This is a genomic window from Ensifer sp. LC11, assembly GCF_001695835.1.
In the GTDB taxonomy this organism is placed as follows: domain Bacteria; phylum Pseudomonadota; class Alphaproteobacteria; order Rhizobiales; family Rhizobiaceae; genus Ensifer.
Genome location: NZ_MBSO01000032.1, coordinates 1 through 55,040, shown reverse-complemented (window position 1 = coordinate 55,040; position 55,040 = coordinate 1). Strand labels below are relative to the sequence as shown.

Here is a 55,040-nt window from a genome sequence, read left to right as displayed (position 1 = left end):
ATCTCGGTCGACGAACTCGAAGGCACGAGCACTCGCGACAACGGCGTTGGCGTTTCCGGTATCGTTTCGGCTTCGCTCGGCGGCGTTTCCTTCGACCTGCTCGGCGGCTACGACTCTGAATTCGAAGAAGGCGCGATCCGCGCTCTGCTCTCTGCAGACCTCGGCCCGGGCGTCTTCCAGCTCGCTGGCGTCTGGGCTTCCAACCCGAACGCTTACTGGAAGGCTTCGGAATGGACCGTTGCGGCTTCGTATCGCTACAACGCCACCGACAAGCTCGCCATCACCCCCGGCGTTCAGTACTGGGATAGCCTGCGCACCGGCAACGACTTCAACAACGATCTCGACAAGTGGCGCGCTGGCGTTACGCTCGACTACAAGATCACCGAAGGTCTCGCGACCCGCGTTTCGGTTCAGTACAACCAGGAAGACCTGACGGCTACGACCGACCGCGACTACGTTTCGGGCTTCGTCCGCCTTCAGCGTAACTTCTAATCCGACTAAACCCGGATGCAAGAAGCCCGCACTTCGACAGAAGTTGCGGGCTTTTCCTTGTCTAGGCAAAGTAGAATGCGTTGTCGTTGCTGGCGTCAGCGATCAAGAAGCCGGCGTTGGCTCGCCCAGAGACAGCATCAACCGGTTCGCCCAGTTGAAGAATGCGGCACCATGGATCACGTCGGCGATCTCCAACTCGTCCAGGCCGGCCGCCGCGAGCTTGGCGATGTGGTCCTCGCCGAAGGCCGGTGGTGTTGCGGTCAGGGCAACAGATGCGGCAACGATCGCATTCCACCGTTCGCCGAGATCGGCCTCGACGCCATCGTCGAGCAACGTCTGCACGTCCTTGCCGCGCTTCGAGTGATGCGATGCGAAGCGCGAATGAACAGAGGCGCAGAAGATGCAGCCGTTATAACGTGACGCTGCTGTTGCTGCCAACTCGCGTTCCGCGCGCGGCAAGCCTGAGCGGGTGTTGTAGAAGATGTCCTTGTCGGTCTTGGTGCGCGCTTCCAGCACCTCAGGATCGCGCACGAGCAGGCGGAAGTAGGGTGATTTTGCACGCGCAGCTTCGACGAGGCCCTTGAGATGGCGCTCGGTCAGATCGTCTTCGGCCAGAGGCTGCAGCCAAGGTGTCCAGCCGATTTCATCCTGGGTGAAGACGACGGGTGGGTTGGCGACCTCGGGGATAATGGCATGTTCGGTCATTCACGGGTCCTCTCGATTTTTAGGCGGCGGCGCGCTTCGATGCGGTAGACAGGAGAGAAAGACCCGCGATCACACGGATCTGAAACGCGACGAAGGAAACCAGCTGCGACAGGGTGACGATACCATTCGTGGTCCAGCCTGCGTCCAGCAAGGCTTGAAGTGCCTGCGGATTGGCGTCACGGAGATGAAAGACGAGCAGATGGGCGTGTTCGAGCGCGGCCGACAGCTTGCGGCCGATCGCCTGGCGGCTCGCCTCAGAGACCCGATAAGTCGGACCGGGCGCGTTCTCCGCGTTCAAGGGCCCGATCGGATAGTTGCCATAGGGACCCGTTGCCCGCCCTGCCCCGATCTCCGCCTTGAGCACTTCGATCAGCCAGCGGTTCGCGCCGCCTTCTTCAATCGGATTGGTGTAGAATTCATAGATGTCCGCCTGGCGATGGAGGCCCGCGACGAAACTCGCGATTGCGTGCCGCTCCACCTCGGACACGTCGCCGAAGTCTTCCGGTTGAAAGAGCGAGAGATAGCTCTTCTGGGCTTGTTCGCGGGTCTCCGGCCGTTGCGCACGGATGCGGTCGAGTGCCGATCCGGCAGTAATGCCGGCAAGCAGGTCGATGATATCGGGTGACGTGAGGGTCATGGCTTCGTCTCCTTGGCGATTATGGACTACAGGTGCTCGGCTCCGGTTCAACCAACGGCGCCGAAACGGCGTGCATGGAACTTTTCCTGCGGCGACCAGCCGAGCGCCGGCGCAACCTTGGTCGCAATGAGCTCGATCGAGCGCAGGATCAGGGGGTGTGGCGGATCGACCGAATGGACCTGGAAAACGAGATCGGTGACACGCTCCAGCGTCCCGTCGGCGCCAAGGCTTTCGATGACGTCGTCAACCGTGCCGACATGCACATCGAAAGCGGCAATCAGATCGGCGAGAGAGTTGCCGGCAACCTTGTGACCAGCGGCGATCAAGCGCTCAGCGCCCCGCCTCAGCCCAACGTCCGCGAGCCGCAGCGCTTCGGCGCGACTATCGGCGACAAACAGGCTTCGGGAGCCAAGAATGCGCGGAGCGCGGCCCGATGGAAGCGCGTGCAGGTAGGCATCGATGATCGGGTTCTGAAGGCCCGCCAAGGAGGCGTTGGGGTTGTCGTTTTGGCGCGGCTGCGTGCGCGACAGCATCAGCCCGTCGCCCGCGCGGCCGGCGCGCTCGCCGCCGGCGACCGAGAACGTCGCCTGCCAGATACGGTCGAGCAATTGGGGCGCTGCCGGATAGAGGCGATCGCCGCCGGCAAGCGCGCGCCCGGCCCAGGCGTCCAGTACGGTTTGCAGGTGGCGGCCGAAGATTGTACCCCGCTCGGCGCTTTCCAGGCCAAAGGCCGTGAAGGAGGACGGCGTTCCGCCGGTACCGAAGCCAACCTCCAGTCGCCCGCCGGAAAGCAGATCGAAGACGGCAGCGTCTTCCGCCACCCGGATCGGGTTTTCGAGAGGCAGGGTAATGACGCCGGTACCGAGGCGAATGCGTGTGGTCTCAGCCGCAACATGGGCAAGGAAAACCAGGGGAGCCGGGAGGCCGCCTTCGTCTGCATGGAAATGGTGCTGCGCGACCCAAGCCGTGTCGAAGCCGAAGCGCTCAGCCGTCACGATCTGCTCCTTGGCATAGTAATAACGCGTGCCGGCCGGCACGTCGTCGAGCAGGCGTGTGAAGAAGCCAAGGCGTTTGCGTGGGATCGTCTCTGTCATGGTCATTCCTGTCTATAGTGCCGGTACGTCAGGCAGCCGCCCGGCGTGTGCGTCCGGGGATGGCGTTGATGAGTTCGCAGGTGTATTCGCTGCTCGGCGCCTCGAAGATCTCGGAAACCACTCCGCCCTCGACAAGCCGCCCGTCCTTCAGCACCGAGACGGTGTCTGAGATCTGCCGTACGACGGCGAGATCGTGGGATACGAAGAGGTAGGTGAGGCCAAGGTCGCTCTGGAGCTCGGCAAGCAGATCGAGGATGCGTGCCTGTACGCTGACATCAAGTGCGGAAACCGCTTCGTCCAGCACGACCACTTGCGGATCAAGAACCAGCGCCCGGGCAATAGCGACGCGCTGGCGCTGACCTCCGGAAAGCGCATGCGGCCGCCGCAACAGCGCGTCCTCAGGCAGGCCTACCCGGGAGAGGATCGTCCGCACCTTCTCTTCACGATCGGCGCGCGCAAGCCGTGAGAAATTCAAGAGTGGCTCGGTAACGATTTGCAAAACGCTCTGACGCGGATCGAGGGAGCCGTAGGGATTTTGGTAGACGAGTTGGATTTTGCGGCGGAACTGCCGAAGATCCTCCCCCTTCAGGCCGGAGACCTCGATACCGTCGATTTCGATGCGGCCTGCCGTCGGCTTGTCGAAGCCGACGATGTTGCGGATCGTTGTCGTCTTGCCGGAACCTGACTCGCCGACGATAGCGTGGGTCGTGCCACGACGGACACGAAAACTCAGATCGTTCACCGCGCACAGGCGACCGCGACCGTCGTCACGAGGGAATTCCCGAACAAGACCCTCAACGACAACGACATCATCCTGAACGCCTACTCCAGGCGATCGGATCGGGCGCTTGACTGGCGCCGTAAACGAAGGTGCATCCGCCAGCAGTTGCCGCGTGTAAGCGCTCCGCGGAGCAGCGAGAATGACGCCGGCGGCGTCCTGCTCCTGGATCCGGCCCTTTTGCAAAACGACGAGCCGATCTGCCCGATCGGCTGCAACACCAAGATCATGGGTCACCAGGAGCACGGAAGTGCCATACTCGGCCCGCAGCTCGTCGATGAGGTCGAGAATGCGCTTCTGCACGGTGACGTCGAGTGCACTCGTCGGCTCGTCGGCAATGATCAATTGCGGCTTCAGGGCGATAGCGATCGCGATCAGGACGCGCTGGCGCATACCGCCTGAGAGCTCGTGCGGATATTGTCGCGCACGCAATGCCGGTTCGCTCAGGCCGACACGGGCAAGAAGAGAGAGCACCCGACCCTCGATCTCCTCAGAGTGCAGTGCTCCGTGGATTCGGAAGATCTCGCCGATCTGCGAGCCGATCGTCTTGATCGGGTTGAGCGAACTGCCCGGATCCTGCGGCACCAGACTGATCTTGACGCCACGCACCGTGTCCAGCTGCCGGTCCGACCAGCGGGCGATATCGGTTCCGTTGAGCTTGATACTGCCACTTTCGACCCTGCCGTTGGCCGCCAGCAGGCCGATGATCGATTGCGCCGTCGTCGTCTTGCCGGAGCCGGATTCGCCAACAAGTGCCACGACTTCTCCGGGATTGATGCGAAACGAAACATCGTGAACGGCGCGCCGCTCGGCATGACCGTCGCGATAGGCAATGCACAGGCCCTCAACCTCGAGAACGGGAGGAAGCGGTTTCGCTACAACGGTCATGCTGAGGTCTTTCCGAAGGATTGGCTGATGCGATTGGCGGCGAGCACGACCAGCACGACCACGATGCCGGGAGCGGTTGTCAGCCACCAGGCGGTCGAGATGTAATTGCGACCCTCGGCGATCAGCAGCCCCCATTCGGGCGTCGGTGGCGGCGCGCCATAGCCGAGAAAGCCGAGTGTAGAGATCTGCAGTACGGCCGAGCCGAACTGCAGGGATGCGAAAGCGAGAACTGAGGTGAGCGCATTGGGCAGGACATGGCGCCACAGGACCGCTGCAAAGGTGCCGCCGCTTCCAAACGCGGCCTCGACGTAGTCGCTGCGGCGCACACGCACGACTTCGGCGCGCGCCAACCGGGCGAAGCCCGCAACCGACGTGACGCCGACCGCAATTGCCGCATTCACGGTGCCGAAACCGAGCAGGATGATGATGCTGAGCGACAAAAGCAGCGGCGGGATCGACAAGAGCACGTCGATGATGCGCATGATGACGTCGTCCAGACGGCGCCGGACCGAGCCGGCGACCACGCCAAGACCGGTACCGATCACAAGTCCCAGGCTGACGGCGACAAAGGCACCCGTCAGTGAATGAACGGCGCCGTAGACGATGCGCGCGTAGAGATCCCGACCGAGCGCGTCAGTGCCGAGCAGATGCTCGCCACCGGGCCGTCTTAATTGCTCGCCACCGACGCCTTCGAGCGGGTTGTAGCCGGTAAAGAGCGATGGCGCGACAGCCCAGAGGAACGCCGTGCCGAGGATAAGCCAGGACAAGACCAGCCCCGGAGATGTGCGGCGCAACTGCGATGCTGCGCCTGAACGCCATCCGCCTTGCCGCTTTGCTTCCGCGACGACGTCATTGTGAAGCGTATCGAAAGTCGTCATGCGGCGGCTCCAGCTTTTGTCCTGAGACGTGGATCAAGCACCGGATAAAGCAGGTCCACGGCGAGGTTGATGATCACGAAGCCTAGCGCCGAAAGCACGACGATGGCCTGGAGTACGGCCGCGTCCTGGCTACCGACCGCCCGTTCGGTGAGGCCGCCGATGCCGTTCAATCCGAAGACGGTTTCCGTTACGACGGCCCCGGCGATCAATTCGCCGAGAAGGACGCCGGCAATGGTCAGTGTCGGCAGAAGCGCATTCTTTGCCACGTGTCGCGAGAGGACCCAGAACCTGCTCGCCCCCTTGGCGCGTGCCACGGCGACGAAGGGGCGGGTCATCGCGTCATCGATGTTGCGCACGAGCACCTGGGCGAGCGGTGCTGAGATCGGCACGGCGAGCGTCAGGACGGGCAAGATCAGTTCCTGCCACGGGCCGGGATTGATGACCGGCACGAGCTTCAGCCGGAAGGAGAAAATCTGGATCAGCATGATCCCGAGCCAGAAGGTCGGGATCGAAATGAAGAGCGAGGGGATCGATTGCAGCGCGCCTCGCAGCCAGGCGAGTGGCGTAAGGCTGGAGAGAAAGGCGATGATGACCGCGAGGACCGAGGCGAGGAGAAAACCGAGCGTGGCGAGCATCAGCGTCGCTGGCAGATGTGCGGCGAGCAGGCTGCCAACCGGAACACCGGCCTGAACCGAATAGCCGAAGTTGCCGGTCAGGAAGTTACCGATCGTGCGCAGGTATTGCACGACGACAGGGCTGTCGACCGCATACGAGGATCGGATTTCGGCGACCTGCGCTGCGGTCAGGCCAAGGTCCGGATTCTGGAACTTAATGAGGACCGCATCGCCGGGCATGGCCTGCAGCAGCACGAAGGAGATCGTGAAGGCGGCCCACAGGACGAACAGGGCTTGTGCAGCACGATTGAGCAAGTAGGCGGACATGATCCGTTCCTTTGCATGCGGATTTCAAGGATGAGGGCGGCCAACGTGATCGCGTTGGCCGCGGGACCGATCAATGTTCGGCAAGCCAGGTGCTGTAGAAGCTCGGGCGTCCGACGGCCTCAAACGCGACACCTTGGACATAGGGCGCGCCGGCATAGGCCTGCGGCTCCTCAAAGATCGGGATCGCATAGGCCTGATCGACAACGTAGTCCTGGACCTCACCCGCGATCGCGAACCGCTTTTGCCGATCCGGCTCGGAGGCGAGCGCCTCGAGCAAGCCATTCAGCTTGTCGTCGACGAAGCTCTGGACCTTGTCGCTGAACCCGCCTTTTTGACGCAGGACATCGCGGTTCTTCGGATAATACTGGCTCTTGATCACATCCGGATCGGCGCGACCGACCATGGCCGGAGAAACCGGCGTCTTCAGCGGATCGAGATCGTCCACGGTCTTGCTGCCGCTGTCGCCGGCCAGCACGCTCAGCTTCACGCCGATCTTGCCCCATTGCTGGGCGACCAGCTGCAGCGTCTCTTTGTTCTGCGGTTGCGGCAGCGATTCATAGGCCGTCAGCACCAGCTCCTTGCCGTCCTTTTGACGAAGACCATTGGCGCCGACCGACCAACCGGCCTCATCAAGAAGGGCTTTGGCTTTCTCTGGATCGAAAGCAAGCTTGGCCGAGATGTCCTTGTAACCGAGGGCCGACGACGCGATGATCGACGTTGCCTGTGGGTAATTGGCCGAAAAGAGCGTCGTAACGATCTCCTTGGTGTCGGTCGCATGAAGCAGTGCCTGACGTACCTTGACGTCGGCCACCAGCGGGTTGTCCGGGCGGAAGACGACGCTGTTGTTCACGCCGCGCGTGGACGGTGCGTAGATCTGGTAGTCCTGTGCCTCGACTTGGCTCTCGTCATAGGCCTGGACCTGCCGGATGAAATCAGCCTGACCCGCAAGCAATGCGCCGATCCGCACGCTGTCTTCGCCGGTGATGATGTATTTGATGCCGTCGAGATAGGCGCGGCCCTGATGCTCAAGTTTGGCGGGGCCCCAGCTGTATTCCTCTCGCGCCGTGAGGTTCAGCTCCTTGCCGATCGTCTCGCTCTCGACCACGAACGGACCAGAGCCGATGATCTTCGTTGCGTCACCAAGTTCTTCGAAAGGCAATGCGAGCGTGCTCGCAGCGACAAGACCGGAGCCGATGACCGACGTGCCCTGCAAAAAGCCCGGCGACGGCTTCTTGAAGTAGAATTTAACGGTCAGCGGATCGATGACTTCGCTGCGTTCATAGTTGTTGATGACTTCGGAAACCGGCTGTTTCAGCGCCTCGTTGCCAAGACCGAAGACATCATAGTTTTTCGCGATCGCGGTGGCATCAAGTGGCGTGCCGTCGGAAAAGGTGACGCCTGGGCGGATCTTGAACGTGTACTCGGTCGCATCCGCATTGACGGTCCACGACTCGGCAATCCACGGCTCGATCTCGAGCGTCTTCGGGTTCTGATAGGTCAGCTTGTCAGTGATCTGGTTGAGGATGCCCCCGTTCGGATAAAAGCCCCCGGCCGGCGGATAGAGGTTGGTATGGGCCTGCTGCTCCAGATAGATCAGCGTGCCGCCCTTGACCGGTTCCGTTCCCTGCGCTTGGGCGCCTGACAGGATGAGGCCGGAAGTTGCAAGGGTCGCCAGGGTGAGCGCCAGCCGTTTCAGTTTCGTCGTCATGAGAGCCTTCCTTCAAAAATCCGAAGGCTATGGTACGACCGTGGGCGCCATTATCAATTAAATCTAGTAAATTAATATGCTATATGTTTTGGCCGAACGGAAAGAAGCATCTAGCGCCTCGCCACGACGGGGATAATTGTCCCTTCCTGTGTTTTTCCCACCGAATTCGAGGGGCTGTGGGTCATACCTGTGTGGAAAGAAACACACTGATAACCACCGCCACACACGCGACATGGACACATGCTTGATTGCGCGCGGCATTGACAACATTGTCATCATCCGTTGAAAAATCTCGGCAATTCCTTTGAACCTCCCAAGGATCGTAAGCATTATGGAAAGCAACAAAGTCCTCGTCGTCGGCGGTGCCGGCTATATCGGCTCGCACACCTGCCTCGAACTCGCCAACAAGGGGTTCGAGCCCGTTGTCTATGACAATCTGTCGAACGGCCACGAGGAATTCGTCAAATGGGGCGTGCTCGAAAAGGGCGATATCCGCGACCGCAAGCGGCTCGACGAGGTGCTTGCACGCCATAAACCCCGCGCCATTCTGCATTTTGCCGCGATGATCGAGGTCGGGGAATCGGTGAAGGATCCGGTTTCCTTCTACGACAACAACGTGATCGGCACACTGACCCTGCTGTCCGCCGCCCTGGCCGCTGGCGTCGAGGCGTTCGTCTTCTCGTCGACCTGCGCCACCTATGGTCTGCCGGAGAGCGTGCCGATCGATGAACAGCACCGCCAGGCGCCGATCAACCCTTACGGCCGGACGAAGTGGGTGTGCGAGCAGGCGCTGAAGGACTACGGACAATATAAGGGCCTCCGCTCCGTAATTCTCCGCTACTTCAACGCTGCGGGCGCCGATCCCGAGGGCCGCATCGGCGAATGGCATGAGCCCGAGACGCACGCGATCCCGCTGGCAATCGATGCTGCACTTGGCCGGCGCCAGAGCTTCAAGATCTTCGGCACGGACTATGACACGCGTGACGGCACCTGCGTGCGCGACTACATCCACGTGCTCGACCTTGCCGACGCACACGTTCGCGCGGTCGAGCATCTGCTTGCCGGCGGCGAGAGCGTCGAACTCAATCTCGGAACGGGCACCGGCACGACCGTCAAGGAACTGCTGACGGCGATTTCCGACGTTTCGGGGCGTGAGTTCCAGGTCGACCTCGTCGACCGACGCGAGGGCGACTCGACGACGCTGGTCGCCAACAACGACAAGGCGCGCGACATTCTCGGCTGGGTCCCGAAATACGATCTCACCGACATCACCCGCACGGCCTGGAACTGGCATTCCCGCCGCAATCAGGGCATCTGAGATCTGTATGGGCATCCGGTGCGGCAACCATCGCCGCACCGGGTCGTTTGCGGGCTGTCAGGCCGGGCGCTGCACCGGATTCGAAAAGAGCCCGGAACGCAGGCGCTGCGTCAGTGGCTTTTCTACAAGCCAATAGGCACAAACGCCCAGCGCTGTCCCCGACGCGGCGGCAAGGAGCGCGGACGGCAGCGGGCCCACACCGACCAGCGCACAGGCCTTGACTACGACTGAAATGGCGAAGGTGTGCCAGAGATAGATTGAATAGGACGCATCGCCGAGAAGCACCGCCAGTCCACGTGGACGAAACCAACCGCCTGGCTCGAGCGCCAGCGTGCCGATCATAAGCATTACGGCCAAGGGGCCGAGAACAAGTTCGTCGAAAGGCAGGCCAAGGACGGCCAGAGCGGTGAAACCTGTAACCGCCGCCGCGATCAGCACCAGGCCGAAACCTGTGCCCGGCACCCTCCCCCGGAGCCAAAGCTCGGCAACGATCATGCCCGCTACGAACTCAAGAAGGATCGGCCGGGTGTAGGTCTGGAAAAGCGCATTGTCGCTGCCGAACACCTGGCCAACCGTGACCAGCATCAGGAATCCCGTTGTCATCGCAAACAGTCGTCGCGACCGCGGCAGCAATAGCGTCATGGCGAAGACGGCGTAGAAGAACATTTCGTAGTTCAGAGTCCAGCCCTGCACCAGAACCGGCCAGATTTCACCGTTGCTCGGAGAGCGCATTGGAATGAACAGAAACGAACCGGATACGTGACCGATGCTCAAAATGAGATTGGGAAACAGGCCGGCAATGCCGCCAAGAACCATGACCGCCGTTGCGAGCCAATAGATCGGCGCGATCCGTTGGATACGATCGCGCAGAAAGGTGAGCGGTGACATCGGCCGTCGCGCGCTGATCACCCACATGATGAAGCCGCTGACCACGAAGAAGACATCGACCCCGGCCGAACCGATCGCGAAGTGAAACCCGGTCCGCTCCGCGGCGTGGAAGACGACGACGCCGAGGGCGGCAACCGCCCGCAAATACTGAATGCCGAAAATCGTCGTCATCCTACCTCCGCTCACCGGTTCATCGGTACTTCAGCAGCTGTGGGGCGTGTGAAATAAGCAGCTGAGGGCGGACCTCGGCGGGCCGCCGCCGGCTGTCTTGCGGCAGCGTCAACTTGCCCGCGGCAAAATAGAGCAAGAACGAACCGACGTGGTACGGATTGAGGATGTCGATCTCCACGAAGGAGCGTATCAACAACAGCACCGCGATACCGAAGAGCACCGAGGATTGCGTGTCATGGTCCGCCGTCAGTAGCCGCTTGGTGTGGCCAAGAACCGTTACCAGCAGGATGCCCGACAGGAGAACGAGCCCGATCGCGCCGGTCTCCACCATCGCCTCGATAAAGGTGTTGTGGAAATGAAAACCCGAGCGTGTCGCGATATAGAATTCTTCCCAAAGCCGCTCCGGCTCAGAAAACCCCTGGACCCAATAGGCTTGATAGCCAACGCCGACAACGGGTGAAGCCATGGCGGCTTCAACGCCCTGCTGCCACAGATAGGTTCGTCCGGTGAGTGTTGAATCCTTGCCGAAGAGGCCGAGAATGAAGTCGACGCCACCGCCATAGACAGCCGCGACCGCCACCATCACGCCACAGACGGCAGCGGCGAGAAAGAGGCCCTTACGATGGTTCGGCGACAACAGGCCGACGACACGCATGCAGAGCCATAGGCCGACGATCACGGCGGTGGTCAGCACCGATGTGGCGGATTGCGAAGCCAAAAGACAATAAGCTGAAAGCAGCCCGACCGTGCCTGACGCTGCCAGCCACAGACCCCGCTCGCCGAGCGCCACGGGTGCGACGAAGGCAAAGTAGATGCCGAGCGAGGCATAGAAGCCCAGTTGGTTTTTTGAGGCGAAGGCGCCGACGAAACTGTAGGTGCCGTCGAGTGGGTCCAGATGATAGACACCGAAGAGCAGCGAATAGGCGAGCACGACACCGGTCCCGACCACTGCGCCGCGTGCCAGCGTTTTGACATTGACAAGCCGCATGGCGATGAGCGCACAGACGACATGTGAGAGGTACTGGATACCGGCACGCGCTGTTATCGACGGTGCCGCCGACCAGAAAACCGACAGACAGGCGAAAACGGCAAAGCCGAGGATCCAGAGACGCCAGCCATAGTTGCCGAGCACGCGACGGTAGTCGACAAGCACCAATGGCAGCCACAGCGCATAGTAGAGCAGGATCGATGCCTGTCCGAAGCGCGAGGAATAGGCGAAGACGAAGAATGATAGCGCGATCGCAACGGTGCCATAGACACCATTGCGATCAGGGGAAATCAAGCTCGCCTTCGAAATTTTCACGACCAATCCTATTGCGTTGCCAGATTGGCTTCGGCCTTGATCACGTCGCCGGGCAGGACCGGCGTGTTCTCATCCGCCGCAACTTCGGTCGGCTTACCGTCGCGCTCGCGAATGATCGAATAGGTAATGGCGGCCTCTGCCGTGTTGTCTTTCATTTGCGCCGCTTCAGCCGATTGCAGCAACGCTTCGGCCATTAGGTCGCGGCTGGTACCGAGCTTGATGGATAGCGTATCGAGCTCGGCCTCGGTGTTTTGCAGATCCTGCGCCAGCTGAGCGTCCCAGTCGTTGCGCAGATTGGTGTCGTCCTGCGCCGCCTTGCTGACGTCCTGCTTGGCCTTGAGCGAGGCCGTGTCGATGTCGAGCACTGCCGCCTGCAGTTCAGCCACCCGCTGCTCCAGCTGCAGCTTGCGCTGGCTAAGCGCCAGCCCCTTCTCGGCCAGCCCCTCGATTTTTTCGCGATCTTCCATCACCAGTTCGAGCTGGCGGTTCTGGGTATCAGATTTTTTCGCCAGCGACTGGATCTCGCTCTCGAGCAACGACTTCAGATCGGCGAGCGATTTCAGTTGCAGTTTCTGCTTCCGGTCACGGGAGGCCATCAGAGCCGTCTCGTTCGCAAGAAGCTTGTCGATGCCGGAAACGCCCTGGAGGTCCTTTGGCAGTTCGATGCCCCCCTTGTCGGCGATCTCTGCCTGGAGCCGGGCGCGACGAATCAACAGCCTGTTGCGTTCCGCCGTCTGGACGCTCGATTCGCCATGGGCATTGATGTAATCGCGAGCAAAACGCTGGCCGCTTTCCGAGCGACGCAACCCGCCACCAAGGCTCACGGCCTTCAGTACCGTCAGGTTGGGGACGAAAGGATATTCGCCGGGCTTCTGGACCTCGCCTGCAAGATAGACCGGGCGATACTGCGCAAGTTCGACCGAGGCCGACGGACGGTCGCGCAGGCCGAACAGGGTTTGCATCTTTCCGCCGATCGCCTCTCCGACCTCAGTGGTCGTCTTGCCAGCTGCCGGCAGGTCGCCAATAAAGGGCAACGACAATGCTCCGGACGGGCCGACGGTATATTCGCCGCTGACAACCGACCAATCGCGCACGGCTCCCTCGGCCGTTTGCCATTCGGCGACGCGAATCTTAAGTTTGTCCATTGTGCCGAGTTGATACTCCTCGGCCCGAGCCTGAGCGGCGCCGAGCATGACTGCAACCAACAGAACAGCCTGGTGCAGGAAAGACGGCACCGTGCGGGAAATACGGGATCTCCCTATCAAATCGTGCTGTTTCATTTGGACTTTCCGAAATGAAGGCGCCGGCCCCGCGTCCCTATCGGGGCCGCGCGAGGTCAGGGGCGCTGTTTCCTCAGTAGCTGCCGCGCGAAAAGCAAACGGCGGGTATGGTTCTCACAACAATGGAGAAATCGGTCAGCAGCGACCAGTTCTGCACATAGTGCATGTCGAACGCGACGCGTGCCTGGTAGGAGACGTCGTTGCGTCCGCTGATCTGCCAAAGACCGGTGAGACCTGGGCGGGACTGCAGGTAGTAGACTGCAGCGCTGTCATAGAGTTCGAGTTCGTCTTCGACCACCGGCCGCGGGCCGACGATGCTCATCTCTCCGCGAATGATATTGATCAGCTGCGGTAGCTCATCAAGGCTCAGCTTGCGCAGGACGCTACCAACCACGGTCACGCGTGGGTCATTCTGTAGCTTGCGTGTCGCACGCCACTCTTCGTAGGCGGCCGGATTGCTTCTGAGATGCTTTTGCAGGACTCGATCGCCGTCGGCGCGCATCGTGCGAAACTTCAGGCAGCGGAACGACCTTCCATTGTGGCCGATCCGGCGGTGGGCATAGAAGACGCTGCCCCCATCGGAAAACTTGACGAGAGCCATCAGCATCAGAAAGAGCGGGCTCAGGAAAGCGAGCGCCAATGACGCTGCAAGAACATCGAAGCCACGCTTCGAAATTCCGCCCACGGGCGGAAAGACCGCAGTCTCTGCGGCGCTGAAAAACGGCGAACTGGCCGATCTGGTCGCAGACTTCATAGAGATGACTCCATTTACGTTGGCGATTGGTCGGTCTCCCCAGGGAGGGGCCCTTAGCCCACGGCGGGGCGCGCTCATTGCGAAGAATGAACGTCTCGTTAGGATTTGCTTTTTGAAGGCGAAATAATGGCGACCCCGCCTCGGAACGGCAGGCGACGTATATAATCGAATTCGAATATGTAATATTTCTTGGCGGAGATCCTCTATATTATTGAGAGCATAAGTCTCACACTGCACGCTCCGTTGTATTGTTTTCGCGTTTCGAAATTACATTGAGGGAAAAGTGGTGGGAGCTTCGCAGCTTAATGTTTTCTCTCAGCTTCCGGATGCTTGTCTGTGCCACAGGAATTTAGTCGACGCGAATTTTCGTCAAGCAATGCTGCAGTGCATCAAGTTTTCGCGACGCACACATCTCTCCTCTCGACCGGGCAAACTTGTAACAAAAGTTGATCACCGAGCCTTCACGCCGGCAACCGGCGAGCGGTCGCAAATGCTTCGCCCCTACACAAAGTGGAAGAGGCGGCATCCAAGGCCGCGGCCGGCGCGGGGACGAGACCCACGGTCAACTGATTTTGATTCGCGCGTACCTGTTCGAAACGCGACATAAAGATTTTGATGACGTAATGGGCAATCTGCTCGCCGGCCATTGTCGGTTGATGCCGACGACGGTCGCCAATATATTGAAACTCCGCGGAGGAAAGGCCCCAGTTCAGATGATGACTCCAGCGATAGCACCGAGTGCGAGTTGACACCATGTATGCACCACGCGTCTTCGTAAGCATGCTCGGCGCCCTGACGATATTTGCTGTTGTCACCTACGTCCTCAACGGCTCGCTGGTGCCCACTTTGATCCAGACCGCAATCTGTGCCGTCCTGATCCAACTTGGCTACTTCCTCGCCATTATCGTCCTTGTCTGGAAGAAAGCCCGCGAGAGCGAAAGGCAGGCCGCTGAAATGTCGCGATCGCCCGGCGAAGACACAGCGGGCGGCAAGACCGCTCCTCTGAACCGTCCGGGCCATCTTAACCGCTAGCCGTGACGGGCCGGCGGTCTTCACCGGTTCCCAAAAAATGCCCCTCCTTTGACGCGATCGCGACATGATCGCCCGGCATTGTGCGCCGCGCGGCGACGGAAACGCGCCGTGCCGGCCTCATAGCGTTCCTTTGATGGGAACATTGATAGGCTTGTGCGAAGTGAACTGAAGCGCCTCGCCCGAGGCGACTAGCGGTACCGCATCGTCCGCGAGACGCTAGGCCGGAGACCCTTATGACGACTGCCGCAAATATGACGCCTGCTGCAAAGCCAGAGGTCTGCGTTATCATCGCTGCCAAGGATGCCCAGGCAACCATTGCCCGCGCCATCGCATCAGCGCTCCGCGAGCCGGAAACCGCTGAAGTGATTGTCGTCGACGACGGCTCCGCGGACGAGACAGCAACCGCGGCACGGCACGCCGACGATCAATCGGGACGACTGACGGTCATACGCTTCGAGAGCAATCGTGGGCCAGCAGCTGCCCGCAACCATGCGATTTCGGTCAGTCGATCGCCGGTGCTGGCGGTGCTCGATGCGGACGACTTCTTCCTGCCGGGCCGTCTTGGCCGCCTGCTCTGCGAAAAAGACTGGGATTTCATCGCCGATAATATTGCGTTCATGGACGAGGCGGCGGCCAGCGCCGCGCCCGCGGTCATCGACCACTTCCCGCCCCAGCCGCGAAATCTCCATCTCATCGACTTTGTCGACGGCAATATATCGCGACGCAACGCGAGGCGTGGCGAGATTGGCTTCTTGAAGCCATTGGTTCGTCGCGACTTCCTGGAGGGGCACAGCATCCGTTATCGGGAAACACTTCGCCTTGGGGAAGACTACGATCTCTACCTGCGCGCGCTCGCGAAGGGCGCGCGCTACAAGATCATCCATAGCTGCGGCTATGCTGCGATCGTGCGCAGCAATTCCCTGAGCGGAAGCCATCGAACCGAGGATCTCAAACGGCTCTATGAAGCCGATCGCAACGTGCTGGCCGTAACCAGTCTCGACAGAGAAGCAACCGCTGCGATCCGTCGGCATGAGCGGCATGTGCGCGGCCGCTATCAGCACCGGCACTTTCTCGATCTGAAGAACCAGCAGGGCGCGAAGGCTGCGATCGGTTATCTGCTTCGGAAACCTGAGGCGATTGCAGCGGTTACCATGGGCATCCTAGCCGACAAGACCGAACGTTTCCGGCATTCACGCGAAGAACCGATCGGGCTCGGGGGATCAGGAGGGCTACGTTATCTGCTCTCCGATACCGTGAACCGGCCCTGACGGCCGCAGGCGCCGCAACGCTGCCATGGCCGCACGGCTGATCGGCGCTCTCAGAAATAGGCGCGCCGCACTGCCGCCAGCACGTCGTGAAAGCGCTCCTTCCGCTCCGCAAGGCGGGCATCGCTGCTCAATTGCGGCGTCGCCCGGCTCGCCTGCCAAAGTGCGAGCGTCGATGGCGCTGCAAGAAATTGCTTGGCGGCACTGCGTAAGAAAGTCTGCCGAGGCTCTCTTGTCGCTACGATCACGTCATCATCGACTGACCGCCGGTTCGGGTGTCCTGGCGATGTTTGCGCCTCAAAGCCCATGCCCCAGAAGCGCGTACCCTTGATGATGGCTTCGGTCCGGCTCGAGACCGGTACGTGGCGCGGTTGATAGGCAACGCCGACGGTTTTCGCCCAATCGTTCCATTTGAAACTGTTGATGCCGTCTGAGGTCGTCACCGCCACCCACGGCACGCGGAAAGCGTCCGCAAGGATCGCGCCGTGCATTGATTCCGCAACAATGAACTCGGATTGCGCGATCTCGCGGATCACGCTTTTTGCATCGCCGCGGGGGTCGATATAGTTGAGACCGACCGTGCCGCAGGTGACGGGCCACATGCCGGCGATCGCACTTTCCCAATGCGGAACGAAGCTGCGTTTATGGAGCTTCGGCAAGTTCTGGAACTCCGGCATGTCCGCGACCATGACGGCCGGATCAACGATGCCGCGTTCCGGCGGAAGCCCGACTTTTTCGGCCGTCAGCGGACCACGCACGCAGCGGAGGTCCCATTCCGCAGCGTTTCGCATATCCGGCAACGTGCCGTAACCGTAGCCGCTGCCGATCACGAGCTTTCGGATGCCGTCCGGCAACAGCGCCCGGTTGAGGACGGTGCCGACGCCGACCAGCAGGATGTCCTCATGAACATCACGGAAGCCCGGCAGCAGGAAATCCCATAGCCAGAGATTGAGGTCGTCGCCGAAATTGCCGTGCTGGGATTCCCAGTAATAGGGTTTCATAAGCGGTCCCTTCTTTCAGAATGCGAGATATCGGAAGCCGCGTCCGACGGCCTGTTGTTCCTCCACAAAGGAGTTTCTGTTCGGATCAGCGCGAACGGGATAATTTTCCAGCGGCAAGCGCCAGCGCGCTTCGCAACAGCTTCGGATCCCTGAGCACCCAGCGCGCTAGCAACTGAAACTGCGGCGGCTTGCGCCGCTTGAGCCGCCGCGCTTGGCTCCAGAGCGCCTGACGGCGCGCCGTATGCTGGTAAGAGCGGATAGAGGCGATCGCCGAAGGCTCGCGCGAAAAGCGGCGCTCAAGCGTTTCCAATGCAACGAAGGTGTTGAACTGCTGCTGTAGGAACTGCGGTGAATCGTTGTCGATCGAATGGAAGATGTTGATCCCCTCGCCGCGCTTAGCGCCAGGCGCATCGCACAGCACCACACGTTTGGCAGCCAGAATACAGTCGCAGAAGAACAGGACATCCTCCGCCGCCAGACGCAGTTCCGCGTCGAAACGGATCGTCTCGAATAGACTGCGACCAATCACCATCGACGAGAGATGCAGGAAGCTCCAATTCCGAAGCATCACGTTGGATAGGTCCGGGATCTCAACGACAAGCGGCCTCTCCTGCAACCGGACAACGGTATCGCTCGCCTCAAGGTCGGCAACACCGAAGTGGTAGTAGAACGCCTCGCTGCCGGTGATCGACGCCCAATAGCAGTCGGCACCAAAACCGTTCATGCTCTCGACGGCATTCTTGAGATGATCGTCGGTCCAGACATCGTCGGAATCGAGGAACGCTGCGAACTCGGCATCGAGCGGAACATGGTCGAGCCCGGTGTTGCGGGCGCCACCGGGGCCCTTGTTTGCCTGCCGGATCACCGTCACACGCGCGCGCTCGTCGTCGGCAAGCGGCTTCAACTCCTCATCGATCGAATAGGGAGATTGATCGTCTATCACCAGGACGTGGAAGTCCTGAAAGCTCTGGGCAAAGACCGACGCGAGCGCGCGTCGAAGAATACCAGGCTCCTTCTGATAGTAGGGAATAATAACAGTCAGCTTCGCCATCTTTTCGCCCCTGCGGTTTCTCTAAAAGAGTCTTGCTTGGTCCCTTCCCACCGCGGTTCGACCTCAAGTCTAGCGCTTGTCCTTTGTCGGAAATCCTTCAAAGGCATCACAGGATGCTCACAATGCCTTCAAACGTAAACGCCAAGTCTGTGACTCGGAATGTCGGCTGGAGCGTCCTTTCAAAGACAGGCACATTCGGGCTGAAATTTGTCACCGTGCCGATTCTGGCGCGTATCCTGACCCCGGAAGAGTTCGGAACCGTTGCGGTCGCGCTGACCGTCGTGCAGTTTTTGGCCATGATCGGCGGCGCTGGTCTTGCATCTGCGCTGATCATCCAGCGCAACGAGGATATGAGCCTCATACACTCCGCCTTCTGGGCCAATCTTGCTGTCTCGCTCCTGATGGCGCTCGGGCTTTTCGCCTTCGCCGATCCGCTCGCAAACCTGCTTGGCGCTCCGGAAGCGGGCTATCTGCTGCGGATCATGAGCCTTCTCATTCCGCTCCAGCTTGCGGGCGACGTCGCCTATTCGCTGCTGGCCCGGCGCATGAATTTTAGCAAGGACGCGATCTGGACCATGCTCTCGGAGATCCTGGGCGCGCTCGTCGCGGTCGGCGCGGCACTTCTGGGGTTCGGGGTCTGGTCGCTGCTGGCGCAGCTCTTCGTTTCCGCAGTCATTCGCCTCGCCGGGCTCTATGCCGTATCCGGCTATGTCCCCCGGCTCGTGTTTTCCCCGCGCCGCGTGCTTTCGCTCAGCCGGTTCAGTTTCGGCATGATGGGCGCCGAGATCGCCAATTTCATCACCTTCCAATCGCCGATGGTGGTCATCAGCCGCTATCTCGGGCTCTCGGATGCGGGCGCCTACTCGGCCGCAAACCGGTTTTCCAGCATCCCCAACCAGATCGTGCTCTCGGCGGTCATGGGCGTGCTCTTTCCTGCCTTCAGCCACATGGGCGAGGATCGCCAACGGCGTTCGCAGGCGCTGCTGCTCAGCACACAGGTCACGACGGTTCTTCTGGCGCCAATGATGTTTGGTCTTTGGGCGCTTGCGGAACCGGCGATGCTCGTGCTCTTCGGCCAGCAATGGGCCGCTGCCTGGCCGGTGCTGGGACTGCTTGCCTTGTCTAAGGGACTGCTGACGCCCTGCAGCACCTATATCCCCTATCTCAAAGGCATTGGCCAAGGCACGATCCTCTTCTGGTGGGCCTTGATCCGCGCCATTGCGACCACGGCCGCCGTAGCCTATGGCGCGATTGGCGGCTCGCTCGTTGAGGCAATGATTGCTCTCTGCCTCGTCAATCTCGTGACGCTTGTCGGCTATTCCTGGGTCGTCTTCCGCGCCGACCACCTGCCGTTCCTGCGTGGCTTCCTGGTTTCGGTCAGACCGCTGGCGTCCGCTTTCGCGATGGCCATCGCTGTCAGGCTGCTGCTGCAGTTCTATGGCTCATATCTTCCAAACCCGTTTCTCCAAGTCCTTGCTGGGACCGCGATCGGTTCGCTGATCTATCTCGCCCTGGTATTCCTGACGGAGCGGCCACTACTGGCAAAGCTTCGCGACATGGCGCGCAGCCGCGGCGCGCCATCCTCCGTGCGCGCCACAGCCGAGTAGTCGTCGTATGACACACGGGGAAACTGCCTCACCCTCGCCGCATTTCGGCACGGAAACTCGCGGACACCATCTCTCTGGCTGATTGAGAGAAAGAAAAAGCACACACGTTTTCAGTGCGAAACGGCCGCCGGCACAAGCACAGGCATCATAATTTCAGCTTCCGGTTATTTACCATAACCAACGGGGAAGACAGTCGTTTCCTGCCGCCCCGGCCCTCACCTAGGCCTATTTTCCTAGGCCGACCAGGGACAAGGATGTCGCAGCGCAGCAAACGGCGATCGATTCGTTTGCTGCGGCGCCATATTTTCATCCGCGCCCGGGCCTAGCCTACGGACTGCGGGCTCTGGTCTGCTCTGTTGAAACGGCCGCCTCAAAACGTGCTGCCAGATAGGGGTGACGGACATCGTGGATGTGAACGCGAACATCTCGTCGCGGATTAATCTAATGCGCATCGTACTGATCTCGGGCATCGTGTTCGTGCACGTTCCCTATGATCCGGCGACCAGTCCCTATGCCGGCAATTACGGCGGCTTCGATTGGCTACGCGTTTTCCTGGGCGACAGCCTCTTTCGTGTCGGTGTCCCGTGTCTCAGCGCCATCTCCGGATATCTTCTGTTTCGCCGTGGTCTCGACCGTTTCGACTATCGCAAAACGCTGAAAACCAAGGCGCGAACGGTTCTGTTGCCCTTCCTGCTCTGGAATGGAGCGTTTCTCGCGCTGGTATTCGTTGCTCAGGGCGAGGAGATCAGCTCGGGCTATCTGCCCGATGTCGCCGATGCGAACGCGCGCGAATGGTTGACCCTGGTCTTTGCGCTTGAAGGCATGCCGATCAATCTGCCGCTCTACTTCTTGCGCGATCTGCTGCTCTGCATCGTGCTTTCGCCGGCACTTGCGTGGTTGATCAAGCGCTATCCGGCGCAAACGCTTGCGGTGCTTTTGGTCTATGTCGTTTTGCCGTTTCCGAATGGGATTTTCCTGAAGAAATCGATCCTGCTCGGATTTAGCGCTGGCATTTACCTCAGCCTGCATGAGGTCGACATTCGCCGTTTCGACCGGTTCTCCTGGGCGATTGTCGTTGCGTTTATCGCCGCCGCGCTGCTGCTCTCTGCCCTGCTCTATCAATACGGTCCGGACTTTCCGATATGGCTCGATATGCTGCGCAGCCTGACAGCGCTCTTCGGCATCGCCGGCTCCTGGGCCGTTTCCGCGCTTCTTGTTCGAACGAGCATCGGGGCCTCCCTGGCCCGCGTCGGTGGGCTCAGCTTCTGGATCTTCTGCACGCACTTCCCGCTGCTGGTCCTTTTCTGGATGATCTGGAACCGGATGGATGTCGCGTATTATCCAACCTTCTACTGCACGGCTCCATTCGTCGCGATCGCGACGCTTGCCTGTGCCCACGCCCTCGCCCGGCGCTGGCTCCCAAACGTGACCGCTATTCTCACCGGCAGCCGGACCGGATCCACCCTCAAGGCAAGTGAGCGAGCACCGACCGTTCGCTCCGAGCCGTCACCTCAACAAAGGACCTGACCATGAGATCTCCAAGACCTCACCGCCTCGCCCTGCTCACCCTGTTCACAGTCGGCCTTTCCGGTTCGGCGCTCGCTGAAGGAACCGGTTCGGCCACGTCCTTCCTCGATAATTTCGACACGCTCGACACGTCCGTCTGGTACGTCTCGGACGGCTGGAACAATGGCGCACACCAAAACTGCACCTGGTCGAAGAACCAGGTGCGGGTCGAGAACGGTATTGCGGAACTGACTTTTCAGGAAGGAAAGCTCGGCGAGCGCAACTACACCTGCGGTGAAATCCAGACGCGCAAGCGCTTCGGCTATGGCACCTACGAGGCGCGCATCAAGACGGCCGACGGCTCAGGGCTGAATTCGGCGTTCTTCACCTATATCGGTCCGGCCGACAAGAAGCCGCATGACGAGATCGATTTCGAGGTCCTCGGCAAGAACACGGCAAAGGTTCAGATAAACCAATATGTCTCGGCCAAGGGCGGCAACGAGAAGCTTGCCGACGTGCCGGGCGGCGCCAATCAGGGCTTCAACGATTACGCCTTCGTCTGGGAGAAGGAGCGGATCCGCTACTACGTCAATGGCGAACTCGTGCACGAGGTCACCGATCCCGCGAAAATCCCGACCAATCCTCAGAAGATCTTCTTCAGCCTTTGGGGCACCGACACGCTGACGGATTGGATGGGCACCTTTGCCTACAAGGGGCCTGCAACCATGCAGATCGATCGCATCGCCTTCACCGCGCCGGGAGGGGATTGCCAGTTCGCAGAGTCGGTCGCCTGCCGAACGAACTAGGCGTCGATCGGGAACCGCCTTCGCGGCCGACGCCGCAAGCGCAAAATTTTGAACCATGTTCGGCTCGAGCCGAGCAGAAAACCGGATATACATGCTGCAGATACTCTATTTCGCCCAGGATCTTGCCGACCCCGCCGTTCGTCGGCGCGTTCTGATGCTGCTTGCCGGTGGTGCAAGGGTCAGGGTCGCGGGGTTCCGACGGGGAGCCAATCCGCTTGCGACCATCGAAGGTATCGAGCCCATCGAGCTCGGTGTCACCCATGACGGGCGCTTTTTCCAGCGGATCAGCGCGGTCGCCAGAAGCCGCCTCTCGCTCAAGCAGTCACTGCGCAACGTTGAACGTCCGGATCTGATCATTGCCCGCAACCTCGACATGCTGGCTGTTGCCAGCAAGGCAGTCGATCTCCTCGGCGGTGACGTGCCTATCGTCTACGAGTGCCTCGACATTCACCGCCTTCTCCTGCGGCCGGATATGATCGGGCGGACGCTTCGGGCGAGCGAAGCATTCCTCGGCAGGGACGTTCGGCTGCTGATCACCAGTTCGCCGGCCTTCGTCGAGCACTATTTCCGCCCGCTGTCCGGGATCTCGGCGCCGATGATGCTGCTTGAGAACAAGGTGCTCGAACTCAATGAAGAAACCGCGCGGCCATCGGTTTCGCCCGCAGTGGCACCTGAGGATGGTCCGTGGCGGATCGGCTGGTTCGGCGCATTGCGCTGCCGCAAGTCGCTGGCACTGCTATCGGCCTTTTCCCGCAGAATGGAGGGGCGCTTCGAGATCGTGCTGCGCGGCCGGCCGGCCCATTCCGAGTTCGACGACTTCGACGGCTTCATCGGCAATGAGCCGTTCATGCACTTCCACGGGCCCTACCGCAGCCCCGAGGATTTGAACGCGATCTATGACGACGTGCACTTTACCTGGGCGATCGACTTCTTCGAGGAAGGCCAGAATTCGAAATGGCTGCTGCCGAACCGGCTCTACGAAGGTTGCCGCTTCGGGCGGGTGCCGATCGCGCTGCGTGGTACCGAAACAGCGCGGTTTCTCGCGATACGCGGGCTTGGCATGTTGCTTGACGAGGCCGAGCCGGAAGCGCTCGAAGCTCTTTTCAGCGCGACAACGTCGGAACGCTACGTGGACGCATCGAGGCGAATTGCGGCTTGCGCGCCGGAAACCTGGATTTTCAGCCGCAGTGACTGTGCGGATCTTGTCAGACGCCTGGCCGCTGCAACCTCGGCTCCATCCTTAATGGCATCAAAGCTCTCGCCAACGCCCCGAAACACCGCAGCTCCCCAGAACGAAGGTGGATTGTCATGAGCACGAATACACCGGTCTCGACACGAACCCTCATCGTCATACCCTGCCTCAATGAGGCAGAACATCTGGAGGGACTCGTCGAAACGCTGCAACCGGCGGCAACACGCCTCAACGGCGCTATCGTGGTCGTCGATGGCGGTAGCACCGACGGCACCCGCGATATCGCAACGCGCCTCGCCCAGACGGACCCGGTGGTTCTTGCCCTCGACAACCCCAAACGCATCCAGAGTGCCGCGATCAATCTCGCCGTCGCCCGCTTCGGCGCCGCCTTCGACTATCTGATCCGTATCGACGCCCACGGGACCTATCCGCAGGACTATTGCGAGCGCCTCGTCGAGGAGGCGCTTCAAACCGGCGCCGATTCCGTCGTCGTGGCGATGCAGACCGTCGGCTTCACACCGTTCCAAAAGGCGACCGCCTGTGCCCAGAACTCCAAGCTCGGCAATGGCGGCGCAAAACACCGGCTTGGCGCGACGAGCCACTGGGCCGACCACGGCCATCATGCGCTGATGCGGATCTCCGCTTTTCAGGCGATCGGCGGTTATGACGAAATCTTCAGTCACAACGAAGATGCCGAATTCGATTATCGCTTTCATCAAGCCGGTTATCGCATCTGGATGACAGACCGGACCAGCATGGTCTACTACCCCCGCGCAAAGGTTGGCCCGCTCTTTCGCCAGTATTTCGCCTATGGCCGTGGGCGCGCGCGCAACGCCCTGAAACATCGCGCCTGGCCGAGCTTGCGGCAGCTTCTGCCGCTTGCGGTTGCACCAGTTGCGATCGGCGCGCTGCTGGCCGTCATAAGCTGGCTCGCGGTCCTGCCCGTGGTCCTCTGGGCCGCCGCCTGCATCGGCTATGGCATCTGGATGGCACTCGGCCAGAAGAACCCCTATGGCCCGCTCGCTGCTCTTTCGGCGATGGTCATGCATTTTGCGTGGTCGGCTGGCTTTTGGCGCGAATTGCTCGCGTCGCGCAAGCGCGGGGTGATGCCATGACCATGACGTATGCCAGAACGCAGATCGATATAGCCGTCTGCACCTTCCGCCGGCAGGAGCTTGCGGAAACGCTGCATTCCCTCGCCCTCCTTGCCGTCCCTGATGATGCTGACATCCGCATCATTGTCGCTGACAATGATGCGACGCCGAGCGCTGAAGCGCTGGTCGACCAGATGCGCCCGACCACACCTTTCGAGATCCTCTATCTGCACTGCCCGGCATCGAACATCTCGATCGCCCGCAACGCGTGCCTCGACGCCAGCCGCAATCACTATCTCGCCTTCGTCGATGACGACGAAACGGTGTCGAGGACCTGGCTTGCGCAACTGATCGAGACTGCCCGCGCGACGGGCGCCGATGTCGTGCTCGGTCCGGTTCGCGCCGAATATACGTTGTCGGCGCCGAATTGGATGCGCCGCGGCGACTTTCACTCGACCCGTCCGGTCTGGGTCAATGGTGAGATCCGCACCGGCTACACCTGCAATGCCTTGCTCGACCTCACCCGCCCGGTCCTCTCGGGCAGGCGGTTCAATCTGGCATCAGGGCGCTCGGGCGGTGAAGATACGGAGTTCTTCCGCCATATGCATGCGGACGGCGGACACCTTGCCTATGCGCCAGACGCCCTGGTCTTTGAACCGGTCCCCGAAAAGCGGGCACGGCTCACCTGGCTCGCGAAGCGTCGCTTCCGATCCGGACAGACCCATGGCCGTCTCTTGAGCGTGCGGGGTCAACCCCGCAAGCGAATGGCCGAGATTGCCCGCGCGACGGCGAAATCCGGCTACTGCGCGATCGCAAGCCTGCTTCTTGCGGGATCGCCGATCGCGCGCTCGCGTTACGCCCTGCGCGCAGTCATGCACGCCGGCGTCGTCAGCGGGCTCCTCGGGGTGCGCGAACTTCAGCAATATGGAGCAGCGACCGCCTGATGACGCGATCCGCCCCCGACGTCAGTTTTGTCATCGCGGCATTTAACGCGGCCGCCACCGTCCGGCGTGCCATCGACAGTGCACTCGCACAGGAGGATGTCGATGTCGAGGTGATCGTCGTCGATGATTGCTCCAGCGACGACACCTGCGCCGTGGTTGAAGGGATCGCCGATCCGCGCTTGAAGCTGCTGCGACTGACCGAGAACCGCGGGCCGGGCGGGGCCCGCAACGCCGGGCTCGATGCCGCCCTTGGCACCTGGGTTGCCATCCTCGATGCCGACGACACCGTCAGCCCGCGACGGCTCGCGCGCATGATCGGCCTGGCATCCACTGCCGACGCCCAGATTGTCGTCGACAATCTCGATGTCGCGAAGCTGGACGGCCGGGTGGAGCGCATGTTTCCCGACGCTCTGCTTGCGCGCCATCGGACCATGACGCTTGCGGCCTTTATCGGATCCAATGTGCTATTCCGCTCGACCTATAATTTCGGCTACATGAAGCCGGTGTTCGAGCGTCGTTTCCTGAACGGCCATGGGTTGCGTTTCGCGGACACCGTCCGGATTGGCGAGGACTACATTCTGCTCGCCTCGGCGCTTGCCCTTGGCGGACGCTGCACTGTCGATCCCTGCGCTGGGTATTGTTATCACATCCGCGAGGGCTCGATCTCGCGTGTGCTCGAACTTCGCCATGTCGAAGCGATGATCGGCGCTGACAGGGTATTCCTTGCCAATCACACGATAGACCCGAAGGCGATGGCGATGCAGCGCCGCCGCGACAAAAGCCTTCGGGAGGCGCACGCCTTCCTGAGACTCGTCGATCATCTGAAATCCAGATCTCTGGTGAGTGCCGCCCAGGTGGCGCTCTCCAGTCCCGCAGCGCTTCGACATCTCAAGATGCCGATCGCCGTGCGATTGCGCCGCCTGCTGGCGCCACTTGCACGCATGAAGTCCGCCACACCGGTGGCGGCTGAACGATCCACCTCGGGCGAAAGCCCGCACGCAAGTAAAGGATAAAACCATGGACCGTATCAGGACCGTCAGGAAAGCTGTGATCCCGGTCGCCGGCAATGGAACGCGGTTTCTACCCGCGACAAAGGCGATACCGAAGGAGATGTTGACGATCGTCGATCGTCCGGTCGTGCAATATGCGGTTGATGAGGCCCGCCAGGCGGGCATCGAGCACATCGTTTTCGTTACCAGCCGCAACAAGCAGGCGATCGAGGACCACTTCGACGATGCGCCGGAGCTCATCTCGTCGCTGACACGTTCCGGCAAGAGCGCCCAGATTTCCGAACTGGAGCAGATGTTGCCGCGCGCGGGCTCCGTCAGCTTCACGCGGCAGCAGGCCCCTCTTGGCCTCGGTCACGCCGTCTGGTGCGCGCGCAACCTCATCGGCGACGAACCCTTCGCGCTGCTTCTTCCGGACATGCTTTGCTACGGCCAGCGCGGCTGCATGGCCGGTCTCGTCGACCTCTATCGGCAGACCGGCGGCAACGTCGTCGGCGTGGAGCAATGCGCGCCGGAAGACGCATCGAAATATGGCATCGTCGGCAAGGGTGCCACCGTTCCCTACGGTTTCGAAGTCACGCAGATGGTAGAAAAGCCGCGCATTGGTGAAGCGCCTTCCAATTTTTATCTGAATGGCCGCTACATCCTGCAGCCGCAAATCTTCGACATTCTCGCCCACCAGCAAAAGGGCGCGGGCAACGAGATCCAGTTGACCGACGGAATGCTGAAACTCTCACAAAATCAAGCGTTTCATGCCCATCCTTACGACGGTCGCACGTTCGACTGCGGCTCGAAGGAGGGCTTTGTCGCCGCCAACGTCGCCTTCGCGCTCGCACGCGAGGATCTCGGTGAGACGGTCTACGCATCGGTCAAGGACATGGTCCTGTCTCATGAAGGCCGCATCCGCGCGGCATAACTGGCTAAGGCGTCCCTCCCCAAGGGGGCGCCAGCCTTCAGACTAAAGTGAACGGACAGAGCGCTAATGAACCAAAGAAGCCTCCCCTTCAACAGCGGCGGACCGCGAAACGCGGAGGAACCCGATGGCTTCATCGACCTCGACCGCCTCTTCTCGGTCGTCGTTCGACGCGCCCGGATGGTCGGCCTGTTTGTGGCGCTCTTCGTCGGGCTCGGCATCGCGTACCTGATTTTCGCAACGCCGTTGTACACGTCGGCGACGCAGATCCTGCTCGACGAGAACCTGTCGAAGTTTGCCGAGGAACAGACAACGCCGCAAAATGCCCAGTTGCTCGACACTCAGATTGCGAGTGCCGTGGAGATCTTGAAGTCGGGCGAACTTGCCTTGCGCGTTGTCGACAAGATGAACCTTGCCGACAACGACACCGTCCTCAATCCGCCGCGCTCGGCCTTCGATGTCGCCAAGGATGGGCTGAAGTCCGTCGCGGGCCTTTTTTTAAGCGGGCCGGAGATTTCCGAGGATATGGCCCGCAATGGCCGGCGGCAAAAGGCAGCAGCACTGCTACAACAACAACTGGCTGTCGAACGCGTGACGCGGAGCTCTGTTATCTCGCTGGCCTATCGCTCCAGTGATCCGCAACTGGCTGCCGGCATCGTTCACACCTATGCAGACGCCTATCTCAACGATCAATTGAACGCCAACTTCGAGGCGACGGAACGTGCGTCCGTGTGGCTGCAGGAACGCCTGGCTGACCTTAGGCAGCGCGCGCAGGCCGCTTCGCTCGAGGTTGAAAAATACCGCAGCGAGAACGGCCTGACGCTTGCCAGGGGCGAGCTGATGTCGGAGCAGCAGCTTGCGGATCTCAACAGCCAGCTGATCATCGCCCAGGCCGATACCGCGAGCGCATCCGCGCGTTACAAGCAGTTCCAGGCAATCATCGACCAGGGCCCGGAGACTGCCGTCAAGAACGCGACGATTTCCGCCAAGGAAGGCGACAACTCGGTCATTAGGGACCTGCGGACCCGCTATCTTGCCGTTAGCAAACGTGAACAGGAGGTGACACAGAGCTTCAGCGCCGATCATCCCCAGGCGGTGTCGCTGCGCAAGGAAAAGACCGACATCAGCCGGCAGATTTTCCAGGAGTTGCAGCAGCTCACGGCGAGTTACCGAAACGAATACGAAGTGGCGCGCTCCCGAGAGGCGTCGCTGCGCGAGAACATCGAAGGCACCACCGGCCGAAACTCCGATGCGAACCTTTCGCTCGTGCATCTGCGTGAGCTCGAGCAGAAGTCGGCGGCGCTAAAGACGCTCTATGAGACCTATCTCAACCGCTATGAACAGGCCTCCCAGCAGCGCTCGTTCCCGATCGCCAAGGCAAGAGTGATATCGACAGCCGGCGTTCCCGCCTCGCCTTCCAGCCCGAAGAAGACGTTGGTTCTGGCGCTTTCGGCCGTGCTTGGCCTGATGGCAGGCGGCGCCTTCGCCGCTTTCCAGGAGTTTCGCGAGCGAACCTTCCGGCTGGAAAGCGACGTGCGCTCGATCCTCGGCCACCGATCCTTTGGCTACGTGCCTCTTATCGGTGCGGGTCAACCAGGTGCCGCGGATCTGGTTCGCGCCAAGCTGATGAAGAACAGGGTGCCGCAACCACCGGCGCAGGGCGCCATGCCCTTCGAACGCCTCAGCCGCATCGTGCTCGACGCGCCCCGCTCGTCCTTCGCGGAAACGTTCCGAAATGCGAAACTCGCCTGCGACCGGATCTTGAACGGCAACGGCTCGCGGGTGATCGGCATCGCTTCGGCCGTACCGGACGAGGGCAAGTCGATCGTTGCGGCAAACTTTGCGGCGCTTCTTGCCGCGAGCGGCAAGAAGACCCTGCTGATCGACGCGGATATCCGCAGGCCTGGGCTCAGCAAGATGATCAATCCGGCGCCGAAGTCGGGGCTCGTGGAGGCATTGACCGGCGAATCTTCCTGGCCGGCAGGCATCAAGATCGATCAGCAAACGAAACTTGCGATCCTTCCGGTCGGTGGCGAAGTGTCGGCGAGAAGCAATCCCCATGACAGCCATGAGCTGCTTGCGTCCCCGGCCATGGCCGAGCTCATCGACAATGCCCGCAAGTCCTTCGACTACGTGGTTGTCGATCTTGCGGCTCTGGCCCCGGTCGTCGATGCCAAGGCCTTTTCGCCGCTCGCCGACGGTTTCATCTTCGTTGCCGAATGGGGACGGACACCGTCGCGGCTGGTACGCGATCTGCTGACTTCGGAGCCACAGATCGACGGCAAGATCCTTGGTGTCATCCTCAACAAGACAGACATGCAGGAACTGGCGAAATACAGCGACTTCGGCGGGGCCGAGCACTATCGCCATCGATACGAGAAGTACTACCTCGAAAGTTCAGGAATGCACCGCAAGAGCGAGGCCGCCTGACGCAACAACCGCCCGATCCCGATCTCTCGTTCAATCTTTCCAGAAGAGCGGTGTCAGGATGACGAGAACCGTCAGGATCTCCAGACGGCCGAGCAGCATCATGACGGACAGGAGGTAGAGCGCCGGGTCCGACAGCGTCGAGAAATTGCCGGCCGGCCCGATGATCGGGCCGAGCCCGGCGCCGACGTTCGATAGCGCCGTGGCAATGGCTGACGCGGCCGTCATGAGGTCATAGCCCATGGCCCCCATCGCCAGGCTCCCAAAAGCCCAGATGAACATGTAGGCGGTGAAGAACATGAACACCGTGCGCTGCACGTCGATATCGACGAGCGTCTTGCCGTAGCGCACCGTGTGCACCGCGTTGGGATAGATCAGCTTGAACAGGCCGGCGCGGATCGAATTGAAGATGATGATGAAGCGGTAGGCCTTCATGCCGCCCGCCGTCGAGCCGGAGCAGCCACCCATGAAGGTGGCCGCGAAGGCAAGTGCAACGATGAACTCCCCCCAGAGCATGTAGTCGTCGCTGGCAAAACCGGTTGTCGACAGGATCGATGAGACGGTGAAGAACGCATGGGCGAGCGCTTCATTGGCAGCTACCCCGTTGACCAGCCGCTGATAGAGGCTTGCCGCCAGCGCAAGCGCCGTCAGATAGGACAGGAAGACGATGATTTGCGGGTCCTTCAGCGTGTCGAGCCGGCCGCGCACGATGAAGAGGATGAGCACCGAAAACGGCAGGCTGCTCAGCGTCATGAAAAACGTCGCCACCCAGAGGATCGGCAAGCTCTTGAAGTAGCCGAGCGAGGCGTCATGGGTCGCGAACCCGCCGGTCGCGATCGTCGACATTGCATGGTTCAGCGCATCGAAGCGGCTCATCCCCAGATAGGAATAGATGATCGTGCAGGTGACCGTCAGCACGATATAGATCAGGATGAAGGCGCGCGTGAAGGTGACGATGCGGGCAAAGGGCTTCTCCGTCGTATCCGAGGATTCCATCTTGAAGAAGGACATGCCGCCGACCCGGAGATAGGGCATGACGAAGAGCCCGAGGGCAACGATCCCGATGCCGCCCAGCCAGTGCAGCAGCGAGCGCCAGAGGAGGATGCCAGGCGGAGCATGATCGAGACCGGTGATGACGGTCGAGCCCGTCGTCGTGATACCGGAAACCGATTCAAAGAAGGCCTTGGCGAAGTCGAGCTTCAGCGACGACAGCCAAAAGGGCATGGCGCCGACGAGCGAGACGACGATCCAAAGAAGGTTTACGACCAGGAAACCCATCTTGCGGCTGAAAAGCGGCGAGCCGCCCTGCGTTGCGGCAATCGCCAGAAGCGACAGCGCCCCCGTGACGAATGCCGAACCGGCAAACACCTTCCAGTTGGGATGACCGTCTAACAGATCGATTGCTACTGGAAGCAGCATCGCCAGCGACAGATAGAACGCAGCCTTTGCGGCTATGTTGATCGCGGTCTGATAAAGGGGTGCATGCAACGGTCGATCGCCTCAGCGCTTTGCCTAAGACCGAATCAGTCATTCAGCTTTGCGGCATTCAACCTCAAAGACGCGCGATTTGCACCGGCCGCGATCCGAGAATGTCTTGAGGATCGGTCATCAGCTCTTTTGTCCAGCACCTTTTCTTCGACTGGCGCACCAGAACTCGCCCTACAAATGCAGGGTGAGAAGCGTTTACGGCATGCTGCACTGCGGCATATTGCCCATTCAAATCTAACTCACGAAAAGATCAGGGCTTTTGGGCTCAGCAAGTCATCACCTTGACTTAATTCCACGTGTAAAGGCTGCTCATCTTTCCATATGCAACCTTGAGCACAACCGATGACCCCCGCCCGTTTCACCCAATGCCTTCTTGTTCTTCGTTGGACGCCGATCAATCTGGCGAGCGCCCTTCATTGCAACCTGGCCTGGATCGAGGCGATGGAAACCGGTGAGGAAAAGGTCCCGGACGAGCTTGCAACTTGGCTGGAAACGCTGGCCCGCACCCATGAGGAGCTCGGCATCCCTGTCACCTACCGTGGCAAGGGGCTGGAACCTGCAGCGAGCCGTGTTGCACGCCGCTGACCCGATGAAGCGGCGCGGCGGCTGACCTGAGTGGACGTTTGCGCCAGGTCTGCGTCAGTCGGCTTTCTCCGGCTCTATTGCCAAGGCACCCGCCGGGCTTAAAGCGCCACAGCGCCAGAGCCGGTAGGTCTGTTGGGTATCCCAGTCGTAGTAAAAGGCTGCGTCCAACCGTTTCGCCTTGGCGAAATCGCCAAAGACTGCCCGCATGGCAGCGATCGCGCCTTCGCGCTCGCGGTCGTCCACCGGGCAGGCGCGCGCAGTATTGGCAATTCCCCATTCCGTCACCCAGCACGGACGCCCCTGGCCCGCCGGTTCGCAGAAATCGAGAAGCTTCGTGACGACGGACTGGATCGCTGTCGGGTTCTTGCGGGCCGGATAGATATGGATGCCATAGGCGTCGACCAGCTCGTCCATGCCACGGGCCTTCAGGAGCCCGATCATCTCGGCCGGATCAAGACGCTCCATACCCTGGCGGTCTGCTTCCTTTGGCCCCATGTCCGAGAGACCGGCAGAGATCATGGCCGCATCGCGGCTGTTGACGCTCGCCCTCAATTCGTCGCGCGTGATCTTCAGTGCCGCGATGTAATTGTCCAGGCCCTTTTCAAAAGCGGCGCGGTCCGCGAGTTCGCTGATCTTGCGCGGCGTCGTCCTTCCGGGCTTTTGATAGACAGCCAGGTCACCATTGTATCCGGCAAGGTTGATCTCGTTGCCCGGCTCGACCGCGTCAAGGCGAATGCCCAGCGCATCGATACGCCTCAGCGCATCGCCGAGCCCCGCGCGATAACGGTCGAGATCAAGATCCGACAACCGGTTGATATCCCAGATGCGGCCAAGGCCGGATCGGGGGCGCACTGTTTCGGCGTAATAGCTTTTGTTGGCGAGCTGTATTTCAAGCAGAATCCGCAGCCCAAGGCGGTTGGCGATATCAAGCGCCTCGATGCTCTTGTCCACCGGCCGAGACAGGGAGAGACGCACATGCGTGGCGCCGCTGGCGGCAATTTCGCCAAGCACGCGCTCCTGCTCCGCGCGATCGAGCCAGGCAAGATTGAGCCGATTGATGCCGATGCGGGCGGTAGCGGTTTTATCGGCGCGCGCAGATGATGCGCCTGCAAACGACGCGCAGCACGCCAGGGCAACAAAGAGCAGCGCCGATAGCGCTGCCCTCGTTGCCCGACGATTAAAGGCCAACCTGCTTGAGCGCACTTTGGAAGTTCGCCTCGCATGCCGAGTACCGCTCGGTGACCGCCTGAGCATCAATCTTCGAGAGGAAATTGGCGAGATGGGCCTTTTTATCGGCTTCACGGTTCCAGACCGCCGCTTCGATGTAGGGGAAGCCGATGAATTCCAGCATCTCCCGCATGCGGTCGTCGACGGCGATCATCAGCGACGGCGTGCCGGCCTGCATGCCGATGACGCAGCCATGGAACCGCCGCCCGATGCAAAGGTCACGGCTCGATGACCAGGCGCGCCACTGATTGGTGTCGAAGAACACCAGGAGCTCATTCGGCCGCTGCCATTTTTCCTGATGTTTGTACTCGGTCTTGCCGGTGATGCGGCCGCTGGAGCGATCATAGACCGGCGCATTGTCGTCGACCGGAAGCGTGAGATTGTACGCAACCACCTCGTCCTGAATGACGTAGCTCGCGACGCTTTCCGGCTTCAGGAGCGCATGGGCATCGACGATCGTGTCGGCGACACTGCCGAGATAGCCGCCGAGCGCGAGCTTCTGTGCCGAGGCAAGATCAGCATTGGCAAGGGACGTCAGCGAGCGTCGCATCTCGTTCGGCGCAAAGAAGAGCGACGGGCAGCCGGTCGGCTTGACGAACTTCATGCCTTCCTCGCGCAGGAACTCGGCAGTGAAGTAGCCGCGGGTCAGGAAGAAGCTCTCTTTCTTCTTCAACACCTCGAGGAACCGCAAGGTGCCGGCCGGCAGGTTTTCCTTGAGCCCCTCACGCTTCTGGATGCCGATGCCCATCACCAGTACTGGCATCTTCAGCTTCTCGAACACGTCCGCCTCGAGATCGGCGGAATAGCCGGGTCGAAGCAGGTTCGCTGAGGCGAAGACGCACATGTCGAATTCCTTATTCAGGGCTTCGAAGACGTCGTTCGCGCCGCGGCTGTTGACCAGGTGCCAGAACGGCACATAGGTCACGTCATGACCGCGAAGGGCATGGGCCGCGCCTTCGCCAATCAGGTAGTTGCCGGTGTTGGCGATCTTCTTGACCTGGTCGACCAGGTCCTTCTTGCTCCGGATATCATCGAAGTAAGGTTTGTGATGGACCGTCGCACCGGAAACACGCGAGACGGTACGCTGGAGGTAGGAGGGGATTCCGGTGAGCAGGATACGCATCGTTACACCTGATTTTTGGACGGGCCGACGAGAGTTGGCGAAGAGTGAGAGCGGAACGAGGAAACGCCTTCGCGGCCTTCCTCGTCCCGCCCGAACCTGTGAAAATCGATCGCGTTCACGCCTCGGGCCGATCCGACCCAAGGCATCGGCGATTTATTGACCGATACCGATCTCGCGCAGCGCAGAGCGGAAGTTGCGTTCGCGATCGGAGTAGCGGTCGACGAGTTCGGATGCGTTCAGCCCGGCCAGATGGCTGGCGACGAATTCCGCACGGTTTTCAGCTTTTTCGAGTTCCTGCACCTCTACCGACGGCAGGCCGGTAAAGCCCAGCATTTCGCGCATCCGGTCGTCAACTGCCACCATCAGGCTCGGCACACCCGCCTGCATGGCGATGATCGAGCCGTGGAACCGCCGGCCGAAGTTGAAGTCCATATGCGAGGCCCAGGCGCGCCACTGGTTGGTATCGAAGAATGTGCGCACGTCGAACGGCACCTTTTGGCGCTCGGAGCCCGGAAAGGTGAGATCGCCGAGCATCTTTCCCGAGCAGGAGTCAAAAACTCTGCCATCGGCATCCGGCTCGACCTTCATGTCGAAGTGCAGGAACTCATCCTGGATAACATATTGCGGCTTTGCTCCCTCGGGGTTCAGCGCGAGGGCATCGACGATGCAATCGTGATTGGCGCCGAGATAACCTGAAAAGATCGTCTTTGCCTGGCCGATCTTGACGCTTGGCAGCTTCTTCATCGACGCGCGCATGTTGTTCGGCGCGAAGTAGACTGAAGGGCAGCCGGTCGGGCGAACGTACTTGAAGCCCTGGTCCTTCAGGTAGCCGGCCGTTTCGTAGCCACGGGTCAGGAAATAATGTTCGCGGTCCTTGAGCACGTCGAGCAGCCGCTTCGTTCCCTCCGGCAGGCCGGTTTCCAGATCCTTGCGGTTCTGATGGCCGATGCCGAGCATGACGATCGGCATCTTGAGCTTGCTGAGGACATCGGCTTCGGCATCCGCCGAAAGGCCCTTGCGCAAGAGGTTCGCGCAGGTGAAAACGCAGATATCGAAATTGTTGTTGAACTCTTCGAAGCCGCTGCCGTTCTTGTGGCTGTTGTAGAGATGCCAGAACGGGATCTGCTTGGCATGGGGCGCGATGGCACGCAGTGCCCCCTCACCGATCAGATAGTTGCCGGTGTTGCTGATGTTGCGAAGCTCCTGAAGAAACTCGTCCTTGGATTCGGGCTGTTTCTGCCGTTCCGAATAGGAAACCGACAGGCCATTCGCGCCATTGGCGAGGCGCGTGTAATGACCAGGAATGCCCGTCAGGAGGATTCTTGGACGCATGCGTTAGTCCCTTCTCTTTGAAAAGTCGTCCGGATCGATCAGCCTGCGGCTGCGACGCCGGCATTGGATGTCTCACGTGCCCGGATCACCTTGGCGCGCGAAAGCGATGAATTGTTCACGGAGCTATCGCACCAGCCGAGGAACTCCGCGAAGGAGTTGGACCAGGCCCGACGCGCCGCCGTTCTAAGGCAACCTTCCATGATGGGTGCAAGCAGGTTGCGGTCATGGGCAACCTCAGCGATCGCCTTCACCATGTCACGAACCACCTGCGGGTCGGAGGATGCATCGATCAGGATGCCATCCTCGCGATCGACGATCAGTTCGTCGACGGCGCCCACCGCCGTTGCGATCGGCACGCAACCGAGCTGCTGCGCCTCGGCGATCATCAAAGGCGCGCCTTCCCAGCGCGATGGCATCACCAAAACGTCCGCCCAGCCCAGCGCCTTGATCAGGTCGCGGCTGGCAAAGACCGGAGGACGCACGTCGACGCCGAGGTCCTTCAGCCGGTCCGTCCAGGAGAACGAGGCGTCGGCCAGAATTTCCCCGCCAATCGCGCGGGCGTCGCACGGCACGCGCGCCGCCCTGAGTTCCGCGATCGTCGCGGCCAGCCGGTCGATGCCTTTCTGCTGGTCGAGGCGGCCCATGTAGAGCAGCCGCAGACGGTCGTCCTTGCGCTCGATCCGTCTGACCTGCAGCACGTCGGCAAGCACTTTGGGCGGAACGGTGAAACTGGCGCCGTTTGGAACGGCGTAGATTTTTTCGAGCGGAACACCGAAGCTGTGCAGATAGAACTTCAGCTGTTCCGAGCAGGTGAGAAAGGCGTCGTAGCAATGCTCGTGTGCGATCGCCGCAAAAGGCTGCCCGGCCGGGCGCTTGAAGGGCGTGTTATCGATAACATGGAGATAGCAGGCGGTGCGCGTGCCTTCGGAACGCAGCCGCGCGATCAGCGGATGCACCGCCATGACGTGGTTGTTGATGACGAGGTCGAAGCCGGAGAGCTGGCCCTTCAGCGCCCCCCAATCGACCTCGTGATGTTCGGCAATGAAATCCTGCCCCAGGAACGAACCCGAACCGCCCCAGGCCGGAATGTCCTGATCCCAGAAATGCACATAGTCGAAGCTCGCGTCGAATTCGTCGATCACGTCCATCCGGCTGGTGCCAAGCACGAACAGGTGCGTTTCGTAGCCCGCGGCCCTGAGCTCACGCGAGGCCGCATAGATGACCTTCTCGGCGCCGCCGAAAGACGCGTTCGGCACGAGAAGCGCTGCGGTTTTCTTTCCCGCCTCGCTGTGTCCCAGCGGCAGCACCGGCGAGCCACCGATTTCCGTGCGCAACGCCTTGTGAAGATCGGAATAGGGCATGAGCCGCGGCGGACGCCAGGTCCAGCGGCGGCCGGCGGTGCGGCGCAGCGGGCTGGTGGCAATGGCGTTGACGCAGTTGATCATCACCTGTTGCGGGGTGATCAGTGTGCGGCGTGGCAGAGCCCGCGGGAACGGGAAGCGCACGTTGAGCACGGCCGAGGTCGGCCACACCTGCTGGCTGCCGATCGAGGCGAACCAGTCAAGCGCATTGTTGCGGATGACATCGCGCAAAAGCGCTGTCGAAATGAAGATGAGGTCCGGCTGGCCGACATGTTCGGCGCCCGCGTCGAGGAAGGTCGGCGCGATCTTGCGCTGCGTTGCGTCGTTGCCGAGATGCACGAACACAACGTTCGCCTTCTCACTCAGCCGCTCCAGGTGGCAAAGCACGTTGGGCAGCATGCGCGAGCGCAGGAGAAGATCGATGGTCGCACCGCTTCCCGCCATCACGAAGGGCGGGAAGTGAACGTTGTCAGGCTCGCCGGTGTTTGCCCAGAAGGCCGGAATGATATCGTCAAGCCGCAGCCGCTTCGGCTGCTTCGTCGGATCGGTGAAGAACGAGATCGCTGCGTCTTCGGTTCGAGCGAAGAGATAGCGCGGGCATTCCTCATGCTCGAAATCGACGAGCATCGGTCGCTGGAACAGCGCCCTGTGCCTCTTCCGAAGGAAGCTGACAGATGCGGCCCGGTCGCGGTTGGCTTCCTTGAAGCGGCTTTCCGCCCGCAGGCGATATTCAAATGTCGTGTCGTGGCAAGGCGTTCCGACGAAACCGTGCTCGACGCAGGAAAGCCAGAATTCCCAATCCTCGAAACCGTTCTGCCGGTCGTCGTTAAATCGGACACCTTCGCGGAAGACATCGATTGAGATCATCGAGCCTGTGTCACAGATATTGTCCGTGATGCAGTGGACCAGCCGGGAATAGTGGTTGCCGTAGTGCGCCCGCCAGCTGACCGAGAAGGTGTCGATGTTGGTGTAGACCCAGCCGGCACCGCTTTCATGCAGCCGTCGGTAAAGGGTCTCGATCGTACCCGGCAAGACGCGATTGTCGGCGTCGAGGAAGTAGACGGCCTTGGCCTCGGGCAGATTGTCGAGCACGTAGTCGATCGCGCGGTTGCGTGCCCCGCCCGGACCGGCATTGCGGCCGAACACCACGTGGATATCGGGGTGGGCAGCGGAATACAGCAACAGCTGATCGAACGTTTCATGCCGCGGATCGCCGTCAACCGAGACGACGACGGCAATCCGGCAATCCGAAAGTGTCGATGCGAGTGCTGACTCGACCGCCTCAAGCGCCAGCGCCGCATGACCATAGAGCGGCATGGCGATCGCTATCAGGTCGCGGGGATCGCTATTGCTGGACATGAGACGCACCGCCCGATTGCTTGACCATCCGGAAGCCCGAGACCTTGAGCCAGGAGAAATCGACCGAGTCGGTGACAGCTCGGCTCAGGATCATCAGATCCATGGGCTGGCGCACGGGTTCATCCAGCTGAAAATTGATGTTGATCGGTTGCTCATTCGTGACTTCGCGCCAGCCGCTGAAGAAGGCCGAAGGCTTCACCGATCCCTTGCGGGCAAGTTCGGCAACTTCCGAGCGCGCGTTCGAATTGGCAGGAGCCAGCAGGAAGCTAACGGCGGCAGGCGCGCCTTTCGGATGATCGACGATCGCGCTTGCCGAAAAGGATATGGTACCGGGCTCGACGGCGCGGCCGATGGCCCCAGCCGAAACCCCGGTTGCAAGCGGATGACAAACGACAGCGTGCTCGTGCTCGAGAAAGCGGACCGTCTGGAACTCCGGCACCACGGGCGTTACGGAGACATCGACAATCTGGCTCAAGAGATCGACGGACAGGCGGTAGTCCTCAATGAAGTGGCCGGCCAGCAACGCCGTCGGCGCGATCATGTTGGGCATGCGTGTCGGCTTGACGCCCGGCAGCCCGGTGTAAACGCGGAACGCTAGCGGGCGCAGGTCAAGGTCGGCGTGGCGCGTTTCTGAGCGCGCCGTATAGTGCTCGCTGGCAATAGGATAGCCGAGCGAGAGCCCGATTGTTTCGGCACCTGCCGTCGAGATCCTGAGCCGCAATGTTCTGGCACCGCCCCCGCATGTGCGCGGCAAGGCGAAGAAGTTCCAGCTGGGAACTAGTTGCGAGAACGGCACGGCCCATTCGGCTACCCCCTCGCCGCTCTCCACATAACTCAAGACGACAATCAGTTCGCCGCCGTCCCTTGGAACCGAATTGAAATGGAGCGCGATGCCGGCGACACCATGGCTGGAAACCGGCAAGAGCTGCTCGACGAAGGCATTGGCGATGAGGTGGCCGATCCCTTCGTCTTTTGGGTCAACATAGGGATCGTGGGCAAAAACCTCGGTGACTGGCTCCCAATTGCGCGCCTGGAAGGCGTCTTCGAGCGCGCGATAGTTTTCGAGCAGCGTTTCGCGCTCGCGCCGCAACAGCGCGAGCTCGGAGGTGATCGCCGACGAAAACCGCGCGAGACGCCCCACGCCGCCGTCCACAAGCGCCTGGATGAGCGCAGTGCCTTCGCCGACCGCCGGCGCACTCAACCGCTTGATCGGGACGTCAGGCACGGTGCCGAGGGCACGCAGCGACCCAAGTCCCTCCACGAGATCCGCCTCGCCCTCCTTCGAAAAGGCGATCGCGATCAGCGGGAAAACATTATCGAGAGTCGATTGCGAGCGATCGCCTGCCGGAAGGAAATGAACCAGGTGGGCGATGCCACTGCCTTCGACACTTTTCCTGTCGTGATCCGATGCCACCACCAGTTTTCGCTTCGCCTGCGAATACCTCACACCAGAAGACACCAACTCTTGCACGCGCCACCCTCGATACAACCAAATACTCTTTCAAGTTGAATTCGCCGAACCGAAATAAATCGGCGAATTCAACGATCTAGTAAAAGCATACCAAGGTTATTTGCAGTGCACAATAAGGTATATTTGTGTTTTTCATGAAATAATACTTCAGATTTTGAAGTATTATGCAGATGAAACCCGTAACATTTGAGTGGGTCTGGCGTTATCCATTGCCTTATCCAGCAATGTCATCTGCCTCGCCACGCAATCGCCCAGCCGGAATCGTTGTTCGACGGTCCGGCGCGCCGCTGCACGCATCTCCGAATACTTCTCTGGCTGCCGCAGGGCACCGGAGATCGCCTCGGCAAGCGCGTCCTCATCGAAAAACGGCACGAGCATGCCGTTGCGGCCGGAACTGATCACTTCCTGTACGGGCGCGGTGTCTGAGCCGATGACGAGTGCACCGCAGGCCATGGCCTCCAGGACCGACCAGGACAGCACAAACGGATAGGTCAGATAGATATGAGCGGCGGATATCTGGAACAATTGCCTGAGGACGCCGTGTGGCACCACCCCGGGAAACAGGAACCTGTCTGCCGGCACATCCAGCGACTGCAGCAGATGATCCTTCCATGAACCGCCGCCTTGTGGCGGAGCCCCGTAGCTGACGCCATCGCCGCCAACGAAAACGAAGAGTGCGTCGGGATGGCTCCGCGCCACTTTGGCGGCGGCCGCCAGCGCTTGCGGAAAGCCGCGATAGGGCTCGAGATCACGCGCGACGAAGGTGACGATGGGCGGATCTCCGGCCTTCAGCACGCGCCCGTCGGGAAGCTTCAGCGACGCCGACGCATCGGGACGGAAAACGCGCGTGTCAACGCCCTCATGGCACACGGCAATGCGCGCGCGATGTTCGGCCGGATAGAGGCTCCTTTGCCAATGGGTAGGACTGATGCCGCCATCCATCGCCTCCAGCGACAGGAGCTGCGCCATGTTGCGCAGCCGCAGCCGCTTTCGCGTGTCCGAATCAGGCTGATCGCCGGGGGCAAAGCCGATGTCGGCCCCTTCAGCGCGATAGAAGAATTCGCAATAGCCGAGCGTCGGAACATTGGGCAGCACGTCCTTGACGAACATCATGCTGCCCCAGCCGGTGTGCCCGACGACAACATCGGGCACCTGCCCCTGTCGCGCCATCGCGTCGAAAGTCTCGGCGACACGATGGCCGATGCGGACGTGATGATCCGGCACGCTGAGATGCCTTGCCATCTGCGCATTGGCCTGAGGTCCAGGCTCCGCCCTGTGCCGGATGACCCGCGTCGACGGTATCTTCTGATCCACGGTTTCCGTGACGAGGGTCACTTCGTTTCCCGTCTGCGCCAAGTGCGCCGCGAGAGCGGCGAACTGGCAGAAGCCACGCCGGTGTACAAATGCTACGTGCATGTTCCTAGCCTATTGCCGTTGAAAGGACAGCTTTTGCGCGGGCATCTCAAATGCCGTAGCGCGTTGCATTCCCCCAAACCAGCTCAAGCCGGTGCAGTGTCTGAAATGCAGTTTCGAGATTACGGCGATCCTGCTCACCGTGGCTGAGGACCCGTTCATAGGCGCCCGCCGCCTTGCGCAAGGCGTCGCAGAGTTGCTTGCCCTTGTCTGAAAGCCGGATGCGAGCCGAGCGTTTGTCGCGCTGCGACGCCGCCCTGTCGATGTACTCTCCGTCACCCAGCTGCTTCAGATAATAGGACACGTTCGAGCCGACATAGTGGCCTCGATCCAGCAGTTCGGCCACCGAGACTTCCGAATCGCCGATCGCCAGCAGGACCATAGCCTGTGCTGGGCCGATATCGTCGACCCCGAGCTTCGTCAGTTCGGCTCGCAACAGGCCGGTAAAGCGTCTGCTGGCGCGTTCCATCATCCGTGCCAATTCGAAATAGCTGACCACGGATGCTTCGCTTTCCTGGTCAATATTCTCGTGTTCAGGGCCACTTCCAGCTGCGTCATCCCCGGGCCGGATGGCAACAGCGCCGCCAAAATCTGCGAACGGATAGAGAATCCTTTGATTCATCCCTCTCTCCAACTAAGCATTACTACGATACTCAAAAATTACTTCAAATTTTGAAGCAATTTTTCGCCCCCTTTACTCCCCCCGAATACGATCATCTTGAGCATTCCACCATTATTGTGTCACACTTATCACGGCAACACTGTGATTTAAGTGATAACAAACAAAATAGCTTCCTCAAGACCCCAACGAACTTATCCAGAAAATCGCCACGCGTGACAGCAAACGAGGCAATATGATTAGCAAGAACCAAATTGGGCCAAAGACGGCGCAAAATGGAGCAAATGATCCACGGCTGCTTATTATGAAGGCACGCCGCGTGTTCGTTTTGGCACTTATTTATGCAGCGGTGCTCAGTGCTTGCATCGGCGTCTTGCAGCTCTCGACGCCACTCTACATGATGCAGGTGCACGACCGCGTGCTGAACAGCCAGAGCATGGACACGCTGACCATGCTGACGATTCTCGTCGTCGGCGCGCTCGTGATCTACGGCGTGCTCGAATACATCCGGGCGCTGACATTCCAGGCGATGGGCAGTGCCGTCGTGCGCTGGCTGAACCTGCCGGTGCTCACCGCCGCGGTACAGGCGGCGGCCGATCAAGGGCTGACCCGCGCGACGCAGTCGCTACGGGACCTGGTGGAATTGCGCAGTTTTCTGACCACCTCGGCCGTCAGCGCGCCGCTCGATGCCGCCTGGTCGCCGATCTTCCTCGGCGTCCTGTTCGCACTGCATCCGATGTTCGGCCTCCTGGGCGCCATTTCAATTACCCTGCTTGTGTGCTGTGGCTTGCTGACTGATTTGCTGACTCGCCGGCTTATGAAAGAGGCCAATCAAGCCAATATCGAGGCCGTTTCGAAAATAGGTGCGAGCTTGCGCCATGCCGAGGCCATCGAGGCGATGGGCATGCTCCCGGCTCTCGCCCGACGCTGGCGAGCAGCACAACTGCATGCGCTCGAATCGCTCGAAGTCAGCGGCAGCCGAAGCAAGGCGATGGCCTCGATCACGCGTTCTCTGCGCTTCATGATCCAGTCGGCGGCGCTTGCAACCGGCGCCATTTTGGTGATGAAGCAGGAAATTTCTCCCGGCGCGATGATGGCGACAACCATTCTGGTCGGGCGCCTTCTCGCCCCGTTCGATTCGATGATTGAAAACTGGCGGCAATGGGTAACGGCCATTGCCAGCTGGCGCCGAATCGAAGCGGCCCTCAAGCAGGATCTCGCCGTACGCCAGACGATGCCGCAGCCGCGCACACAGGGCGACCTCGTCGTCGACAAGCTGGTCTACGCCGCTCCCGGTCTCGATGTACCGATCATCAAGGGCATCGGATTTTCGCTTTCTCCCGGCGAGGTTCTCGGCATCGTCGGCCCGTCCGCCGCGGGCAAATCGACCCTTGCTCGGCTGCTCGTCGGCATTCTGAAGCCGACCACCGGCGGCGTCTTCCTCGATGGCAACAATGTCTACCTTTGGGAACGCTCCTCCTTCGGCCAGATGACCGGCTATCTGCCGCAATCCGTGTCCCTGCTGGAAGGAACCATCCGAGACAACATTTCGCGCATGGAGGAAGGCGAGCCCCAAAAGGTGCTCGAAGCGGCCCGTCTTGCCGATGTACACGACATGATCGGACGCCTGCCGCTCGGTTACGACACGCCGGTTGGAGACGGTCACCTCACGCTTTCGGGCGGCCAGCGCCAGCGCATAGCACTCGCACGCTGCCTTTACGACAGACCACGCCTGATCGTTCTCGACGAGCCGAACGCCAATCTGGATGCGATCGGCGAGCGGGCGCTGATCCGCGCGATCGAGCGGGCGCGCAACGACGGCGCGATCGTCATCATGATCGCCCACCGCCCCACCATCATGCAGGCTGCAGACAAGCTGCTTGTCCTTGAAAACGGCCGTATCACCCAGTTCGGGCCACGCACCGACGTGGTCGCGTCCATGACACCCGGCGAACCCAGACGGGAAGGCGTTTCCGCATGACGAACAAGAAAAACTTGCCGATCGCGCGCGACGCTCAGAGTGTCGTGGCGAGCGACCAGGCCAATCGCCTGCCCGCCATCCCCGATAGGCCCCACCCGCTGCACGGGCTGGAAGTGGATGCCGAAGGCAGCGCCTTTGCTCCGCTCAGAGGCGTCGTTCTCGCGGGCATGACGACGATCCTCGTCGCCTTCGGCGGCTTTTTTGGCTGGGCGTTTTCGACGGAGCTCAGCAGCGCCTCGGTTGCGAGCGGCACGATCGTGGTCGATACGAAGCGCAAGACGGTCAGCCACTTCGAAGGCGGCATTCTGAACCGGCTGCTCGTCCAGGAGGGCGATCGCGTCACGGCCGGTCAGCCACTGGCCAAGCTTGAGGACACGCGGGCCCGCTCCGACCTGCAGGCGCTGCAAAGCCGCCGCATCGGCCTGATCGCAAAACTCGCGCGCCTGCGCGCCGAGCAGACCGAATCACAAGCAATCGCCTTCCCCAGCGATCTGACGGCAACATCGGATGCGACGGCCGAGGACGCGGTCAAGGCCGAAACGAACTTCTTCGACAGGCGCCGCGAGGCCAAGACCGGCCGCCTCGACGTTCAGCGCAAGACGATCGAGGAGTTTTCCGAAAAGGCGAAATCGCTTACCGAGCAGATCCGTGCAACGGATCGCCAGATCGAACTGATTACACAGCAGCGTACGTCAATCGCGACCCTGGTCGAGAAAGAGTACGCACAGCGTTCGAAGCTGATCGAAATCGACGCCAAGCTCAGCGAGCTGGCCGCAACCCGTGGCGAGCTCGCCGGCAACAAGGCCCAGGCCGAAAAGGCGGAAGCCGGAGCGGAACTCGGGCTGACCGGCATCGAGAATGAGTTTCAGTCGGAGATCGCCGGCGAAATCACCACAGCCCGACTTGAGCTTTCCGACGTCGAAGAGCGGCTGGTGGCCGCCAAGGACATCTTGACCCGCCTCGATATCCGCTCGCCGCAGGCCGGCATCGTCACCAACATTCAGCTGCGCACGCCAGGCAGCGCCGTCTCGGCCGGCCAGCCGCTGCTCGACATCGTGCCTGAGGACGAGCCGCTGCTCGTCGAAATGCATGTCGGCACCCGCGACATCGACAGCATCGGCATCGGCTCCAAGACGCAGATCCGACTGACAGCCTACAACCAGCGCACACATTTGCCGCTGGAGGGCGAGATCAGCTATGTGGCAGCGGACCAATCGGTCGATGAAAAATCGAACGTCTCCTACTACGTCGCGCGCGCCCGCATCGCGCCAGCATCATTGTCGGCAAACCCGGATATCCGTCTTTATCCAGGCATGCCGGCCGAGGTGCTCATCGTCCACAAACCGCGCTCGGCGATCGACTACATGGTCTCACCGATCGCGGACAGCGTGAACCGGGCATTCCGGGAAGACTGATCCAAGCAGCGTCCAATTTCGGCGACGGCCGGCGAATTTCAATTTCGCCGGCAATTTGTTTCTAATTTTGAATTTATTTCTAAGTAATAGCAAAACTATTAGCCCCTTATATCTCGGGGATAATCATCAAAATGACACAAGATATACATCGTAGGTAGCAGATAATAATACAGTACAGCTGACATTTATTTATTTTTGCTGTTGCCATATGTTTTTTTGCAGTGCAATGTCGCCGCGCTCATCCAAGGTTTGAGTGCCAGAGATGAGCGTAAGCAACAACTAAGAGGAGTAGCATATGGCCACGTTGGAAGGCGGCGCGTATGACGACGCCCTTTTTGGCTCGCGCTTCGACGACTTCATCCATGCTCGCGCAGGCGATGACTTCGTGAACGGAGGCAATGGCGACGACACCATTTTCGGTGACGAAGGTGATGACCTGCTGTTCGGCGGCAACGGGAGCGATACCCTGTTTGGCGGCTGGGGCAGCGATGTTCTCCATGGCGACAACGGGAACGACGTCCTGTTTGGCGGCCAGGGTGATGACTTGCTTTACGGCGACAATGGGAACGATATTCTCATTGGCGGCGGCGGCAGCGACCTGCTCATGGGCGGCCGCGGTAACGACATCCTGTTCGGTGGTGCCGACAACGACATCATTAACGGCGGCAAGGGCGACGACGTCATGACCGGCGGCGAAGGCAGCGATGTGTTCGTCTTTGACGGCGGTGGCGGCAATGACGTCATCCTCGACTTCACGCCCGGCGAAGACCTCCTTCAAATCTCGAAGGACATCAACGGCCTCGATATCTCGTCTCCGGAAGATCTGGCATCGCGCGTCACCCAGGTTGGCGGCAATGTAGTCATCGACTTCGGCCATGGCGACACGCTGACGCTGGTCAATGCGGACGCCGACGACATCCAGGCCAACCCGAACCAGTACTTCACGATCCATTGAGATTGACTGGCGCGCCCCACTTCCTCCCGTGGGGCGCCCTCCCTTCTGTCCAGGAGTAGCGCGTGACGGCAGACGACCGTATCAGAAGCTTCGGCCAAGATTTCGCAAGCGCCGCAGCATTCAGGCTCAGCTCCGATGTTGCTGTGCTGATCTGGGACACGCCCGCCGAACGACTGGCGAAAACCAAATACACGCTTGCGGCATCCCGATCCCTGGTTCCTCTCGTCAGCATGGTGCTTCCGCGCGCCGATGGCGGACAACGCGTCTTCTGGGCCATGCGTCCCGGAAGCGAGCGCGAGCTTGCGGAAATCGCCGCCGACGGCGATATCCTTCAGACTGTTGTTCTCGAGCCCGTAAGCAGGCTGCCTTTCCTTGACCTGGCAGCTCAACTTGCCGACCTGCAGCCCGAGGGCCGCCTCAAGTTTCTCAACAACCTGTTGACGGTCTGGAGAAGCGCATTTCGTCTTTCTCGAGATGAGTTTTTTATTGGCCTCGTCGATGACGTCATCCATGCGCTGAACCTCGGGCAGCGTCCAGCGACGGTCGTCTGCCGGCTCGCGCAGGGACGATACCTGGCGGAAACGACGGTTAGTTCCGAATTGGGCGAGATCAATGCGATCTACGCACTGAGCGCGGACGCTGTTTTGCCGTTGCCGCCGCAGTTTGCCGTCACCGGTCGGATGGAGCGCGGCCAGCGTCGCTGCCATTTCGTTCTGGAAACGCCGCGGGCTCCGAGAGCACTCTCGCTGATGATCGTCGGGAAGCGCGGTATTGCGATCCGCGAACTGGCGCAACGCGGGTCCCGTCACCCCAGCCTCCAGGAATGGTGGCCGGAGCACGGCGCTGAACCTGGCCTGCGCGAATTCGTCGTGCGCTGCCTTTCCGAGATGCCGGAAAATGGCACGGCACTTGCGATCGACCTGCAGCTTCGCTCCGCCCTGCCGGCCCGGAAGGCCGGCAAGTCCCCGCTCCATCCCGGTGCGGAAATAGACCTTGCGCTTGCCTTGCCCGAAGGACTGCTGGTTGGCGGCTGGACGCGCGATGCAAATGGCGTTCTTGCCGGCATCGATTATCTTCAGGAAGACGGAACAGCTCTGCCGATCGACGGCAACTGGTATGAGTTTCCCGGCTGGGCACACGGAGCGGAAGAAGGTTCCAGGACAGATGTCACGGGCTTCGTCAGCTGGCTGCCGATGCGAGAGCCGCTCGGCGCGCTCCTTCAGCCACGCTTCCAGATGCGGCTTGCCTCCGGTGCCGTCAAACCACTCGTTCCGAAGCCACAGCCCTTCGACCCGGCAACGCAACGCAATCGCATCCTGCGGGCCGTGCCACCGCAGCACGCGATCGACGCCGCATTTCGCACGATCCTCGCGCCCGCGCTCAAGGGCGTCGAACAACGGCTGGGCAAGACCATTCATGTCGACCAGACAAAGGATTTTGGCCCCTTGCTCGACGCACCGCTGGTATCGATCGTCGTGCCGCTTTACCGGGTGCTTGATTTCCTGCGGTTCCAGCTCTCCGGCCTTGCGACCGACCCCTTTGTCGCGGCCAATGCCGAGATCATCTACGTGCTCGATTCTCCGGAGATCCACGACGAAACGGAGCATTTGCTCGGCGGCTTCCACCTGCTTCACGGGCTCTCGATGAAGCTTGTGGTGATGAACCGCAACGGCGGCTATGCCCGCGCCTGTAACGCCGGCGCGCGCTTTGCCCGCGGCCAGGTGGTCGTCATGCTCAACTCCGACGTTGTGCCTTGCGGACCCGGCTGGCTCGAGACCCTCGCGCTCTCGGTCCTGCGGCAGAAGTCCATCGGTGCAATCGGCCCGAAACTTCTCTTCGAGGATGGCTCGCTGCAACACGCCGGCCTCTACTTCGCAAGAAACAAGCAGGACATCTGGCTCAATCACCACTTCTTTAAGGGCATGCCCGGCGCCTATCCGCCGGCGCAGGAAGCGCGCGTCGTTCCCGGCGTGACCGGCGCCTGCCAGGTGATGCGGCGGGAGGTCTGGGAGATGGTCGGCGGCTATGCCGAGGACTTCGTGATCGGCGACTACGAGGACAGCGACCTTTGCCTCAAGATCCGCAAGGCCGGCTTCGACATCGTCTACGAGCCTGCCGCCTGCCTTTACCATCTCGAGCGGCGATCGATCAGCCGCAGCCAGGATTACACGCGCGGTGTCGCCAGCCAATACAATGCATGGCTGCACACCGAGCGCTGGAATGACGACATCGCTGCTTTGATGCCAGCCACCCTCGGCGCCGAAGAGGCGGCAGCGCCGAGCACCAGGAATATTGCCGCCAGGAGCGCCGCATGAACCAACCCGCACTTCGCCAAGCAGACAGCCTTGAGCCGATCTGGCAGCCGAACGAAGACCGCATTGAAGGCATGCTTCAGACCGTGCTTGCCAACCGGTTTCTGCCGCAGCCCGACAAAAACAGCGTCTTTGTCGGAGACGGCAGCTACCGGGCGGTCGGCGCGGAATTTCTTGGCCATTTCATCCGGTTGGGTGGATTGCAGCCGGCAAGCCGCGTGCTCGACATCGGTAGCGGCATCGGCCGGATGGCGGTTCCACTCACCCAGTATCTCGACGCAGAGCGCGGCCACTATGTCGGGATAGATCCGGTTGAAGGCGGTATCGCCTGGTGCCGCCAATCCGTCACGCCGGTCTATCCGAACTTTACCTTCCAGCATGTCGACATCGCCAATGAGCTCTATAACCCCACGGGTAAGATCAATGGCAAGGCACTGAGACTGCCATACCCGGACCGTCAGTTCGACTTCGCGATCATGACCTCGATCGTCACGCATCTGCCGCCCGACGAGGTCCTCGTCTATCTCAGTGAGGTCAGCAGGATGCTGAAGCCCGGTGGCCGGCTTTTCATGACGGCCTTCGTCGTCGATCAGGTGGCTGCAAGGAACGAATCCGGCAGACGGGATCAGCGCCTCGCCTTCAAGCGCAGCGGCGACGGCCCGTGCTGGTTCGTGCCGGGCCTGCCACCGCTTGCTGCCGTCGGTTTCGACGACGGTTTTCTCGATCGGGCGCTGGAGCGCGCGGGCTTCTCGACGGTGCTCAAATCGCTCGGCCACTGGCGCGGAGAGGCCGCTGGTCACTATCAGGATATTTTCGTCGCTGAGCGCCGGGGCGTGAGCGCATGACGAAGCGCGTTCTGGTCGCAGCCCATAATCATCCGGCGCTCCACCCGGGAGGCACCGAGATTTTTGCGCACGACCTCTTCCGCGCCTACCAGCGCGCCGGCCATGAGGTGCTCTTTCTTGGTGCGACCAACCAGACCCATCGTCAGGTGCGTCCCGGCACGAGCTTCCAGGCGATCGGCTCGGCTGGAGACGAGGTGCTGTTGTGGTCCGGCCACTTCGACCGCTTCTTCATGAGCCAGATCGACCTCTACGGTGTCGTCCCTGATCTCACCGAACTCTTGCGCGAATTTCGGCCTGATGTGGTGCACATCCACCATCTGCTGCTGCTTGGCGCCGAGTTTCCGCATATCGTGCGCCGGACCTTGCCGGACTGTCGGATCGTGATGACACTGCACGACTACTACCCGCTCTGCCATCACGACGGCCTGATGGTGCGCACGAGTGGCAAGGAACTCTGCCACAAGTCATCCCCCGACCGCTGCCACGGCTGTTTCAAGGACATCCCGCTTGATCGCTTCGTGTTGCGCGAACAGCACCTGAAGGCATTGCTGAGAACCGTTGACCGCTTCGTCTCGCCGAGCCAATTCCTCAGGCAGCGTTTCATCGACTGGGGGCTTGACCCCGAGCAGATCGACGTCATCGCCAATGGCTTGCCGCGCCGGGACGCCCCGTCGCGAAAGGACCGGCAGGAGAACGACCGTCCGGTTTTCGGCTATTTCGGCAACCTCAACCCCTGGAAGGGAACCACTGTTCTTTTGGAGGCCGCCCGGCAACTGATCGACGAGGGCCTGCGCTTCGAACTCAGGGTGCATGGCGGCGCGCCGTTTCAGAGTGACAGCTTCAAGGATGACATCGCGCGCCTGTTCAAGAAGACGGCGCCGACCGTGCAGCAGCGCGGCGCCTACCGGCGCGAGGATATCGCCGAACTCATTGCCGCAGTCGATTGCACGGTCGTACCTTCGATCTGGTGGGAAAACGCGCCGCTGGTAATCGGCGAAGCGCAATCCCAGCGCAAGCCGGTGATCGCCAGCAACATCGGCGGCATGGCCGAAATGGTTCAGGATGGCGTGAACGGTTTGACCGTCTCTCCCAACGATCCGCGGGCGCTCGCGGCCGCCATGCGCCGCATTGCCGAAAATCCGGACCTCAGGCGCCGCCTTTCGACAGGCGCCCGCAAACCCGACGATATCGACACCACAGCCCGGCGTTATCTCGCGCTCATCGACGCGATAGAGCGTGAGGAAACCGCCGCAGCGTAGAGCGGTTCCAGTTGAAACGGAACCACAAAAACCGCTCTATCTCTTTGTTTTTACGCATTTCCGGACGCAAATCCACTACGCAGTTTTGCTGGAAATGCTCTAGGGGAAGACCATGTCTGTAGCAGCCGACAAACCGGACGTCGCTCCGGAACAGAACAATTCGAAGCCCTTGAAGGGCCGTGTGGATGCGATCGATCAGGGCCGCGTCTTCGGTTGGGCGTTCGATCCGGAGACACCCGAAAAGAGGCTCGCCATTCGCGTGCTGCTGGACGGCAAGGTCATCGCCGAGGCGCTGGCCGACCGCAACCGGCCCGACCTCAAGCGCAACGGCATCGGCGACGGCAACCACGCCTTCGAGATTGCACTGCCGGAGATGGCAAGCGCGCGCGCCGGCGAACTCGTTGTCATGGCTTCGACGGACAAGGGCGGGGAACTGCCGTTGCGCGTTCCAAAGCCTGACGAGCAGGCGGCCGAAGCACTGATCGCAGCACCTCTTGCCAAAGTGCTCGACAAGCTCGATGTGCTGATGGCCGCACAACGGCAACTCCAGGTTTCCCAGCGCTCCGCCATGCGGACAAAGCTTGATGACGGCGAGGATGGCGAAGTTCCCGGACTTGCAGCTGTCAGCGACGATGTCGCCAGCCTGCGGGCCGAGATCACCCAACGACTGACGGACCTTGACGTTCACCTGATGCGCCTTGATGGCGTGGTCGCAGCCATGGAGAAGAGCCTCAACGCGCTGAAGCAACGCTCGAACGGGGACCTGAAGCCTGCATTCCTGCTTCTCTTCGTGCTCGCCGGCTTTGCCGCAGGCGCGATGCTTTCCCTCTTCCTGCGGACCTGAGGCGGCTCATGGCCAATTCCGAGCTCGCCCTTTCCCCCGCCTCCACCCCCGCTCCGCTTGCAAGGATCACCCGCAGCGGAAGGGTCGTCGTGTGCCCCGTCGACGAGACGCTCCTGATCGTGATCGGCGCCGGCGGCCCCATGCCGGAACAGGCACCGGCAGAGCTGGACGAAGATCCGTCTCGCGAAGCGGTCGCGTCGATCATCGGCTGGCGGCTCGCGACACCCCAGTCGTCTGCGACGCACGGCTTTGCGGCACTCGTGTCCGCCGAAACGACTGAGCGTCTTCCCACAACCATTCGCTTCGGAACGGAGAACAGCGGCAGGCGCCACATCGTCGCGTCGCGCGCGGCATCGGCTGGCGAAGTCGCTGTGATGCTGAAGGAGCTCGCCGGTCCCCAGCTGGTGCATATCCTTGGTCGCCTGGTTGACGTCCTGATGAAGCAGCCCTCAAGCGATGGACGGCTCGGCTTGATCATGTCGCTGCTGAAAGCCGGAACTGCCGCCGACGGTTACATCGAACTGCTGGGCGAAAGCCATGACGACGCGATCGCCCTCAAGGGCTGGGCACATGACATGCCCGCGGGCGTCTGCAGGGCAATCGTCAAGGCAGAGACACCCTCCTTTGCGGAGTGCTCGATCGCGGTCTTTCCCCGAAACGATGTGCCTGATGGTGCCGCCGGCTTTGTCGGACTGTTGACCGCAGCCGACCTGCCACGTGTGCGCGATATCAAGGGTATCTACTATCGCGGCCGCGGTGCCTGGCGATATGCGCCAATCCATGAGCGCAAGGTCATCGCCGGCCCGCTCGAGACACCCGGCCATATCCGCACGCTTCTGCTTCAGAGCCAGAGCGCGCCCCAAGTGCTGCTGAGCCTTCGCGGGGCCGCCAACGGCTTCGACGGAACAGAGACGATCTCAAGCCTGCCGGTCCCCGTGCGCCTCGGCGTCGATACGCTCTATCAGGGCGATGACGGTGCCTATCTGATCTCTGGCTGGCTGCTCGACCCCGATAATCATGTCGAAAGCGTCCGTCTGCGCCGGCAACGTGCCGACGCCCGCCTGGACGATGGCTGGACCCGCACGGAACGGCTCGACGTCGAAGAGGCTTTCATTGACCGGCCGGAATTCAAGAGCGCCGTTTCGGGCCACCGGCGTTCGCATGGCTTTATTGGCCTCGTGCCGGCTCTTGGCGGCGAGGCTCAAGCGTCCGTTCATCTTGAGCTCACCCTTCGCGACGCGCGTCGCGCCTATATGCCTCTTTTCCCGGTGCGGCTGCCGGCACGGGTTGCGGCCCTGCGGCTGCTCAACGCGATCGATCCGACCAGCTGGGCGCTTCCCGATATAATCGATCGGCAGATCGTTCCGTTTTTGACGGCCACGCGCGTTGGCCTGCCGGTCATCGAAACCGTCGTCGACGCAGGTGCATTCGACCAGGCTGAAGGCCCCGCGATCCTCATCGTTGCCGGAGAAGCCGAGGAAGATTTCGCAGCGTTGCTCGGGCTTCTGGCACTTGACCCGCATACGCGTCGCGCGCCGATCGCGCTCGCCTTGCCGGCCGACCGGTTCCGCAGGCACGCCGCCCGCATCCGCCAGCTTGCGGAATTCTACCGCTTGCCACTGCGCCTGGTGTCCGTCGAAGACGCCGGCGATGTTACCGACCTGGCGCAAGCAGCAGCCCAGACTGTAGACAGCGAGACGCTTATCCTGCTTTCCGCGTCGCTGACGCCCGCCAATCCCGGTTGGTACCGGTCGTTGGTGGCGGCACACGAGACAAACAAGGCAAGCATCATCTCCCCGACGCTCGCCTATGAGGACCACTCGATCCGCTGGGCCGGTAGTACGTCGCTTGATCGGCCGGATCTCCTTCAATCGAGCCGCTATGCCGGCTATCCGGTCGGCGCCGTCAACCGCTTGAAGCTGACGCGGGTCGCAGCAGCTTCACTTGATTGCTGCATCATGCCGCGTCGGGCGTTGATGGAGGACTTGGGCACGTCGCCAAGCTATCTCGGCGCGTCGCTCAAAGGATTGGATCTCGCGCTCCGGCTAAGCGGCAAGGGCTATGACGCCTACTGGCTGCCCTCCCTGCAGATGGTGGGATCCGACGAGATTGCCGGATCCGGCTCTGCGGCAACCGCTCGGTTCACAGAACGGGTCGATCGGACCCTTTTCCGTAACCGGTGGACGTCCGCCACCGAAACCGGCAACGCGCTTCTCGAAGGGGCTTCCGCATGAGTGAAAAACTCCGCGTGCTCGTGGTTTCTCATGGCCACCCGACCCATTCGCTTGGCGGAGCAGAAATTGCCTCGCACAGTCTGCACAAGGCTTTGAACGGCATGGCCGGCGTAGAATCGATCTACCTCGCCCGCGTCGGCAATCCCGTGCCGCGTCATGGCGCGTCGGCGCTGATGAGCCTGCGTCTCGCCATGGACGAGGTGCTCTATCACGCCGAAGACTTTGACCACTTTTTCCTTTCCAACGGCGATACGGATGCGATCCGCCGCGACCTCTTGCGTTTCGTCGGCGATATCAAGCCCGATATCGTTCACTTCCACCACATCCTCGGCTTCGGCCTGGAAGCGCTCTACGCTGTGCGCGATGCGCTGCCCAAGGCGCGCATCGTCATCACCTTCCATGAATATCTGCCGATCTGCCACAACCACGGGCAGATGGTGAAACGACCCTCGGGCCAGCTTTGCAACGGCGCCTCGCCGATCAGTTGCCACACGTGTTTTCCGGAGATCCCGGTGTCGCGCTTCGTGCGCCGCGAGCAGTTCGTGCGCGGCATGCTCAACCTTGCCGATGCCTTCATCGCCCCGAGCGCCTTTCTCGCCAATCGTTATGTCGAATGGGGGATCGAGGCGGAGAAGATTTTCGTCGTCGAAAACGGCATCGTCTTGGGCGAAAAGGCGCCGGCGCGCGAACTGCCGGCACCCACGGCGCGGCGCAATCGCTTCGCCTATTTCGGGCAGATGACGCCATTTAAGGGCGTACACGTGCTGATCGACGCGGTGTCGCGTATTCCGGACGAGATCTGGGGCGACGATTCCAGCCTGATGATTTTCGGTGGCAATCTCGAGCGCCAGCCGAAGGGCTATCAGGAGCGCGTGGCCAAACTGATCGAAGACGCCGGTCGTCGCGTCCGCTTCTATGGTTCCTATCAGAACCAGGACATGCCGCGGCTGATGCGTTCGGTCGATTGGGTGGTGATGCCCTCGGTCTGGTGGGAGAACTCCCCCATCGTCATCCAGGAGGCGCTCCACCACGGCCGGCCGATCCTGTGCTCCGACGTCGGCGGCATGGCTGAAAAGGTCCGCGACCGTCTCGACGGCCATCACTTCCGCACCGGCAGCGCCCAGGACCTTGCCGACAGGATGATCGACGTGTTGAAGACACCGCGCTCATGGGACAACCTGCGCGCAACCATGCGGCGGCCAATGAGCCATGTCGACTGCGCAAGGGAACATGTTGCGCTTTACCGCAAGATGCTGAAGGACGAGCAACCGGCTGTTCCGAGCGCAGCGGTGGCCTGAGCCGACCGCGCGCTCCGTCCCGTCCCTCACCTCGCATCTACAAGCGACCAACTTCCCGCTCGAGGGACATTCCATTGCTTATCGGGCAATGGAATGTCCTGGTTTTTCTTAAAGGTCAGCTTAAAGCATCGTACGTTTAATCAGACGCCTACCCTGCCGCCTTGAGATAGTTCCAGCACTCGGTTCTGTTGAAGAGGTTGCAGATGGACCCGAGGGCGTTTGAGAGCGTGTCGAAGGTT

44 protein-coding genes are annotated in these 55,040 nt (G+C 61.2%); 23 read left to right on the top strand and 21 right to left on the bottom strand.

Annotation, left to right across the window (positions count from 1 at the left end; genetic code table 11):
- A partial coding sequence (locus tag BBX50_RS21070; RefSeq protein WP_139108844.1) for a porin occupies positions 1-492 on the top strand: 492 nt, incomplete at its 5' end.
- A 102-nt stretch (positions 493-594) separates the two neighbouring features.
- Here BBX50_RS21070 and BBX50_RS21065 read toward each other — a convergent pair.
- From BBX50_RS21065 to BBX50_RS21035, 7 genes are all read right to left on the bottom strand, one after another.
- On the bottom strand, positions 595-1,197 hold the full coding sequence (locus tag BBX50_RS21065; protein WP_065777282.1) for an alkylhydroperoxidase domain protein: 603 nt from the start codon (positions 1,195-1,197) through the stop codon (positions 595-597).
- Positions 1,198-1,216: 19 nt separating this feature from the next.
- Positions 1,217-1,834 (bottom strand): CMD domain protein, encoded by a 618-nt coding sequence (locus BBX50_RS21060; protein WP_065777281.1) that lies wholly within the window; start codon positions 1,832-1,834, stop codon positions 1,217-1,219.
- 47 nt (positions 1,835-1,881) lie between these two features.
- The gene (locus tag BBX50_RS21055; RefSeq protein ID WP_201723505.1) at positions 1,882-2,928 is read right to left on the bottom strand and encodes a putative FMN-dependent luciferase-like monooxygenase; all 1,047 of its coding nucleotides are present in this window, start codon (positions 2,926-2,928) and stop codon (positions 1,882-1,884) included.
- A 28-nt stretch (positions 2,929-2,956) separates the two neighbouring features.
- Positions 2,957-4,594, bottom strand: coding sequence for an ABC transporter ATP-binding protein (locus BBX50_RS21050; protein ID WP_065777280.1), 1,638 nt, complete (start codon positions 4,592-4,594; stop codon positions 2,957-2,959).
- Positions 4,591-5,472, bottom strand: coding sequence for an ABC transporter permease (locus tag BBX50_RS21045; protein WP_065777279.1), 882 nt, complete (start codon positions 5,470-5,472; stop codon positions 4,591-4,593). Before BBX50_RS21045 ends, BBX50_RS21050 begins: the two co-directional genes overlap by 4 nt.
- Positions 5,469-6,413, bottom strand: a complete 945-nt coding sequence (locus BBX50_RS21040; RefSeq protein ID WP_065777278.1) for an ABC transporter permease — start codon at positions 6,411-6,413, stop codon at positions 5,469-5,471. Before BBX50_RS21040 ends, BBX50_RS21045 begins: the two co-directional genes overlap by 4 nt.
- A 70-nt stretch (positions 6,414-6,483) precedes the next feature.
- Entirely contained in the window at positions 6,484-8,121 is a 1,638-nt protein-coding gene (locus BBX50_RS21035; RefSeq protein WP_065777277.1) for a TIGR04028 family ABC transporter substrate-binding protein, read from the bottom strand.
- 331 nt (positions 8,122-8,452) lie between these two features.
- Between BBX50_RS21035 and galE the strand changes: the two genes are divergently transcribed.
- The gene (gene galE / locus BBX50_RS21030; RefSeq protein ID WP_065777276.1) at positions 8,453-9,439 is read left to right on the top strand and encodes a UDP-glucose 4-epimerase GalE; all 987 of its coding nucleotides are present in this window, start codon (positions 8,453-8,455) and stop codon (positions 9,437-9,439) included.
- 57 nt (positions 9,440-9,496) lie between these two features.
- Here galE and BBX50_RS21025 read toward each other — a convergent pair whose 3' ends face one another.
- The 4 genes from BBX50_RS21025 to BBX50_RS21010 all read right to left on the bottom strand — a co-directional run bounded on the left by BBX50_RS21025 (position 9,497) and on the right by BBX50_RS21010 (position 13,835).
- On the bottom strand, positions 9,497-10,498 hold the full coding sequence (locus tag BBX50_RS21025; protein WP_065777275.1) for an acyltransferase: 1,002 nt from the start codon (positions 10,496-10,498) through the stop codon (positions 9,497-9,499).
- A 19-nt stretch (positions 10,499-10,517) separates the two neighbouring features.
- Positions 10,518-11,801 carry an O-antigen ligase gene (locus BBX50_RS21020; protein WP_065777286.1) on the bottom strand — a complete coding sequence of 428 codons (1,284 nt, stop codon included), beginning with the start codon at positions 11,799-11,801 and terminating at the stop codon, positions 10,518-10,520.
- Positions 11,802-11,809: 8 nt separating this feature from the next.
- Positions 11,810-13,081: a polysaccharide biosynthesis/export family protein gene (locus BBX50_RS21015; protein WP_065777274.1), complete on the bottom strand. Its 1,272-nt coding sequence runs from the start codon at positions 13,079-13,081 to the stop codon at positions 11,810-11,812.
- 73 nt (positions 13,082-13,154) lie between these two features.
- On the bottom strand, positions 13,155-13,835 hold the full coding sequence (locus BBX50_RS21010) for a sugar transferase (RefSeq protein WP_065777273.1): 681 nt from the start codon (positions 13,833-13,835) through the stop codon (positions 13,155-13,157).
- A 753-nt stretch (positions 13,836-14,588) separates the two neighbouring features.
- On the opposite strand from BBX50_RS21010, the gene BBX50_RS21000 reads away from it, so the two are divergent.
- Together BBX50_RS21000 and BBX50_RS20995 are read left to right on the top strand one after the other, a co-directional pair.
- Complete coding sequence (locus BBX50_RS21000) at positions 14,589-14,867, top strand: exopolysaccharide production repressor protein (RefSeq protein ID WP_065777271.1); 279 nt, start codon at positions 14,589-14,591, stop codon at positions 14,865-14,867.
- 251 nt (positions 14,868-15,118) lie between these two features.
- Entirely contained in the window at positions 15,119-16,135 is a 1,017-nt protein-coding gene (locus BBX50_RS20995) for a glycosyltransferase family 2 protein (RefSeq protein ID WP_065777285.1), read from the top strand.
- A 50-nt stretch (positions 16,136-16,185) separates the two neighbouring features.
- On the opposite strand, the gene BBX50_RS20990 is transcribed toward BBX50_RS20995, so the two are convergent.
- Both BBX50_RS20990 and BBX50_RS20985 read right to left on the bottom strand, forming a co-directional pair.
- The gene (locus BBX50_RS20990) at positions 16,186-17,133 is read right to left on the bottom strand and encodes a polysaccharide pyruvyl transferase family protein (RefSeq protein ID WP_065777270.1); all 948 of its coding nucleotides are present in this window, start codon (positions 17,131-17,133) and stop codon (positions 16,186-16,188) included.
- A gap of 85 nt (positions 17,134-17,218) precedes the next feature.
- Positions 17,219-18,184, bottom strand: coding sequence for a glycosyltransferase (locus BBX50_RS20985; protein ID WP_065777269.1), 966 nt, complete (start codon positions 18,182-18,184; stop codon positions 17,219-17,221).
- A gap of 122 nt (positions 18,185-18,306) precedes the next feature.
- Here BBX50_RS20985 and BBX50_RS20980 point away from each other — a divergent pair, with 122 nt between their 5' ends.
- From BBX50_RS20980 to BBX50_RS20940, 9 genes are all read left to right on the top strand, one after another.
- A complete protein-coding gene (locus BBX50_RS20980) occupies positions 18,307-19,791 on the top strand; it encodes a lipopolysaccharide biosynthesis protein (protein WP_065777268.1) in 1,485 nt (494 codons plus the stop codon).
- Between the two features lie 444 nt (positions 19,792-20,235).
- The gene (locus BBX50_RS20975) at positions 20,236-21,318 is read left to right on the top strand and encodes an acyltransferase (protein ID WP_274534036.1); all 1,083 of its coding nucleotides are present in this window, start codon (positions 20,236-20,238) and stop codon (positions 21,316-21,318) included.
- Complete coding sequence (locus BBX50_RS20970; RefSeq protein WP_065777267.1) at positions 21,315-22,103, top strand: glycoside hydrolase family 16 protein; 789 nt, start codon at positions 21,315-21,317, stop codon at positions 22,101-22,103. The genes BBX50_RS20975 and BBX50_RS20970 overlap by 4 nt, the downstream gene beginning before the upstream one ends.
- A gap of 91 nt (positions 22,104-22,194) precedes the next feature.
- Positions 22,195-23,415: a glycosyl transferase family 1 gene (locus tag BBX50_RS20965; protein ID WP_065777266.1), complete on the top strand. Its 1,221-nt coding sequence runs from the start codon at positions 22,195-22,197 to the stop codon at positions 23,413-23,415.
- Complete coding sequence (locus BBX50_RS20960) at positions 23,412-24,410, top strand: glycosyltransferase family 2 protein (RefSeq protein ID WP_065777265.1); 999 nt, start codon at positions 23,412-23,414, stop codon at positions 24,408-24,410. Before BBX50_RS20965 ends, BBX50_RS20960 begins: the two co-directional genes overlap by 4 nt.
- Entirely contained in the window at positions 24,407-25,333 is a 927-nt protein-coding gene (locus BBX50_RS20955) for a glycosyltransferase family 2 protein (protein ID WP_065777264.1), read from the top strand. The genes BBX50_RS20960 and BBX50_RS20955 overlap by 4 nt, the downstream gene beginning before the upstream one ends.
- Entirely contained in the window at positions 25,333-26,346 is a 1,014-nt protein-coding gene (locus tag BBX50_RS20950) for a glycosyltransferase family 2 protein (RefSeq protein ID WP_065777263.1), read from the top strand. Before BBX50_RS20955 ends, BBX50_RS20950 begins: the two co-directional genes overlap by 1 nt.
- A 4-nt stretch (positions 26,347-26,350) precedes the next feature.
- Positions 26,351-27,256: a UTP--glucose-1-phosphate uridylyltransferase gene (locus tag BBX50_RS20945; RefSeq protein WP_065777262.1), complete on the top strand. Its 906-nt coding sequence runs from the start codon at positions 26,351-26,353 to the stop codon at positions 27,254-27,256.
- A gap of 66 nt (positions 27,257-27,322) precedes the next feature.
- The gene (locus BBX50_RS20940) at positions 27,323-29,683 is read left to right on the top strand and encodes a polysaccharide biosynthesis tyrosine autokinase (protein ID WP_065777261.1); all 2,361 of its coding nucleotides are present in this window, start codon (positions 27,323-27,325) and stop codon (positions 29,681-29,683) included.
- 30 nt (positions 29,684-29,713) lie between these two features.
- Here the strand turns inward: BBX50_RS20940 and BBX50_RS20935 are convergent, their stop codons facing one another.
- Positions 29,714-31,168 carry a TrkH family potassium uptake protein gene (locus BBX50_RS20935; RefSeq protein ID WP_065777260.1) on the bottom strand — a complete coding sequence of 485 codons (1,455 nt, stop codon included), beginning with the start codon at positions 31,166-31,168 and terminating at the stop codon, positions 29,714-29,716.
- A gap of 342 nt (positions 31,169-31,510) precedes the next feature.
- Between BBX50_RS20935 and BBX50_RS20930 the strand changes: the two genes are divergently transcribed.
- Positions 31,511-31,753, top strand: coding sequence for a hypothetical protein (locus tag BBX50_RS20930; protein WP_065777259.1), 243 nt, complete (start codon positions 31,511-31,513; stop codon positions 31,751-31,753).
- A 54-nt stretch (positions 31,754-31,807) separates the two neighbouring features.
- On the opposite strand, the gene BBX50_RS20925 is transcribed toward BBX50_RS20930, so the two are convergent.
- From BBX50_RS20925 to BBX50_RS20895, 7 genes are all read right to left on the bottom strand, one after another.
- Positions 31,808-32,884 (bottom strand): glycoside hydrolase, encoded by a 1,077-nt coding sequence (locus BBX50_RS20925; protein ID WP_083213755.1) that lies wholly within the window; start codon positions 32,882-32,884, stop codon positions 31,808-31,810.
- Positions 32,885-32,930: 46 nt separating this feature from the next.
- A complete protein-coding gene (locus BBX50_RS20920) occupies positions 32,931-34,103 on the bottom strand; it encodes a polysaccharide pyruvyl transferase family protein (RefSeq protein ID WP_065777258.1) in 1,173 nt (390 codons plus the stop codon).
- A 153-nt stretch (positions 34,104-34,256) separates the two neighbouring features.
- Positions 34,257-35,435, bottom strand: coding sequence for a polysaccharide pyruvyl transferase family protein (locus BBX50_RS20915; RefSeq protein WP_065777257.1), 1,179 nt, complete (start codon positions 35,433-35,435; stop codon positions 34,257-34,259).
- Between the two features lie 38 nt (positions 35,436-35,473).
- Complete coding sequence (locus BBX50_RS20910; RefSeq protein WP_065777256.1) at positions 35,474-38,155, bottom strand: glycosyltransferase; 2,682 nt, start codon at positions 38,153-38,155, stop codon at positions 35,474-35,476.
- On the bottom strand, positions 38,142-39,614 hold the full coding sequence (locus BBX50_RS20905; RefSeq protein WP_201723504.1) for a DUF6212 domain-containing protein: 1,473 nt from the start codon (positions 39,612-39,614) through the stop codon (positions 38,142-38,144). Before BBX50_RS20905 ends, BBX50_RS20910 begins: the two co-directional genes overlap by 14 nt.
- A 174-nt stretch (positions 39,615-39,788) precedes the next feature.
- Positions 39,789-41,042, bottom strand: a complete 1,254-nt coding sequence (locus BBX50_RS20900) for a glycosyltransferase family 4 protein (RefSeq protein ID WP_065777254.1) — start codon at positions 41,040-41,042, stop codon at positions 39,789-39,791.
- A 46-nt stretch (positions 41,043-41,088) separates the two neighbouring features.
- Positions 41,089-41,661, bottom strand: a complete 573-nt coding sequence (locus BBX50_RS20895; protein WP_065777253.1) for a MarR family transcriptional regulator — start codon at positions 41,659-41,661, stop codon at positions 41,089-41,091.
- A 232-nt stretch (positions 41,662-41,893) separates the two neighbouring features.
- Here BBX50_RS20895 and BBX50_RS20890 point away from each other — a divergent pair, with 232 nt between their 5' ends.
- The 9 genes from BBX50_RS20890 (at position 41,894) to BBX50_RS20850 (ending at position 54,801) form a co-directional block, all read left to right on the top strand.
- The gene (locus BBX50_RS20890; protein ID WP_065777252.1) at positions 41,894-43,639 is read left to right on the top strand and encodes a type I secretion system permease/ATPase; all 1,746 of its coding nucleotides are present in this window, start codon (positions 41,894-41,896) and stop codon (positions 43,637-43,639) included.
- Positions 43,636-45,054, top strand: a complete 1,419-nt coding sequence (locus BBX50_RS20885; RefSeq protein ID WP_065777251.1) for an HlyD family type I secretion periplasmic adaptor subunit — start codon at positions 43,636-43,638, stop codon at positions 45,052-45,054. The genes BBX50_RS20890 and BBX50_RS20885 overlap by 4 nt, the downstream gene beginning before the upstream one ends.
- Before the next feature lie 295 nt (positions 45,055-45,349).
- Positions 45,350-46,009: a calcium-binding protein gene (locus BBX50_RS20880; protein WP_065777250.1), complete on the top strand. Its 660-nt coding sequence runs from the start codon at positions 45,350-45,352 to the stop codon at positions 46,007-46,009.
- Positions 46,010-46,071: 62 nt separating this feature from the next.
- Complete coding sequence (locus BBX50_RS20875; protein ID WP_065777249.1) at positions 46,072-48,324, top strand: glycosyltransferase family 2 protein; 2,253 nt, start codon at positions 46,072-46,074, stop codon at positions 48,322-48,324.
- On the top strand, positions 48,321-49,166 hold the full coding sequence (locus BBX50_RS20870; RefSeq protein WP_065777248.1) for a class I SAM-dependent methyltransferase: 846 nt from the start codon (positions 48,321-48,323) through the stop codon (positions 49,164-49,166). Before BBX50_RS20875 ends, BBX50_RS20870 begins: the two co-directional genes overlap by 4 nt.
- The gene (locus BBX50_RS20865) at positions 49,163-50,425 is read left to right on the top strand and encodes a glycosyltransferase family 4 protein (RefSeq protein ID WP_065777247.1); all 1,263 of its coding nucleotides are present in this window, start codon (positions 49,163-49,165) and stop codon (positions 50,423-50,425) included. Before BBX50_RS20870 ends, BBX50_RS20865 begins: the two co-directional genes overlap by 4 nt.
- Positions 50,426-50,537: 112 nt before the next feature.
- Positions 50,538-51,269 carry a hypothetical protein gene (locus BBX50_RS20860; protein WP_065777246.1) on the top strand — a complete coding sequence of 244 codons (732 nt, stop codon included), beginning with the start codon at positions 50,538-50,540 and terminating at the stop codon, positions 51,267-51,269.
- Between the two features lie 8 nt (positions 51,270-51,277).
- Positions 51,278-53,503, top strand: coding sequence for a hypothetical protein (locus tag BBX50_RS20855; protein WP_065777245.1), 2,226 nt, complete (start codon positions 51,278-51,280; stop codon positions 53,501-53,503).
- The gene (locus tag BBX50_RS20850; RefSeq protein WP_065777244.1) at positions 53,500-54,801 is read left to right on the top strand and encodes a glycosyltransferase family 4 protein; all 1,302 of its coding nucleotides are present in this window, start codon (positions 53,500-53,502) and stop codon (positions 54,799-54,801) included. Before BBX50_RS20855 ends, BBX50_RS20850 begins: the two co-directional genes overlap by 4 nt.
- Positions 54,802-55,040: the final 239 nt, after the last annotated feature.

Excerpts from the sequence above, each read along its gene's own strand:
- BBX50_RS21025 (WP_065777275.1), bottom strand. The coding sequence starts at position 10,498 with ATGACGACGATTTTCGGCATTCAGTATTTGCGGGCGGTTGCCGCCCTC.
- galE (WP_065777276.1), top strand. The coding sequence starts at position 8,453 with ATGGAAAGCAACAAAGTCCTCGTCGTCGGCGGTGCCGGCTATATCGGC.
- BBX50_RS20950 (WP_065777263.1), top strand. The coding sequence starts at position 25,333 with ATGACGCGATCCGCCCCCGACGTCAGTTTTGTCATCGCGGCATTTAAC.
- BBX50_RS20855 (WP_065777245.1), top strand. The coding sequence starts at position 51,278 with ATGGCCAATTCCGAGCTCGCCCTTTCCCCCGCCTCCACCCCCGCTCCG.
- BBX50_RS20910 (WP_065777256.1), bottom strand. The coding sequence starts at position 38,155 with ATGTCCAGCAATAGCGATCCCCGCGACCTGATAGCGATCGCCATGCCG.
- BBX50_RS20850 (WP_065777244.1), top strand. The coding sequence starts at position 53,500 with ATGAGTGAAAAACTCCGCGTGCTCGTGGTTTCTCATGGCCACCCGACC.
- BBX50_RS20915 (WP_065777257.1), bottom strand. The coding sequence starts at position 35,435 with ATGCGTCCAAGAATCCTCCTGACGGGCATTCCTGGTCATTACACGCGC.
- BBX50_RS21000 (WP_065777271.1), top strand. The coding sequence starts at position 14,589 with ATGTATGCACCACGCGTCTTCGTAAGCATGCTCGGCGCCCTGACGATA.
- BBX50_RS20945 (WP_065777262.1), top strand. The coding sequence starts at position 26,351 with ATGGACCGTATCAGGACCGTCAGGAAAGCTGTGATCCCGGTCGCCGGC.
- BBX50_RS20975 (WP_274534036.1), top strand. The coding sequence starts at position 20,236 with ATGCGCATCGTACTGATCTCGGGCATCGTGTTCGTGCACGTTCCCTAT.
- BBX50_RS20895 (WP_065777253.1), bottom strand. The coding sequence starts at position 41,661 with ATGAATCAAAGGATTCTCTATCCGTTCGCAGATTTTGGCGGCGCTGTT.
- BBX50_RS20870 (WP_065777248.1), top strand. The coding sequence starts at position 48,321 with ATGAACCAACCCGCACTTCGCCAAGCAGACAGCCTTGAGCCGATCTGG.
- BBX50_RS20890 (WP_065777252.1), top strand. The coding sequence starts at position 41,894 with ATGATTAGCAAGAACCAAATTGGGCCAAAGACGGCGCAAAATGGAGCA.
- BBX50_RS20965 (WP_065777266.1), top strand. The coding sequence starts at position 22,195 with ATGCTGCAGATACTCTATTTCGCCCAGGATCTTGCCGACCCCGCCGTT.
- BBX50_RS20880 (WP_065777250.1), top strand. The coding sequence starts at position 45,350 with ATGGCCACGTTGGAAGGCGGCGCGTATGACGACGCCCTTTTTGGCTCG.
- BBX50_RS20940 (WP_065777261.1), top strand. The coding sequence starts at position 27,323 with ATGAACCAAAGAAGCCTCCCCTTCAACAGCGGCGGACCGCGAAACGCG.
- BBX50_RS21010 (WP_065777273.1), bottom strand. The coding sequence starts at position 13,835 with ATGAAGTCTGCGACCAGATCGGCCAGTTCGCCGTTTTTCAGCGCCGCA.
- BBX50_RS20930 (WP_065777259.1), top strand. The coding sequence starts at position 31,511 with ATGACCCCCGCCCGTTTCACCCAATGCCTTCTTGTTCTTCGTTGGACG.
- BBX50_RS20900 (WP_065777254.1), bottom strand. The coding sequence starts at position 41,042 with ATGCACGTAGCATTTGTACACCGGCGTGGCTTCTGCCAGTTCGCCGCT.
- BBX50_RS20960 (WP_065777265.1), top strand. The coding sequence starts at position 23,412 with ATGAGCACGAATACACCGGTCTCGACACGAACCCTCATCGTCATACCC.
- BBX50_RS21050 (WP_065777280.1), bottom strand. The coding sequence starts at position 4,594 with ATGACCGTTGTAGCGAAACCGCTTCCTCCCGTTCTCGAGGTTGAGGGC.
- BBX50_RS21065 (WP_065777282.1), bottom strand. The coding sequence starts at position 1,197 with ATGACCGAACATGCCATTATCCCCGAGGTCGCCAACCCACCCGTCGTC.
- BBX50_RS21060 (WP_065777281.1), bottom strand. The coding sequence starts at position 1,834 with ATGACCCTCACGTCACCCGATATCATCGACCTGCTTGCCGGCATTACT.
- BBX50_RS21040 (WP_065777278.1), bottom strand. The coding sequence starts at position 6,413 with ATGTCCGCCTACTTGCTCAATCGTGCTGCACAAGCCCTGTTCGTCCTG.
- BBX50_RS21015 (WP_065777274.1), bottom strand. The coding sequence starts at position 13,081 with ATGAAACAGCACGATTTGATAGGGAGATCCCGTATTTCCCGCACGGTG.
- BBX50_RS20920 (WP_065777258.1), bottom strand. The coding sequence starts at position 34,103 with ATGCGTATCCTGCTCACCGGAATCCCCTCCTACCTCCAGCGTACCGTC.
- BBX50_RS21035 (WP_065777277.1), bottom strand. The coding sequence starts at position 8,121 with ATGACGACGAAACTGAAACGGCTGGCGCTCACCCTGGCGACCCTTGCA.
- BBX50_RS20995 (WP_065777285.1), top strand. The coding sequence starts at position 15,119 with ATGACGCCTGCTGCAAAGCCAGAGGTCTGCGTTATCATCGCTGCCAAG.
- BBX50_RS20985 (WP_065777269.1), bottom strand. The coding sequence starts at position 18,184 with ATGGCGAAGCTGACTGTTATTATTCCCTACTATCAGAAGGAGCCTGGT.
- BBX50_RS20980 (WP_065777268.1), top strand. The coding sequence starts at position 18,307 with ATGCCTTCAAACGTAAACGCCAAGTCTGTGACTCGGAATGTCGGCTGG.
- BBX50_RS20990 (WP_065777270.1), bottom strand. The coding sequence starts at position 17,133 with ATGAAACCCTATTACTGGGAATCCCAGCACGGCAATTTCGGCGACGAC.
- BBX50_RS20865 (WP_065777247.1), top strand. The coding sequence starts at position 49,163 with ATGACGAAGCGCGTTCTGGTCGCAGCCCATAATCATCCGGCGCTCCAC.
- BBX50_RS21045 (WP_065777279.1), bottom strand. The coding sequence starts at position 5,472 with ATGACGACTTTCGATACGCTTCACAATGACGTCGTCGCGGAAGCAAAG.
- BBX50_RS20955 (WP_065777264.1), top strand. The coding sequence starts at position 24,407 with ATGACCATGACGTATGCCAGAACGCAGATCGATATAGCCGTCTGCACC.
- BBX50_RS20860 (WP_065777246.1), top strand. The coding sequence starts at position 50,538 with ATGTCTGTAGCAGCCGACAAACCGGACGTCGCTCCGGAACAGAACAAT.
- BBX50_RS20885 (WP_065777251.1), top strand. The coding sequence starts at position 43,636 with ATGACGAACAAGAAAAACTTGCCGATCGCGCGCGACGCTCAGAGTGTC.
- BBX50_RS21055 (WP_201723505.1), bottom strand. The coding sequence starts at position 2,928 with ATGACAGAGACGATCCCACGCAAACGCCTTGGCTTCTTCACACGCCTG.